The 57,671-nt window shown below is 66.9% G+C and carries 47 protein-coding genes (2 of these 47 only partly in view); 16 read left to right on the top strand and 31 right to left on the bottom strand.

The window, feature by feature from the left end:
• The 4 genes in view from ACFVTM_RS05615 to ACFVTM_RS05600 are tightly spaced (at most 39 nt apart) and all read right to left on the bottom strand, a layout consistent with a single transcriptional unit that may run on beyond the window.
• On the bottom strand, positions 1-106 hold the beginning of the coding sequence (locus tag ACFVTM_RS05615) for a non-heme iron oxygenase ferredoxin subunit (protein WP_390202395.1). It extends 254 nt beyond the left edge of the window; only the first 106 of its 360 coding nucleotides appear in the window; it begins with the start codon at positions 104-106; its stop codon lies off the left edge, out of view.
• A 39-nt stretch (positions 107-145) separates the two neighbouring features.
• Complete coding sequence (gene sufD / locus ACFVTM_RS05610) at positions 146-1,432, bottom strand: Fe-S cluster assembly protein SufD (RefSeq protein ID WP_390202394.1); 1,287 nt, start codon at positions 1,430-1,432, stop codon at positions 146-148.
• Positions 1,432-2,895: a Fe-S cluster assembly protein SufB gene (sufB, locus tag ACFVTM_RS05605; protein ID WP_390202393.1), complete on the bottom strand. Its 1,464-nt coding sequence runs from the start codon at positions 2,893-2,895 to the stop codon at positions 1,432-1,434. Before sufB ends, sufD begins: the two co-directional genes overlap by 1 nt.
• Positions 2,895-3,764 (bottom strand): helix-turn-helix transcriptional regulator, encoded by an 870-nt coding sequence (locus tag ACFVTM_RS05600; protein WP_390202392.1) that lies wholly within the window; start codon positions 3,762-3,764, stop codon positions 2,895-2,897. The genes sufB and ACFVTM_RS05600 overlap by 1 nt, the downstream gene beginning before the upstream one ends.
• A 106-nt stretch (positions 3,765-3,870) precedes the next feature.
• Between ACFVTM_RS05600 and ACFVTM_RS05595 the strand changes: the two genes are divergently transcribed.
• The 5 genes from ACFVTM_RS05595 (at position 3,871) to ACFVTM_RS05575 (ending at position 8,893) form a co-directional block, all read left to right on the top strand.
• Entirely contained in the window at positions 3,871-4,839 is a 969-nt protein-coding gene (locus ACFVTM_RS05595; RefSeq protein WP_390202391.1) for an ABC transporter ATP-binding protein, read from the top strand.
• On the top strand, positions 4,836-5,648 hold the full coding sequence (locus ACFVTM_RS05590) for an ABC transporter permease (protein ID WP_390202390.1): 813 nt from the start codon (positions 4,836-4,838) through the stop codon (positions 5,646-5,648). The genes ACFVTM_RS05595 and ACFVTM_RS05590 overlap by 4 nt, the downstream gene beginning before the upstream one ends.
• Before the next feature lie 7 nt (positions 5,649-5,655).
• The gene (locus tag ACFVTM_RS05585) at positions 5,656-6,600 is read left to right on the top strand and encodes a heme A synthase (RefSeq protein ID WP_390202389.1); all 945 of its coding nucleotides are present in this window, start codon (positions 5,656-5,658) and stop codon (positions 6,598-6,600) included.
• A 191-nt stretch (positions 6,601-6,791) separates the two neighbouring features.
• Positions 6,792-7,295, top strand: coding sequence for a hypothetical protein (locus tag ACFVTM_RS05580; RefSeq protein ID WP_390202388.1), 504 nt, complete (start codon positions 6,792-6,794; stop codon positions 7,293-7,295).
• A gap of 452 nt (positions 7,296-7,747) precedes the next feature.
• A complete protein-coding gene (locus ACFVTM_RS05575) occupies positions 7,748-8,893 on the top strand; it encodes an acyltransferase family protein (RefSeq protein WP_390202387.1) in 1,146 nt (381 codons plus the stop codon).
• On the opposite strand, the gene ACFVTM_RS05570 is transcribed toward ACFVTM_RS05575, so the two are convergent.
• Together ACFVTM_RS05570 and ACFVTM_RS05565 are read right to left on the bottom strand one after the other, a co-directional pair.
• On the bottom strand, positions 8,890-9,852 hold the full coding sequence (locus tag ACFVTM_RS05570) for a threonine/serine dehydratase (RefSeq protein ID WP_390202386.1): 963 nt from the start codon (positions 9,850-9,852) through the stop codon (positions 8,890-8,892). The two genes, ACFVTM_RS05575 and ACFVTM_RS05570, sit on opposite strands and share 4 nt — an antisense overlap.
• A gap of 112 nt (positions 9,853-9,964) precedes the next feature.
• Entirely contained in the window at positions 9,965-10,927 is a 963-nt protein-coding gene (locus ACFVTM_RS05565; RefSeq protein ID WP_390202385.1) for a heme o synthase, read from the bottom strand.
• A gap of 512 nt (positions 10,928-11,439) precedes the next feature.
• Here ACFVTM_RS05565 and tkt point away from each other — a divergent pair.
• The 6 genes from tkt to pgl all read left to right on the top strand — a co-directional run bounded on the left by tkt (position 11,440) and on the right by pgl (position 19,700).
• Positions 11,440-13,557 (top strand): transketolase, encoded by a 2,118-nt coding sequence (gene tkt / locus ACFVTM_RS05560; RefSeq protein ID WP_390202809.1) that lies wholly within the window; start codon positions 11,440-11,442, stop codon positions 13,555-13,557.
• A gap of 62 nt (positions 13,558-13,619) precedes the next feature.
• Positions 13,620-14,735: a transaldolase gene (gene tal / locus ACFVTM_RS05555; RefSeq protein ID WP_390202384.1), complete on the top strand. Its 1,116-nt coding sequence runs from the start codon at positions 13,620-13,622 to the stop codon at positions 14,733-14,735.
• 6 nt (positions 14,736-14,741) lie between these two features.
• Positions 14,742-16,376, top strand: a complete 1,635-nt coding sequence (locus ACFVTM_RS05550; RefSeq protein WP_390202383.1) for a glucose-6-phosphate isomerase — start codon at positions 14,742-14,744, stop codon at positions 16,374-16,376.
• A 15-nt stretch (positions 16,377-16,391) separates the two neighbouring features.
• Positions 16,392-17,954: a glucose-6-phosphate dehydrogenase gene (zwf, locus tag ACFVTM_RS05545; protein WP_390202382.1), complete on the top strand. Its 1,563-nt coding sequence runs from the start codon at positions 16,392-16,394 to the stop codon at positions 17,952-17,954.
• A complete protein-coding gene (locus ACFVTM_RS05540; RefSeq protein WP_277523710.1) occupies positions 17,951-18,892 on the top strand; it encodes a glucose-6-phosphate dehydrogenase assembly protein OpcA in 942 nt (313 codons plus the stop codon). Before zwf ends, ACFVTM_RS05540 begins: the two co-directional genes overlap by 4 nt.
• Positions 18,882-19,700 carry a 6-phosphogluconolactonase gene (gene pgl / locus ACFVTM_RS05535; protein WP_390202381.1) on the top strand — a complete coding sequence of 273 codons (819 nt, stop codon included), beginning with the start codon at positions 18,882-18,884 and terminating at the stop codon, positions 19,698-19,700. The genes ACFVTM_RS05540 and pgl overlap by 11 nt, the downstream gene beginning before the upstream one ends.
• Here pgl and ACFVTM_RS05530 read toward each other — a convergent pair.
• From ACFVTM_RS05530 to ACFVTM_RS05450, 17 genes are all read right to left on the bottom strand, one after another.
• Entirely contained in the window at positions 19,653-20,048 is a 396-nt protein-coding gene (locus tag ACFVTM_RS05530) for an RNA polymerase-binding protein RbpA (protein WP_390202380.1), read from the bottom strand. The two genes, pgl and ACFVTM_RS05530, sit on opposite strands and share 48 nt — an antisense overlap.
• Positions 20,049-20,162: 114 nt before the next feature.
• Entirely contained in the window at positions 20,163-20,420 is a 258-nt protein-coding gene (gene secG / locus ACFVTM_RS05525; RefSeq protein WP_090956085.1) for a preprotein translocase subunit SecG, read from the bottom strand.
• 48 nt (positions 20,421-20,468) lie between these two features.
• A complete protein-coding gene (tpiA, locus tag ACFVTM_RS05520; protein WP_390202379.1) occupies positions 20,469-21,284 on the bottom strand; it encodes a triose-phosphate isomerase in 816 nt (271 codons plus the stop codon).
• Positions 21,285-21,364: 80 nt separating this feature from the next.
• On the bottom strand, positions 21,365-22,591 hold the full coding sequence (locus tag ACFVTM_RS05515) for a phosphoglycerate kinase (protein WP_390202378.1): 1,227 nt from the start codon (positions 22,589-22,591) through the stop codon (positions 21,365-21,367).
• A gap of 10 nt (positions 22,592-22,601) precedes the next feature.
• Complete coding sequence (gene gap, locus ACFVTM_RS05510) at positions 22,602-23,612, bottom strand: type I glyceraldehyde-3-phosphate dehydrogenase (protein ID WP_390202377.1); 1,011 nt, start codon at positions 23,610-23,612, stop codon at positions 22,602-22,604.
• A 271-nt stretch (positions 23,613-23,883) separates the two neighbouring features.
• A complete protein-coding gene (locus tag ACFVTM_RS05505) occupies positions 23,884-24,507 on the bottom strand; it encodes a superoxide dismutase (RefSeq protein ID WP_028276840.1) in 624 nt (207 codons plus the stop codon).
• 127 nt (positions 24,508-24,634) lie between these two features.
• Positions 24,635-25,615 carry a DNA-binding protein WhiA gene (gene whiA, locus ACFVTM_RS05500; RefSeq protein WP_390202376.1) on the bottom strand — a complete coding sequence of 327 codons (981 nt, stop codon included), beginning with the start codon at positions 25,613-25,615 and terminating at the stop codon, positions 24,635-24,637.
• A gap of 10 nt (positions 25,616-25,625) precedes the next feature.
• Positions 25,626-26,645, bottom strand: a complete 1,020-nt coding sequence (gene yvcK, locus ACFVTM_RS05495) for a uridine diphosphate-N-acetylglucosamine-binding protein YvcK (RefSeq protein WP_390202375.1) — start codon at positions 26,643-26,645, stop codon at positions 25,626-25,628.
• Positions 26,645-27,568: an RNase adapter RapZ gene (gene rapZ / locus ACFVTM_RS05490; protein ID WP_390202374.1), complete on the bottom strand. Its 924-nt coding sequence runs from the start codon at positions 27,566-27,568 to the stop codon at positions 26,645-26,647. Before rapZ ends, yvcK begins: the two co-directional genes overlap by 1 nt.
• Before the next feature lie 142 nt (positions 27,569-27,710).
• Entirely contained in the window at positions 27,711-29,726 is a 2,016-nt protein-coding gene (gene uvrC, locus ACFVTM_RS05485; protein ID WP_390202373.1) for an excinuclease ABC subunit UvrC, read from the bottom strand.
• Between the two features lie 77 nt (positions 29,727-29,803).
• Complete coding sequence (locus ACFVTM_RS05480; protein ID WP_390202372.1) at positions 29,804-30,472, bottom strand: lysophospholipid acyltransferase family protein; 669 nt, start codon at positions 30,470-30,472, stop codon at positions 29,804-29,806.
• The gene (locus tag ACFVTM_RS05475) at positions 30,459-31,199 is read right to left on the bottom strand and encodes an HAD hydrolase-like protein (protein ID WP_390202371.1); all 741 of its coding nucleotides are present in this window, start codon (positions 31,197-31,199) and stop codon (positions 30,459-30,461) included. The genes ACFVTM_RS05480 and ACFVTM_RS05475 overlap by 14 nt, the downstream gene beginning before the upstream one ends.
• Positions 31,200-31,368: 169 nt before the next feature.
• Positions 31,369-34,317, bottom strand: a complete 2,949-nt coding sequence (gene uvrA / locus ACFVTM_RS05470) for an excinuclease ABC subunit UvrA (RefSeq protein WP_390202370.1) — start codon at positions 34,315-34,317, stop codon at positions 31,369-31,371.
• 67 nt (positions 34,318-34,384) lie between these two features.
• The gene (locus ACFVTM_RS05465) at positions 34,385-34,777 is read right to left on the bottom strand and encodes a GntR family transcriptional regulator (RefSeq protein ID WP_390202369.1); all 393 of its coding nucleotides are present in this window, start codon (positions 34,775-34,777) and stop codon (positions 34,385-34,387) included.
• A complete protein-coding gene (locus tag ACFVTM_RS05460; protein ID WP_390202808.1) occupies positions 34,774-36,630 on the bottom strand; it encodes an ABC transporter ATP-binding protein in 1,857 nt (618 codons plus the stop codon). Before ACFVTM_RS05460 ends, ACFVTM_RS05465 begins: the two co-directional genes overlap by 4 nt.
• Positions 36,631-36,752: 122 nt before the next feature.
• Positions 36,753-38,567: an ABC transporter ATP-binding protein gene (locus ACFVTM_RS05455; RefSeq protein WP_390202807.1), complete on the bottom strand. Its 1,815-nt coding sequence runs from the start codon at positions 38,565-38,567 to the stop codon at positions 36,753-36,755.
• Positions 38,568-38,702: 135 nt separating this feature from the next.
• Positions 38,703-39,482, bottom strand: a complete 780-nt coding sequence (locus ACFVTM_RS05450) for a trans-aconitate 2-methyltransferase (protein WP_390202368.1) — start codon at positions 39,480-39,482, stop codon at positions 38,703-38,705.
• Positions 39,483-39,626: 144 nt separating this feature from the next.
• Here ACFVTM_RS05450 and ACFVTM_RS05445 point away from each other — a divergent pair, with 144 nt between their 5' ends.
• The 3 genes from ACFVTM_RS05445 (at position 39,627) to ACFVTM_RS05435 (ending at position 44,180) form a co-directional block, all read left to right on the top strand.
• A complete protein-coding gene (locus ACFVTM_RS05445) occupies positions 39,627-42,173 on the top strand; it encodes a DEAD/DEAH box helicase (protein WP_390202367.1) in 2,547 nt (848 codons plus the stop codon).
• Between the two features lie 116 nt (positions 42,174-42,289).
• On the top strand, positions 42,290-42,802 hold the full coding sequence (locus ACFVTM_RS05440) for a GNAT family N-acetyltransferase (RefSeq protein ID WP_390202806.1): 513 nt from the start codon (positions 42,290-42,292) through the stop codon (positions 42,800-42,802).
• A 19-nt stretch (positions 42,803-42,821) separates the two neighbouring features.
• Positions 42,822-44,180, top strand: a complete 1,359-nt coding sequence (locus ACFVTM_RS05435; protein ID WP_390202805.1) for an alpha/beta fold hydrolase — start codon at positions 42,822-42,824, stop codon at positions 44,178-44,180.
• A gap of 127 nt (positions 44,181-44,307) precedes the next feature.
• Here the strand turns inward: ACFVTM_RS05435 and ACFVTM_RS05430 are convergent, their stop codons facing one another.
• The 3 genes from ACFVTM_RS05430 to coaE form a co-directional block, all read right to left on the bottom strand.
• Positions 44,308-45,336 (bottom strand): TerC family protein, encoded by a 1,029-nt coding sequence (locus ACFVTM_RS05430; protein ID WP_390202366.1) that lies wholly within the window; start codon positions 45,334-45,336, stop codon positions 44,308-44,310.
• A 162-nt stretch (positions 45,337-45,498) separates the two neighbouring features.
• Positions 45,499-47,580, bottom strand: a complete 2,082-nt coding sequence (gene uvrB / locus ACFVTM_RS05425) for an excinuclease ABC subunit UvrB (RefSeq protein ID WP_390202365.1) — start codon at positions 47,578-47,580, stop codon at positions 45,499-45,501.
• Between the two features lie 40 nt (positions 47,581-47,620).
• Positions 47,621-48,922, bottom strand: a complete 1,302-nt coding sequence (gene coaE / locus ACFVTM_RS05420) for a dephospho-CoA kinase (protein ID WP_390202364.1) — start codon at positions 48,920-48,922, stop codon at positions 47,621-47,623.
• 22 nt (positions 48,923-48,944) lie between these two features.
• Between coaE and ACFVTM_RS05415 the strand changes: the two genes are divergently transcribed.
• Positions 48,945-49,646 carry an IMPACT family protein gene (locus ACFVTM_RS05415; RefSeq protein WP_390202363.1) on the top strand — a complete coding sequence of 234 codons (702 nt, stop codon included), beginning with the start codon at positions 48,945-48,947 and terminating at the stop codon, positions 49,644-49,646.
• Positions 49,647-49,812: 166 nt separating this feature from the next.
• On the opposite strand, the gene ACFVTM_RS05410 is transcribed toward ACFVTM_RS05415, so the two are convergent.
• The 4 genes from ACFVTM_RS05410 to polA form a co-directional block, all read right to left on the bottom strand.
• A complete protein-coding gene (locus ACFVTM_RS05410) occupies positions 49,813-50,250 on the bottom strand; it encodes a VOC family protein (RefSeq protein WP_390202362.1) in 438 nt (145 codons plus the stop codon).
• Between the two features lie 552 nt (positions 50,251-50,802).
• A complete protein-coding gene (rpsA, locus tag ACFVTM_RS05405) occupies positions 50,803-52,278 on the bottom strand; it encodes a 30S ribosomal protein S1 (protein ID WP_026537355.1) in 1,476 nt (491 codons plus the stop codon).
• Between the two features lie 228 nt (positions 52,279-52,506).
• Positions 52,507-53,793, bottom strand: coding sequence for a GNAT family N-acetyltransferase (locus tag ACFVTM_RS05400; protein ID WP_390202361.1), 1,287 nt, complete (start codon positions 53,791-53,793; stop codon positions 52,507-52,509).
• A 63-nt stretch (positions 53,794-53,856) separates the two neighbouring features.
• Entirely contained in the window at positions 53,857-56,721 is a 2,865-nt protein-coding gene (gene polA, locus ACFVTM_RS05395) for a DNA polymerase I (RefSeq protein WP_390202360.1), read from the bottom strand.
• On the opposite strand from polA, the gene ACFVTM_RS05390 reads away from it, so the two are divergent.
• Positions 56,720-57,184: a hotdog fold thioesterase gene (locus ACFVTM_RS05390; protein WP_390202359.1), complete on the top strand. Its 465-nt coding sequence runs from the start codon at positions 56,720-56,722 to the stop codon at positions 57,182-57,184. The two genes, polA and ACFVTM_RS05390, sit on opposite strands and share 2 nt — an antisense overlap.
• Before the next feature lie 93 nt (positions 57,185-57,277).
• On the opposite strand, the gene ACFVTM_RS05385 is transcribed toward ACFVTM_RS05390, so the two are convergent.
• Positions 57,278-57,671 carry the 3' portion of a dihydrofolate reductase family protein gene (locus ACFVTM_RS05385; RefSeq protein ID WP_390202358.1) on the bottom strand. The gene runs 155 nt beyond the window's last position, so the window shows 394 of its 549 coding nt (coding positions 156-549); its start codon lies beyond the right edge, outside the window; it ends in the stop codon at positions 57,278-57,280.

Here is a 57,671-nt window from a genome sequence, read left to right as displayed (position 1 = left end):
CCTTCACGATCGCTACGGGGTAGTCGTCGATCAGGATCCGCAGCGCCTGCTTGAGCTGGATCTCGCTGGCGTTGCAGACTAGCTCGCCCTTTGGCTGTTCAGTCATTGATGTGTTCCGTGTTCCTGTGTTCTTTTGTGCTGGGCACTAGTTGTCCGTTGCCGCGAGTTCGCGCTCGACGGCTTCCGTGAGGCGCTCTTCGATGGCGGGGACCTTGATCTTCTGGATGATCTCGTTGAGGAAGCCACGGACCACCAGGCGGCGGGCCACATCTTCCGGGATGCCACGGGCCATCAGGTAGAACAGGTGCTGGTCGTCGAAGCGTCCAGTGGCGCTGGCGTGCCCTGCCCCGGCGATCAGGCCGGTCTCGATTTCGAGGTTCGGCACGGAATCGGCGCGGGCGCCGTCGGTGAGGACCAGGTTGCGGTTGGCCTCGTAGGTGTCGGTGCCTTCTGCCTCCTTGCGGATCAGGACGTCACCCACCCAGACGGTGTGCGCGTTGCGGCCCTGCAGGGCGCCCTTGTACAGGACGTTGGACTTGCAGTTGGCCACGGCGTGGTCCACGAACAGGCGCTGCTCCAGGTGCTGGCCGGCGTCGGCGAAGTACAGGCCGAACAGTTCAACTTCGGCGCCCGGGGCGGTGAAGCGTGCGGACGGGGTGACGCGCACCAGGTCGCCGCCGAGGCTGACGACGATGTGCTTGAACTTCGCGTCGCGGCCGAGCTTGGCCTGCTGGGAGGAGGCGTGCACGGCGTCGTCGTTCCATTCCTGGAGCGAGATGACGGTCAGCTGCGCGCCGTCCTCAACCAGGATTTCGATGTTTTCCGAGACGACGGCGGAGCCCTGGTGGTCCAGGACCACGACGGACTTGGAGAACTTTTCCGCGACAATCACGACGTGCTGCGCGGAGGCCTCGGTGCCCTGGCCGGTGAGCAAGATGCTGACCTCGCCGTCGACCTGGACCTCGGAGGGTACGGTGATGACGGTGGCTTCGGTGAAGTTTTCCCAGGCGTTCGCGGAGACGCGGTCCTCGGGGATGGCGGCGGAGCCGATCCGGCGGTCCTCGCGGCCGACGGTCTCGACCCGGACATTGTCCGGAGCGGTGACGCTCACGGACGGCGCGGCGCCGTTGAGGACCTCGGTGTGCAGGCCGCGGAGGCGCTTGAGCGGGGTGAACCGCCAGTCCTCTTCCAGACCGGTCAGCGGCTTGAAGTCCGCCAGCTTGTAAGAGGTCAGGCGGCCGGCGCGTGAGCTGTCCGGAACGCCGACGCCGCCGCCGTGCGAGTGGCGCTTGACGGCTTCGCCAGCCAGCGGCGACTTGGATTCCGTGGCGTTAAGCGGGGAAAGGCTTTCGCCTTCCTCGGTGAAACCGTTGATGAACGGCTGGGCTGACGGCGCGCCGATGCGGGCCTTTTCAGTAGTGATGTCAGTCATTAACCGACCGATCCTTCCATCTGCAGTTCAATCAGGCGGTTCAGCTCAAGGGCGTATTCCATCGGCAGTTCGCGGGCAATCGGCTCGATGAAGCCGCGGACGATCATCGCCATGGCCTCGTCTTCGCGCATGCCGCGGGACATCAGGTAGAACAGCTGCTCTTCGCTGACCCGCGAGACCGTGGCCTCGTGGCCCATCGTGACGTCGTCCTCGCGGATGTCGATGTACGGGTAGGTGTCCGACCGGCTGATGGTGTCCACCAGGAGGGCGTCGCAGCGGACCGTGTTGGCCGAGTGCTTGGCGCCCTCGCGGACCTGGACCAGGCCGCGGTAGGCGGCGCGGCCGCCGCCGCGGGCCACGGACTTGGAGATGATCGAGCTCTTGGTGTTGGGCGCGATGTGGACCATCTTGGAGCCGGTGTCCTGGTGCTGGCCTTCGCCGGCGAATGCGATGGACAGGGTCTCGCCCTTGGCGCCTTCGCCCACGAGGTAGACGGCCGGGTACTTCATGGTGACCTTGGAGCCGATGTTGCCATCGATCCATTCCATGGTGGCGCCCTCTTCGCAGATGGCGCGCTTGGTGACCAGGTTGTACACGTTGGTGGACCAGTTCTGGATGGTCGTGTAGCGGACGCGGGCGCCCTTCTTCACGACGATTTCCACGACGGCCGAGTGCAGCGAGTCCGAGGTGTAGATCGGCGCGGTGCAGCCTTCGATGTAGTGGACGTAGGAGTCCTCGTCGGCGATGATCAGCGTGCGTTCGAACTGGCCCATGTTTTCGGTGTTGATGCGGAAGTAGGCCTGCAGCGGGATGTCCACGTGGACGCCCTTGGGCACGTACACGAAGGATCCGCCGGACCAGACGGCCGTGTTCAGCGACGCGAACTTGTTGTCGCCCACCGGGATGATGGTGCCGAAGTACTCCTGGAAGATCTCCGGGTGTTCGCGCAGCGCCGTGTCGGTGTCCAGGAAGATGACGCCCTGGGCTTCCAGGTCCTCGCGGATCTGGTGGTACACAACCTCAGATTCGTACTGCGCGGCGACGCCGGAGACGAGGCGGCTGCGCTCGGCTTCCGGGATGCCCAGCTTCTCGTAAGTGTTCCGGATGTCCTCGGGAAGGTCTTCCCAGGTTGCGGCCTGCTTCTCGGTGGAGCGCACGAAGTACTTGATGTTGTCGAAGTCGATGCCGGACAGGTCCGCGCCCCAAGTGGGCATGGGCTTGCGGTCGAAGTACTTCAGGCCCTTGAGGCGGAGGTCCCGCATCCATTCCGGCTCGCTCTTCTTGGCCGAGATGTCCCGGACTACGTCCTCATCGATGCCGCGGCGGGCGTTGGCGCCGACGTCGGTCTTGTCGGCCCAGCCGTACTCATAGGTGCCGATTCCGTGCAGTTCGGGATTCTTCTCCAGAATCTCCGAAATCACAGTAGAGTCAGCAACCTTCTTCTCTGATAGTTGGTCCGTCATCACGGCCTTTCTTGCAGATGGTTGGATACTTCGTCCGGGTTGACCGGGGCTGCGGGACCAGAAGTCCCGACGGCGGCCGGACGGCCCGTAGGTATGTGGGTGGTACAAACGTGGCCGCCGCGCGCAAGTGTGGACAGCCGGCGCACATCGACGCCTACCAGCCGGGCGAAAACCTCGGTCTCCACGTCGCAGAACACCGGGAACTGCGCCGCCAGGTGCTGGATGGGGCAATGCCCCTGGCAGAGCTGGACACTGGACAGCGCGGCCGGAAGCGGCGCCTTGGCTTCAATTGACTGCGCCGACGCCACGAAACCGTCGCGGCTCAACGCCTCGGAGAGAGCCTGGGCACGGGCCGTGATGTCCGGTCCGGCCTGCTCGATCTCGGGTGCGTAGCGGCGCTCCATATCGGCGAACCGCTCGACGGCGAACTGCCGCACCGCCTCCGGTCCGGCCGCCTCGCCCAGGCGGCGCAGGGCGACAGTGGCGATGTCGAGGTAGTCGTTGCCGAGGGTCGACTGGCCCTGGGAGCTCAGGACGTAGCGGCGGGCGGGCCGTCCGGCGCCGGCACCGGCGCGGGCAACCCGTTTGACCTCAATCACTCCGCTGCGCGCGAGGTGGTCAAGGTGGCGGCGCACGGCGGCAGGAGTGAAGCCCAGGAGGTCGCCGAGTTCGGCTGCGCTGATGGGTCCGTGCTCCAGCACGGCGTTGAGGACGCGGTCACGCGTGCGCTCCTCAGCATCGTGGGTGTGGCTGCCGCCGGCTGCGGGAACGACGTCCGGCACAGCCGCCATATGCGCCCGGGCGGACCCGGCGCGCGCGGTGCCGCGCCCGGACGGGACTGCGGACGCAGAAGGGCTCATGGAATACACAACACAATCATGTCGTAATTTACTCCCGCGTTCCAGTAAGGCATGGCTTCCCTGCCCGGCACCGCCCCGACGGGAGCGGCCGTACTACATCGCGTAGAATGCTGTGGTGCGATCTCCCGAATCCCCCGTTCTGACCATCAGCGGGCTAGTCAAGGATGTTGGTCCACTGCCCACACTCGACGGCAAGATGCTGCGCGTGGTCAGCGGCCTGTCCCTCATTGCCGAACGCGGGCAGGTCACGGCCCTGCTCGGTGCCAACGGCGCTGGCAAGACCACCACCATTGAATGCGCCCAGGGCCTGCAGAAGCGTACCGCCGGGAGTATCAGCCTACTGGGCCAGGACCCGGATGCGGCAGGGGCCGGGCTCCGTGCGCGCGTGGGGGTCATGCTGCAGGACGGCGGCCTCCCGCCGTCGGCCCGCCCCATCCCCCTGCTGCGGCACATCTCCGGCATGTACCAGGACCCGTGGCCCGTCGATGAGCTCATCGGACGCCTTGGGATCGACACCTTCAGCCGCACCAACGTGCGGCGCCTGTCCGGCGGGCAGAAACAGCGGCTTGCCCTCGCCGCGGCGCTGGTCGGCAACCCGGAGGTCCTCTTCCTCGACGAGCCGAGCGCCGGGCTGGACCCGCAGTCACGGCAAATGGTCTTTGATCTCATCTCCGAGCTGCGCAACAGCGGCATGGGCATCGTCCTGACCACCCACCTCATGGACGACGCCCAACGCCTCGCCGACTACGTCTACATCATCGACGCCGGCCGCAACGTCGCAGAAGGCACGGTCGCCCAGCTCCTCCGGCACCAGCTGCCCGCCGGCGACGCAGGGCAGCACACCCGCACGTTGCTCTTTGAAACCGAACCCGGCCTGGACTTCACCGGGGTGCTGCCCGACGGCGTCGACGTCACCGAGGCGCGGGCCGGCAGTTACGCCGCGACCGGCGCGCTGACCCCGGCCGATCTCGCCGCGATCACCGGGTGGTGGGCCGCGCGCGGGATCATGCCCAGCTCCCTGAGCCTTGAGGCCCGCAGCCTCGAGGACGTCTTCCTGGACATCTCCGGAAGGGAGATCCGATGACCCGCGTTTCAAGCGGCGCCCCGCTGGAGAGCGCACGCCGCGGCAGCACGCCCGGAACCGCACACGGCAGCGCCCCCGCACCGTTGCTGCGCCGCATCGTGCTGCAGGGCCAGTACGAGACCGTCACCATGCTCCGCAACGGCGAGCAGCTGATCCTCGCGATCGTGCTGCCGCTGCTGGCCATGGTCGGCCTGACCGTGACCCCGCTGCTGGACGGACTCGGTTCGAGCCGCATCAACGTCGCCGTTCCCGGCATCCTGGCGCTGTGTGCCATGTCCACCGCCTTCACGGGGCAGGGCATCGCCACCGGCTTTGACCGCCGTTACGGGGTCCTGCGCTTCCTCTCCACCACTCCCCTGGGCCGCACTGGTCTCATTGCGGGGAAGATCCTGGCCGTGTTGGCCGTGCTGTTCCTGCAGGTGCTCGTCGTGGCCGCGATGGCCTTCGTCCTCGGCTGGCAACCTAATCCCGCGGGCTGGCTGCCCGGCCTGGCCATACTGGTCCTCGGGGCCGCATCCTTCACGGCCCTGGGGCTGCTGGTCGCCGGCACGGTCCGGCCAGAGGCGACCCTGGCCATTACCAACCTGCTCTGGATCCTGCTGGGCGCGCTGGGCGGGATCGTCATTCCGACCGAACGGCTTCCGGCGCTGGCGCAGGCTGTGGTGCACTTCCTCCCCTCCGGAGCGCTGGGCCAGGCGCTGCGGGATTCATTCCTGGACGGCAGCGTCAATGTTGGCGCCGTACTTGTCCTTCTGCTCTGGACGGCGATCGCCGGCGGCGCAGCAATCCGTTGGTTCAAGTGGAATTGAGAAATCTGTGAGCACGGCGTCACGCACCCCCCGGATCGTCTCCGGGTTCACCTCCCGGCTTCCCACCAGGGTCGACAACACGATCAGGCGGCTGGCCGTGTTGTCACTCATCGGGCAGATCGTCCTGGTGGTGACCGGCGGCGCCGTCCGGCTGACCGCCTCGGGCCTGGGCTGCCCCACCTGGCCGCGCTGCACCGAGGCGTCCCTCGCGACCACGCCGGAAATGGGGTTCCACGGCATCATCGAATTCGGCAACCGGCTCCTGACATTCGCGCTGGCCGCCATTGCCGTGATGATGCTCGTGTACCTCTGGAACCTCCGCAAGGAACGCCGCGATCTGTTCCTGCTCGCCCTCGGCCTGCTCGCCAGCATCCCGGCGCAGGCCGTGATCGGCGGCATCACCGTACTGACCCAGCTGAACCCGTGGGTTGTGGGCCTGCACTTCCTTGTGTCCATGGCCCTCGTGGTCCTCGCGACCCTCCTGGTGAACCGGGCCTACGGCCGCACCGGCAAGGCCAGGACCGTGCAGCTGCCCGCGCTGCCGGGCGCCGCGCGCCCGGTGATGACCGCCGTCGCGTTCTTCTCTGCCGTGGCGGTCTGCCTCGGCGTGGTGGTGACCGGAGCCGGCCCGCACGCCGGCGACGCCGATGCCCCGCGCAACAATCTCGACTGGGACCTTTTCGCGCACATCCACGCCGTGCCCGCCTACCTGGTGACCGCCGGAGCGCTGTTCGGGCTGTTCCTGGTGGTCCGCGGGCGGATCCCGGGGCCGTTCCGGTCCGCGGTGTTCATGCTGCTGGGCGTCACGGTGCTGCAGGCCGTCATCGGCTTCACCCAGTACTACAACGGCATCCCGGCGCTGCTGGTCGGCGCGCACATGCTGGCGGCGGCCCTGCTGATGAGCGCGGCCACCAACGCCGCGGACCTGGCCCGCTACAGCCCGGTGGAATAAACGCCGCAGCACCTCCCGCCGGGAAGCAACGCGGACCGGTACTTGGTTCACTGCCCGGGGCTGGCCCTGACAGGATTTCCGGGTGGACTATGAGATGGCATGGACATGGACCGTTGCGGCAGTGGGCCTTCCCGTTCGCTCCCGTGATGCTGACCGGAAGGCCTTCTCAGATGCAAGCGACAGAACCGACCGTGCCCCCTTCGCCCTCGGCCCGCCAACGCGCGGCGAGCCTCAAAGAGCGCGTCTACATCATCTTCACGAGCCTGGCTGTGGTGCTGGCACTTCGGAGCCACGCGGACGAGACCACCCCCGCAGCCGCGGCGGCCACCCTCAGCATCGTGGTAATCGGTTCCCTGCTGGGAATTTTCGTCGCCGATCTCCTAAGCCACCTGACCGTCCATTCGAAGCTCCCCACCGGTGAGGAACTGCACCACATGATCGCGGTCAGCGCGGACGGGCTCGGCGTGCTCGTGACTCCGCTGATTCTGCTGGCGGCGGCCGGCCTCGGGGTGTGGTCGACGGCGGTTGCCCTTGGGTGGGCGGTGGTGGTTCTGGTTGTCTCCCTGGCCGTCGTCGGCTTCCTCGCGATCCGGCGCCTGGAGATACCGCTCCATCACAAGGCCGCCATCATGTTCGCCGAAGTTGTCCTGAGCCTGCTGGTGATCGGGCTCGAACTGCTGGCCCACAACCTCTGATCACACGGCTGCCGGCGGGCGAAGGAAAAGGGCTGCGACGCTGAATTCCGTTCAACAATGACGGCCCGGAGGCGAGACTTCGCCCACATTCCGGCGCAGGTTACCCGTCAGTCACTTGTCCAGACAGGAAGGCTTTCGGAATACTGGACCCTGTAACCCGTGGGCGTAACCCGTGGGCCTGCAGGCCTGTGGGCTGAGACCGGCGGCCCTATTCCCGGCCGTCCGGGGCCTCATCGCAGGGCGTGCGCAGAACCGGAGTCAGGTTGCGTCCAGCCAAGTCGGGAATACTGGAACACGGCGCGGGACGGACGCCGCAATCAAATTAAGAGAAAGAGGACGGCTCGGTTTTGCCTTGATTCAGCTGGAATCGGAACCGGCCCCATAAAGGCACCGGAGGATATGTGGCGTTACTAGTCGGCGAAAGGTCCGCCACGGCGGCCCAAAACACTACAGTGCGCCCACGGCTGGACGGCCTGGACGTTCTTCGCGGTGCTGCCGTTGGTGCCGTCCTGCTGGGACATTCCTGGCCCGGGATTTTTCAGGGCGCCGGTATTATTGGCGTCATTGCCTTCTTCGTTTTGAGCGGTTACCTGATCACCAACGTGCTGCTCCGGGACATCGAGCGCCACCGGAAGATCCGTTACGGCCGTTTCTACGCGCACCGGGCGTTCCGGCTGGTGCCGGCCCTGATCTCCCTCCTCGGCGTGTACGCGATTGTGGAACTGGCCACCGACGTCCTCGGCGACAGGTCCAAGGGGATCGTCGGGTATACCGTGCTGGCCGGCCTTGGCTATCTCAAAGACCTGCCGCTGCCGTTCGATGTCAGCATGGCGATCGGGCCGCTCTGGACGCTGGCCGTGGAGGAGCAGTTTTACCTGATCTGGCCTGCGCTGCTCGTGCTCGCCCTGAGGCGCTGCCGCCAGGGCCGGCTGATTGGCGTCTCTGCCGCCGTCGCCCTGTTCCTCATGGCCGCCAGTGTGCTGGCGATGGTGACCCTGGCCCCGCAGCTCCACTCACTGGTTTACGCGCTGCCCACAACGTGGGGCCTGGGGCTGATCGTCGGCTCGGCCCTGCGGCTGTACAGGGTCCACGTGTTCAGCTGGTTCACCGGCCGCCGGCTTCGGCGTGCGGCCCTGCTCGGTTCCGTCGCCGTCCTCACGTCGATGATCTTCTTCCCTAAGGCCAATGAAAGCCCGGTCTTCATCGTCCTTGGCGGCCCGCTCGCCATGGCTGCCGCGGCCGTCATGGTGGCACTGGCGGCCTCCCGCACATCAGCGATGACGAAGTGGACGCGGCCGCTGCAAATGCTGGGAACCATTTCGTACGCCGCGTACCTCTGGAACTACGTCGTCATTCTCTGGCTCAACGGCGGTTCGACGGCGGATCTCCCGCCGCTGATTGCGGTTTCGGCAATCCTGCTGACCCTGCTCATCGCCGTCGTCAGCTGGCACACCGTCGAAAGGCTGGGACGCGTGGCGCGGGCGCGCTTCGACACGCACCACCCGGACACATCCCAGCCGGCCCGTCAGCGGGCCGTGGCGACGGTGCGTTCCCCGGAAGCCCCACCTACCCCTGGCCGGGAATCACCCGCAGCCTAGGCATGCTGACCTGTGGTGTCGTCGGGAGGGCGCTCCAGTGTGCAAACATCGGTATTCCCTCCGCAGACGATCACGGCCACGCGTTCCCCTTCGGCGGGCGTGTACGCCCCCGAGGTGAGGGCAGCGAGTGCCGCCGCCGCGCCGTATTCGGCCGGGATCCGGTAGTCGCTCCACAACTGTGACCGGGCGGCGACGATGGCTGCATCGTCCACCAGCACGGACGTCGGAGGGACACGGGTCGCGATGTCGAAAGCGATCTCGCCCACCCGCCGGGCGCCCAGGGAATCCACGGCGACTCCGGAAACGGCGACATCCACCGGGTGGCCGGCCGCCAGTGCCGCGTGCAGCGTGGGGATGTTGAAGGGTTCAACCGCGACGACGCGTGCCCGGCCCTCTGCCGCCGCAGCAACGCCCGCGTAGAGCCCGCCGCCGCCCACGGCGACAACGATCGTATCGATGCCGGGCTCGTCCTGCAGAATCTCCTCGGCCATGGTGCCCGCGCCGGCTGCGATCTCCAGTTGGTCGTACGCATGGCAGAACAGGGCGCCGCTTTCGGCCACATATTCCATGGCGGCCGCGAAAGCCTCCGCGTACTCCGCGCCGATCTGCCGGACAGTTGCGTTGTACCCGCGCAGGCGCTCAACCTTCACGCGCGGCGCGGTCTCCGGGACGAACACCGTGGCCGGAACGCCGAGTGCCGCGGCGGCATAGGCGTTGGCCAGGCCGGCATTGCCGCCGGAGGCCGCCACCACCCCGACGCCGGGGTCCAGTTCACCGCGCTCCCGGGCGGCTAGTTGGCGGTTGAACGCGCCCCGGGCCTTGAAAACGCCGGTGTGCTGCAGGAACTCGCATTTGAACCACAGAGGAGCCGCAGCGGTCCCCCCGCGGAGCAAAGGCGTGCGGCGCACGTAGCCGCTGATGCGGCTCTCTGCCTGGAGGACATCGCTTCGGTTGATCACTGGCTCTCCTGTGGTCGCCTTGGTTGGTCAATGTGTCAGGATATCCCCCGGCAATACGGCGAACGCTCCCTTACCAGTGGTGAGGGAGCGTCCGTCAAAACGTGGGGAAGCCTCAGCCGCCCATGATGGCGGAGCCGACGAACGGGTCCACCGCAAGGGCAATGAAGAGCAGCGTCAGGTAGCTGATGGAGCCGTGGAAGACCTTCATGGCGCCCTTGTTGGAGAGGTCGCCGGCCTGGGCCCGGTTGTACAGGGCGTGTGACTCGTACAGGAACCAGGCCCCGGCGCCGGCGGCGGTCACCGTGTAGACCCAGCCCGCGCCGCCGGCCGGGATCATCAGCAGCGAACACGCCACCATGGCCCAGGCGTAGAGGACCACCTGCACCGAGACCACCTTTGCCCCGGCGATTGCGCCCAGCATCGGCACGTTGGCTTTGCGGTAGTCCTCGCCGTAGCGCATTGACAGCGGCCAGTAGTGCGGGGGCGTCCAGAGGAATATCACCATGAACAGCACGACGGCGGGCCACTCAACGGTGTCGGTGACAGCGGCCCAGGCGATCAGGACCGGGAAGCATCCGGCGGCACCGCCCCAGACAATGTTCTGGGCTGTGCGCCGCTTGAGGATCATGGTGTAGATGACCACGTAGAAGACGATGGCGCCGAGCCCCAGCCACGCGGCGAGCGGATTGGCCCCGAACCAGAGGATGGCAATCGCCGCCGCGCCCAGCAGCCAAGAGAAGACCAGCGCTTCGCGGGGCGTAACCTCACCGGTGACCAGGGGCCGGTTCTCCGTGCGGTGCATGAGCTTGTCGATGTCTCGGTCGATGTAACAGTTGAACGCGCCCGCGGAGCCTGCCGCGAATGCCCCGCCCACGAGCGTGGCCAGGATCAGGCCGATCGACGGGAACCCGCGTTCGGCGTAGATCATGGTTGGCAGCGTGCTGACGAGCAGGAGCTCAATGACACGGGGTTTCGTGAGCGCCAGGTAGGCCTTGGCTTTGCGGCCGAAGCCCATCCTTCCCGAGGCCGGGGAGGCGTTCAGCGGCGTATTAGTTGTGCTCACGGTGGCAGTCACTCTGTTCTGTCTGGCTGTGCAGTTCTGTCTGGCTGTGCTGTTCTGGCTGGGCAGACCCGGGTGGATTTCGCAACGCGCTTGGCTGCAGATCGGGCCCGGCGTTCAGCGCGCGCCCGTGTCTTTGCCCCAGTCGAAGGCCACCACCCATCATACCGTGGAGCTCCGGGCGCCACGGCCGCCCAAAACACCCGATGATTCCGGCGTGTTAACGCCTGCTCACGGCTGCGGCCGCGGGAGGTGATTCATATAAGCGAAATCAGGTCCAATTGGTGAGATATACGCTGACCACCAAGTGGAATGGGACTAGGCTGTCCTTAGATCAGCGCACACGGGCACGCGTACAGGCAATTGCCGGAACAGGCGGCTCTGCATCTGCGTCTGAATGATAGATCAACGTTTCGATGGTGAACGGCTGGTACGAACCGCAGCGGGCACCGAACTGTGCCCGGGGCGGAAAACAGAGCGTACCGCCGGCCGTCAGCACAGAGAGGGGCCCGGTTTTCGTGCCACATTTGGAAGAGCAAGAACTGTCATGGACTGACTTGGACCAGCGTGCGGTAGACACGGTCCGGGTGCTGGCCGCGGATGCGGTGGAAAAGGTCGGCAACGGCCACCCGGGAACGGCGATGAGCCTGGCTCCGGCCGCGTATTTGCTGTTCCAGAAGCTGATGCGCCATGACCCGGCGAACCCGGACTGGCTGGGCCGGGACCGGTTCATCCTGTCACCGGGACACACGTCCCTGACCCTGTACATCCAGCTGTTCCTGTCCGGTTACGGGCTGGAGCTGAAGGACCTCGAGGCGCTGCGGACCTGGGGCTCGCTGACCCCGGGCCACCCGGAATACAAGCACACCAAGGGTGTGGAAATCACCACCGGCCCGCTGGGCCAGGGCCTGGCTTCCGCCGTCGGCTTCGCGTATTCCCAGCGCCGCCAGCGCGGCCTGTTCGACGCCGACGCCCCCGCCGGCACGAGCCCGTTCGACCACACCATCTGGGTCATCGCCTCCGACGGCGACCTGCAGGAAGGCGTGACTTCCGAGGCGTCCTCGCTTGCCGGGCACCAGGAGCTGGGCAACCTCGTGGTGATCTACGACGAGAACCACATCTCGATCGAGGACGACACCGATGTAGCGTTCACCGAAGACGTCCTGGCCCGCTACGAGGCCTACGGCTGGCACACCCAGCGTGTCGACTGGACCCGGACCGGCGAATACAAGGAAGACGTGCAGGAACTGCACGCCGCGCTGCTCGCCGCGAAGGCCGAAACGGGCAAGCCGTCCATCATTTCGCTGCGGACCATCATCGGCTACCCGGCGCCCAAGAAGCAGAACACCGGCAAGATCCACGGCTCCGCCCTGGGCTCTGAGGAAGTCGCGGCCCTGAAGAAGGTCCTGGGCTTCGATCCGGAACGCGCGTTCCAGGTGGACGAGGACGTCCTGGCCCACGCCCGGGCCGTGCAGGAGCGCGGCGCTGCCGCCCGCACCGAATGGCAGGCCTCGTTCGAGGCATGGCAGGCAGCCAACCCGGAGGCCGCGGCGCTGCTGGAGCGCGTCGAGGCGAAGAAGCTCCCGGGCGAGTTCGAGGACGCCCTCCCGGTCTTCGAGGCCGGCAAGGATGTCTCCACCCGGGCCGCGTCCGGCAAGGTCCTGAACGCGATCGGCCCGGTCATGCCCGAACTCTGGGGCGGCTCCGCGGACCTCGCCGAGTCGAACAACACCACGATCGAGGGTTCGCCGTCGTTCATCCCGGCCTCCCGCTCCACCGGGGCCTGGAAGGGCAACCCCTACGGCCGGGTCCTGCACTTCGGCATCCGTGAGCACGCCGCGGCGTCGATCGTGAACGGCATCTCCCTGCACGGGCGGACCCGGGCGTTCTCCGGCACGTTCCTGATCTTCTCCGACTACCAGCGCCCGGCGATCCGGCTCGGCGCCCTGATGGGCGTGCCCTCCCTGTATGTCTGGACGCACGACTCGATCGGCCTGGGCGAGGACGGCCCCACCCACCAGCCCGTCGAGCAGCTCGCGTCCCTGCGCGCCATCCCGGGCCTGGACGTTGTCCGCCCCGGCGACGCGAACGAGGTCGCCGCAGCCTGGAAGGCCATGCTGGAAAACCACGAAAACCCCGCCGGGATTGTCCTGACCCGTCAGAACATCCCCACCTGGGACCGCGGCACGTCCGAGGCCACCGGTGACACGTTCGGCTCCACCGCCGGCGTCGCAAAGGGCGGCTACGTCCTCGCCGAAGCTTCGAAGGACGGAAAAACCGTCGAGGCGCAGGTCATCCTGATCGGCACCGGCTCCGAGGTCCAGCTCGCCGTCAGCGCCCGCGAGGCCCTGCAGGCAGAGGGCATCCCCACCCGGGTCGTCTCCATGCCCTGCGTGGAGTGGTTCAACAAGCAGGACGCCGCCTACCGCGAGGCCGTGCTCCCCGCAGCCGTGAAGGCCCGCGTCTCGGTCGAAGCCGGTCTGGCCCTGGGCTGGAAGGAATTCGTCGGCGACGCCGGCCGTTCCATCTCCCTCGAGCACTTCGGCGCGTCCGCCGACTACAAGCGACTCTTCAAGGAGTTCGGCATCACGGCAGAAGCAGTCGCCGCCGCGGCGAAGGATTCCCTCGCCGGTCTCACCAACTGATCCACCACCACGGTTCCGGGGGACCCTGTCCCCCGGAACCCATGATTTCCAGGAGTTATGACATGACTACCCCCACCCAGCAGCTCTCTGACGCCGGCGTCTCGATCTGGCTTGATGACCTCTCCCGGGGCCGCCTGCAGACCGGCACCCTGCGCAAGCTCATCGAAGAGAAGAACGTGGTTGGCGTAACCACCAACCCGTCCATCTTCCACGCCGCGATCACCACCGGCCACGACTACGATGCCATCATCGCAGCCCAGGCCGCTGCCGGCGCCACCGTCGAAGAGACCGTCTTCGAAATCACCACCACCGACGTCGCCGACGCCTGCGACCTGTTCGCCCCCGTCGCCGCAGCAACCAAGGGTGTTGACGGCCGCGTCTCCATCGAGGTGGACCCCCGTCTGGCCTGGGACACCGCCGGCACCATCGCCGAGGCGAAGCACCTGTACAAGAAGGTCAACAAGGACAACGTCCTGATCAAGATCCCGGCAACCCTAGAAGGCCTCGAGGCCATCACGGCCACCCTGGCCGAGGGCATCAGCGTCAACGTGACCCTGATCTTCTCACTGGAACGCTACCGGGCCGTCATCAACGCCTTCCAGTCCGGTCTCGAGCAGGCCAAGGACAACGGCCACGACCTCTCTAAGATCCACTCGGTCGCGTCCTTCTTCGTCTCCCGAGTCGACGCCGAAATCGACAAGCGCCTCAACGCCATCGGCACCGAGGAAGCCAATGCGCTCAAGGGCAAGGCCGGCCTGGCCAACGCCCGCCTGGCCTACCAGGTCTACGAAGAGCTCTTCTCCACCGAGCGCTGGGCCCTCCTGGCCGAGGCCGGCGCCCTGCCGCAGCGCCCGCTGTGGGCCTCCACCGGCGTGAAGGACCCGGCCTACCCGGACACCCTCTACGTCACCGAGCTCGTCGCCCCCGGCGTGGTCAACACCATGCCGGAGAAGACCCTCGACGCCACGTTCGACCACGGCACCGTCACGGGCGACACCGTCACCCGCGGCTACGACGACGCCAACGCGACGCTGAACTCCCTCGACGCTCTCGGGATTTCCTACAACGATGTCGTGGCACTGCTCGAATCCGAAGGCCTGGACAAGTTCGTGGCCAGCTGGAAGGAACTGCTGGGTGACGTCGAAGGCGCCCTGGCCTCTGCACGGAAGGCTTCCTAACCCACCATGAGCACACTCAGCTACGACGCCACCGGCGCAGCCCGCCAGGCACACGAGCAGCACCTCCCGGCACTGTTGGAAGACCGCATTGCCACCCGGATCTTCGCGAAGGACCACACCCTGTGGGGTCCGGACGCAGAGCAGGAATCCGCTGTCCGGCTGGGCTGGGTCGAGGCGGCCACCGTCTCCCAGCCGCTGGTCGGGGACATCCTGGAACTCCGCGACTCGCTGAAGGCCGACGGCGTGACGCGCATCGTCCTCTGCGGCATGGGCGGGTCCTCGCTGGCGCCTGAAGTCATTGCGGGCACCGCTGGCGTCGAGCTGACTGTGCTGGACAGCACCGACCCCGAACAGGTCAGTGCCGCCTTGGCGGACCGGCTTGCCGAAACGGCCATTGTCGTTTCGTCGAAGTCCGGCTCCACCGTGGAGACCGACTCCCAGCGCCGGATCTTCGAGCAGGCATTCACGGATGCCGGCATCGACGCGAAGAGCCGCATCATCATCGTCACCGACCCGGGCTCGCCGCTGGACAAGGCCTCCAGGGAGGCCGGCTACCGTGCGGTCTTCAACGCCGATCCCAACGTCGGCGGCCGCTTTTCGGCCCTGACCGCCTTCGGACTGGTCCCCTGCGGCCTGGCCGGAGTGGACATCCAGGGTTTCCTCGATGAAGCGGAAGAGGCAGCCGAGATCCTGAATGAGGACTCGGAAGACAACATCGGGCTCGCCCTCGGCACGGCCCTGGGCGGCACCAACCCGCTGCGCAACAAGATCGTCATCGCCGAGGACGGATCCGGGATCGTGGGCTTCGCCGACTGGGCCGAGCAGCTCATCGCGGAATCCACCGGCAAGCTGGGCACCGGCGTGCTGCCCGTCGTCGCCGGCCCGGCCTCCCCGGAGGCGACACTTGGCGCTCCCGACGTCCTCGTCGTCCGGCTCGTCGCGGCTGACGCCGACGTGCAGCTCGGCGAGAACGAGGTCGCCATTGCCGGCGGCCTCGCCACCCAGATGATGGTGTGGGAGTTCGCCACCGCCGTCGCCGGCCGCCTGCTGGGCATCAACCCGTACGACCAGCCCGACGTCGAGGCAGCCAAAATTGCCGCACGCGGCCTGCTGGACGCACAGCCCGAGCCTACCCCGGCGAACTTCACCGACGGCGCGATCGAGGTCCGTGGCGGTGAGTGGCTCGGAGACGCGGCCACCGCGGCAGAAGCCGTCAACGCCCTGCTCGCCGAACTCGGCCCGGAGGGCTACCTCAGCGTCCAGGCTTATTTCGACCGGCTCGCCTACGCCAGCCTCGAAGGTGTCCGTGACGAACTGGCTGCTGTCACCGGACGCCCGGTCACGTTCGGCTGGGGTCCCCGGTTCCTGCACTCCACCGGCCAGTTCCACAAGGGCGGCCCCGCAATCGGCGTCTTCCTGCAGGTCACGGCCGCCTCCGCGACGGACCTCGCCATCCCGGACCGGCCCTTTACGTTCGGCAAGCTGATCTCGGCGCAGGCTGCAGGCGACGCCCAGGTCCTGTCCGAACACGGCCGCCCGGTCCTCCGGCTGCACCTGACCGACCGCCCTGCGGGTGTGAAGCAGCTCCAGGAGCTCGTCACGTCCCTTGCCGGCCAGGCAGCATCCACCACTGAAAGCTAAGGCACCTACGCAACCATGCCAGAAACCAACAACGGCGGCAGGAACACGGCCGGCCGGAGGCGCAATCCGCTCCGGGATCCCCGTGACCGCCGTCTAAACCGTATTGCCGGGCCGTCGTCGCTGGTCCTGTTTGGGGTAACCGGTGACCTCGCCCGCAAGAAGCTCATGCCGGCCGTGTACGACCTCGCCAACCGCGGGCTGTTGCCGCCGAGCTTTGCCTTGGTTGGCTTTGCCCGCCGGCAGTGGGAGAACGAGGACTTCGCCGCGGAGGTCCTGAAATCGGTCAAGGCCTACGCGCGCACGCCGTTCGATGAGACGGTCTGGAAGCAGCTCTCCGAGGGCATCCGCTTCGTGCAGGGCGAGTTCGACGACGACGACGCGTTCAAGCGGCTCGGCGAGACGATCGATGAGCTCGACGAGCACCGCGGGACGCGGGGCAACCACGCGTTCTACCTCTCGATTCCGCCGAAGGCGTTCGAGCAGGTCTGCCGCCAGCTCTCCAAGCACGGCCTGGCCCAGGCATCGGGCGACAACTGGCGCCGCGTCGTTATTGAAAAGCCGTTCGGGCACGACCTCGAATCGGCCCGGCAGCTGAACGACATCGTCGAGTCGGTGTTCCCGCCGGACGCGGTCTTCCGGATCGACCACTATCTGGGCAAGGAGACGGTGCAGAACATCCTGGCGCTTCGCTTCGCGAACCAGCTCTTCGAGCCGCTCTGGAACGCCAACTATGTGGACCACGTCCAGATCACCATGGCCGAGGACATCGGCACCGGCGGCCGGGCAGGCTACTACGACGGCGTGGGCGCGGCCCGCGACGTCATCCAGAACCACCTGCTCCAGCTCCTGGCGCTGACGGCCATGGAGGAGCCGATCTCCTTCAACGCCGACGACCTGCGGGCCGAGAAGGAAAAGGTCCTCGCCGCCGTCCGGCTCCCCGATGACCTCTCCACCCACTCCGCCCGCGGGCAGTTCACCGGCGGCTGGCAGGGCGGCGAGAAAGTCCTCGGGTACCTGGAGGAAGAAGGCATCCCGGCCAATTCCAAGACCGAGACGTTCGCCGCGATCCGGGTGGACATCAACACCCGGCGCTGGTCGGGAGCGCCGTTCTACCTGCGCGCGGGAAAGCGGCTCGGCCGCCGGGTGACGGAGATCGCCGTCGTGTTCAAGCGCGCGCCGAACCTGCTCTTCCGCGACCACAGCGAGGACGACTTCGGCCAGAACGCCGTGGTGATCCGGGTCCAGCCCGATGAAGGCGCCACGATCCGGTTCGGGTCCAAGGTCCCGGGCACCCAGATGGAGGTCCGCGACGTCACCATGGACTTCGGCTACGGCCACTCCTTCACAGAGTCCAGCCCCGAAGCCTACGAACGCCTGATCCTGGACGTGCTCCTGGGAGAGCCGCCGTTGTTCCCCCGGCACCAGGAAGTCGAGCTGTCCTGGAAGATCCTGGATCCCTTCGAGGACTACTGGGCATCCCTGGACGAACAGCCGGAGCCTTACCGGCCCGGCAGCTGGGGTCCCGCCTCAGCCCACGAGCTCCTTGCCCGCGACGGACGAACCTGGAGAAGGCCATGATCGTAGATCTTCCCGACACCACCACCTCCAAGATTTCCAAGAAGATCATGGCCCTGCGCGAGCAGGGCGGCGTGATCGCCCTGGGCCGGGTGCTGACCCTTGTGGTGGTCACCCGCTCCGGGCTCGAGGAGGAGGCCATCGAGGCCGCCAACGAGGCCAGCCGGGAACACCCGTGCCGGATCATCGTCCTCGCCGACGCCGGGGCCTCGGCTCCGACCCGGCTGGACGCCCAGATCCGGGTCGGCGGCGACGCCGGGGCCTCCGAGGTCATCCTGCTGCGCGGCTACGGCGAACTCGCCGAGGAAAGCGAGTCCCTCGTAGCTGCGCTGCTGCTCCCGGACGCGCCCATCGTGGCGTGGTGGCCGCACGGCGCCCCCCGGAACGCATGCCAGACCTCGATCGGCGGCATCGCGCACCGCCGGATCACCGACTCGGCCAACGAAACGGACCCGGTCGCGGCGCTGGAGAACATCCGCCGCACGTACAAGGCCGGCGACACCGACCTCGCCTGGACCCGGCTGACCAACTGGCGCATCCAGCTGGCCGCGGTACTGGACCAGGTGGACGACTCGCCGGTGACGGCCGTCGCCGTCGAGGGCGCCTCGGACTCCCCCAGCACCGTGCTGCTCGCGGCCTGGCTGACCCTGGCACTGGACGTCCCCGTCACGATCGTGGCGGACCCGGCCGGCACCGGGATCCGGCGTGTCCGGCTGACCCGGCCCGGTGGCGACATCCAGCTCTTCCGGCCGGGACTGACCATCGCGGAGCTGACCCAGCCCGGCCAGCCCGCGCAGCGGATCTCCCTGCCCCGTCGCAGCCTCAAAGACTGCCTGGCAGAAGAGCTCCGCCGCCTGGATCCGGACGAAGTCTTCGGCGAAGTGATTACTATGGGACTGCCACGTACCAATCTAAGGAGTGTCCGTCCCAGTGAGCGCTGATCCGAGAGTAAGCATCCATCCTGACTCGACCGTCCTGATGGCTGCGATCGCAGCCCGCCTGATCACCAAGCTCGTGGATATCCAGGACCGGCACGGCGAGGCCACGGTGGTGCTTACCGGAGGCACCATGGGCATCGGTTCGCTCAAGGCCGTGGCCGAATCACCGGCCGCGCGGGCTGTCGATTGGTCCAAGGTGAACTTCTGGTGGGGTGACGAGCGCTTTGTGGCGGCGGACGACGCCGAGCGCAACGCCCGCCAGGCGCATGAGGCTCTCCTCTCCCACATCAGTGTTGATCCGGCGCGCGTGCACGTGCCCGGTTCCACGGATGACTTCGAGGGCCCGGATGAGGCTGCTGCGGACTATGCGCGCCGCCTCGCCGAGGCTGCTGCCGCCGAGCACGCCGCGGACATGTCCGACGACAGGCCGGAACACCCGGCGCAGCTCCCGCGCCTGGACATCGTGCTCCTCGGCGTCGGGCCGGACGCGCATGTGGCGTCGCTCTTCCCGGAGCAGGCCGGTATCCGAGAGAAGGAACTGACTGTCGTGGGGGTGCAGAACTCCCCCAAGCCGCCGCCGGCCCGGGTCTCGCTGACGTTGCCTGCGATCAACACCGCATCCGAGGTGTGGATGGTGGTGGCCGGTGACGACAAAGCCGGGGCCGTGGGATTGGCCCTGGCCGGCGCCAATCCCGTGCAGGTTCCCGCGGCAGGGCCCCGCGGCCGCCGGGAAACCCTGTGGCTGATTGACGAGAACGCGGCCTCACGGGTCCCGGAACAGCTCGTCCGGAAGGGACCGTCGGGAGCGTAACCGTTCCAGCGCTCCAGCCAGCACGTCTTCGGCGTCCTGGCTGGAGCGCCGTTCTTTAACGTATTCCAGGTGCGTCTTGAAGCCCTCCATCGGCGCTTCCTCGAGGCCAAACTTTGCTTCGTCGCGGGTTGCGGTCCCGCCGCACCGCCGGCAGTCCCAGACTCCCGGGATCTGTTCCTCCGGCAGTTGCGCGAACACGAGCGTGGTTTCATGGCCCTTGGCGCACCGGAACGAGACACGAATACGGGGCTGGCGTGCGCCAGCCCCGTTCAGTGGCTCATGGCGGGGAGTTGCCCCTTCGGTGGCGCCCACACGGATTCCCTTGAATCCGGAAGCAGAATGCAGCATCGGGAACTCCTGGCTACTTGGCTGGCGGACGTATGCAAGACGCCAGTCTAGGTTGGGAGTTCCCGATGCCGGGAGGGCCTTAAGGACCCTTTATGAAGTTTTCGGGTGCGCGCACTAGGAGTCGGCGCCCGTGCTGAACCGCATGAGCAGGCCTAGGGCGATGATCACGACACCCCAGGTGATCCCCAGGATGATCGTGAACCGGTTGAGGTTCCGCTCGGCCACGCCGGAGGAGCTCAGGCCCGAGCTCATGCCGCCGCCGAACATGTCGGACAGGCCGCCTCCGCGTCCCTTATGGAGCAGGATGAGCAACGTCAGCAGGAGGCTGGTGATGCCCAGGAGGACCTGCAGAATGACATGAAGAACGTCCACGACGGCCTTTCAGAAGAATTGGATTACGGGGGCCAGGCTGTGTCCGGACTAATCCGTCAACAGGTGACTCTCGAACCTGACAATATTAGCAAACTCGGCAGCGTCCAGGCTGGCACCGCCGACCAGCAATCCGTCCACGTCGCGCTCCTTCAGGATCGAGGCCGCGTTGTTCGCCTTGACCGAGCCGCCGTAAAGGAGGCGGGTCTTGGCAGCGACGTCGGCTCCGAAGAGGGTGGACAGTTCGGCGCGGATGGCTGCGCACATTTCCTGTGCGTCGTCCGGACCTGCCACCTCGCCGGTGCCGATGGCCCAGACGGGCTCGTAGGCCACGACGAGCTCGGCAGCCTGCTCCGGGGTGAGGCCTTCGACGCCGGCGCGCAGCTGCACGAGCGTGTGGGCCACGTGGGTGCCGGCCTGTCGGATCTCGAGGCCTTCGCCGACGCAGAGGACGGGGGTGATGCCATGCCGGAAGGCGGCCTTGGTCTTGGCGTTCACCAACTCATCGGACTCGTTGTGGATGGTGCGGCGTTCGCTGTGGCCCACCAGCACGTACGTGCAGCCGAGCTTGGCGAGGAACTGCCCGGAGATGTCGCCCGTGTAGGCGCCCGAGTCGGCCGGGGAGAGATCCTGGCCACCGTAGACAATCTTGAGTTCATCGCCCTGGACTAAGGTCTGAACGCCGCGGAGATCGGTGAACGGCGGGAAAACAGCAACCTCCACCCGGCTGTAGTCGTGCTTGGCGTCGGACAGGGTCCACGCCAGCTTCTGCAGGAGGGTGATGGCCTGGACGTGGTCCATGTTCATCTTCCAGTTGCCGGCGATGAAGGGCCTGCGGTCGAATTTGCCGTTGGTTGACGTAGTCACGTGGTCTCCAAAAAAGGTCTTAGCAGTGGAACAGCCGGCAGGGCCCCGTCCGGGAACAGGGGCCCTGCCGGCTGGAGGGTTTAGCGGTCGAGGACGCTCAGGCCGGGGAGTTCCTTGCCTTCAAGGTACTCCAGGCTGGCGCCGCCGCCGGTGGAAATGTGGCCGAACTGGTCATCGGCGAAGCCGAGTGTCCGGACCGCCGCAGCGGAGTCGCCGCCGCCCACCACCGTGAACGCGTCAGTCTCGGTCAGCGCCTGGGCGATGGCCCGGGTACCGCCGGCGAAGGCCGCGAATTCGAACACGCCCATGGGCCCGTTCCAGAACACCGTCTTGGCGCCCTTGATGTGTTCCGCGAAGGCCGCGGCCGAATCCGGACCGATGTCCAGTCCGATGCCCTTGGCCCCGAAGCTGCTGGATTCGATGGCGTCGGCAGCGACGGTCTCGTGCTCGGCGTCGGCGGCGAACTTGCTGGCCACCACAACATCGGTGGGCACCACGAACGCGGTCCCGGCGTCCGCCGCCCGCTTCAGGTAGTCCTGGACAACCGGGATCTGGTCCTCTTCGAGCAGGCTGCCCGCGACCTTGTGGCCCGCGGCGGCGAGGAAGGTGAACAGCATGCCGCCGCCCACCAGGATCGTGTCCGCCTTGCCGATGAGGTTGTCGATGACGGCGAGCTTGTCGGAGACCTTGGAGCCGCCGAGGACCACGACGTAGGGCCGCTGGGTATCGGTGGTGAGCTTACGCAGCACCTCGACCTCCGTGCGGACGAGGTCGCCCTGGTAGGACGGCAGCCGGGTGGCGACGTCGTACACGCTGGCGTGCTTGCGGTGCACGGCACCGAAGGCATCATCGACGAACGCGCCGTTGCCGCCGGTGAGGGCGACGAGCTCGTCCGCGAAGGCGCCGCGTTCGGCGTCGTCCTTGGAGGTCTCCCGCGCGTCGAAGCGGACGTTCTCCAGGATCAGCGCTTCGCCGTCCTGAAGCGCGGAGGCCAGCTCCCTGGCCGATTCGCCGACAATGTCGCCGGCAAGGGAGACCTTGAACCCGGCAAGCTCGGCCAGCCGCGAGGCTGCGGGCTTGAGCGAGTACTTCTCCTCCGGGGCGCCCTTGGGGCGGCCCAGGTGTGCTGCGACCAGCACGCGGGCACCGGCGTCCGTGAGCTTCGCCAGCACTGGAAGGGAGGCCTTGATGCGGCCATCGTCAGTCACTGTAGAGCCGTCGAGCGGCACGTTCAGGTCACTTCTGACCAGAACGTACCGCCCGCGGACACCATCAGCGATCAGTTCGTTGAGGGTGTGGAATGTCATGAGTCTTACCCTAACCCAGCTTGGACGCGACAAGCTCCGTGAGGTCCACGAGGCGGTTCGAGTAGCCCCATTCGTTGTCATACCAGGACACGACCTTGACCTGGTCGCCGATCACCTTGGTGAGGCCGGAGTCGAAGATGGACGACGCCGGGTCGCCAACGATGTCCGAGGAGACGATCGGCTCGTCGGTGTAGGTCAGCAGGCCCTTGAGTTCCTCGGTCTCGGATGCTGCCTTGAGGGCGGCATTGACTTCGGCCACCGTGGTCTCGCGGGAGACCGTGACCGTCAGGTCCGTGGCGGAGCCGGTGGGGACGGGCACGCGGATGGCGTAGCCGTCGAGCTTACCCTTGAGCTCCGGCAGGACCAGGCCGATTGCCTTGGCGGCACCGGTGGAGGTGGGCACCATGTTGATGGCGGCGGCGCGAGCGCGGCGGAGGTCCTTGTGCGGGCCGTCCTGCAGGTTCTGGTCGGCCGTGTAGGCGTGGATCGTGGTCATCAGGCCACGCTCGATGCCGAAGGCGTCGTTGATGACCTTGGCCAGCGGGCCGAGGCAGTTGGTGGTGCAGGAGGCGTTGGAGATGATGTGGTGCGTGGCGCTGTCATACAGGCCGTCGTTTACGCCCATCACGATCGTGATGTCCTCATCGGACGCGGGCGCGGAGATCAGGACCTTCTTGGCACCGGCCTCGATGTGCTTCTGCGCGTCGGCGGCCTTCGTGAAGAAGCCGGTGGACTCAATGACGATGTCGACGCCGAGCTCGCCCCAGGGCAGCTTCGCGGGGTCGCGCTCGGCGAGAACCTTGATGATGTTGCCGTCGACGACGATGTTGCCGTCCTTGACCTCGATGGTTTCGGCCAGGCGGCCGCCCACGGAGTCGTACTTGAAGAGGTGAGCGAGGGCTTCCGGGCTGGTGAGGTCGTTGACCGCAACGATCTCAAGGTCTGCGCCCTGTGCGAGGGCTGCGCGGAAGTAGTTGCGGCCGATACGGCCAAAGCCGTTGATGCCAATACGGGTCGTCACGTTTTCAGTCTCCTTGGTGCTCTTGCGAGCACGACTAGTTGAGAAGGCGTTCAAGCCAACTAACAGATCCCGCACGCCATTGGGCAGAGATAATTACCGGAGGACGACCAGCCACATTGCTGAAGGCTAACCGCCTTCCGTGATCCATCTTACGTTTAACCGGGACTGCCCCCGCAAGTGCGGGGGCAGTCCGTCCACAATTCGGGCCGGACGGCCCGTAATGTGAGGTTTGTTACAAACGGAAGTCGTTCCCGTCATGTCCAGCTGTTGACTACAGAGTGATCAGGCCCGTCGCGTTCTTGCGGGCGGCGTCGAAGCGCTTGGCGACGTCGGCCCAGTTCACGATGTTCCAGAAGGCTTTGACGTAGTCGGCCTTGACGTTGACGTAGTCCAGGTAGAAGGCGTGCTCCCACATGTCCAGCATCAGCAGCGGGGTGGTGCCGAGTGCGACGTTGCCCTGCTGATCGTAGAGCTGCTCGATGACCAGGTTGCCGCCGATCGGCTCGTAGGCCAGGAAGCCCCAGCCGGACCCCTGCAGGCCCAGCGCCGCGGCGCTGAACTGGGCACGGAACGCGTCGAACGAGCCGAAGGCGTCGTCGATGGCCGCGGCGAGCTCGCCCTCGGGCTTGTCGCCACCGTCCGGGGAAAGGTTCTTCCAGAAGACGGAGTGGTTGATGTGGCCGCCGGTGTGGAACGCGAGGTCCTTGGAGAGGCGGTTGATGTTGGCGAAGTCGCCCTTCTCGCGCGCCTCGGCCAGCTGGGCGAGGGCGTTGTTGGCGCCGGCCACATAGGCTGCGTGGTGCTTGCTGTGGTGCAGCTCCATGATCTTCGCAGAGATGTGCGGTTCCAGCGCTGCGTAGTCATAGTCGAGCTCGGGCAGTACGTACTCGGTCACAAAATCCTCCAATGTCGTGGACGGGATGTCCGGTTTGGTAAATCTCGGATTGTGCATCCGGATGCGGGGCATCCGGAAGATTGCGGGGGACCTGACGGCGGGTCCTGCTGTTGATTCTAGGGGCGGCCTAGTCGTCGAGCATTTCCGGCGTCACATTGGCCTCCGTGCCCGGGATGCCCAGGTCCTGGGCCCGCTTGTCCGCCATGGCCAGGAGGCGGCGGATCCGGCCGGCGATCGCGTCTTTGGTCATGATGGGGTCGGCGAGGCGGCCCAGCTCGTCCAGGCTGGCCTGCTTGTGCGCGACCCGCAGCTCGCCGGCGTACTTCAGGTGGTCCGGGACGTCGTCGCCCAGGATTTCCAGGGCGCGGTCCACCCGGGCGCCGGCAGCGACTGCGGCCTGGGCGGAGCGGCGCAGGTTGGCGTCGTCGAAGTTCGCGAGCCGGTTGGCCGTGGCACGGACTTCCTTGCGCATGCGGCGTTCCTCCCAGACCATGAGCGCGTCGTGGGCGCCCATCCGGGTCAGCAGCGCGGCGATGGTGTCGCCGTCGCGGATCACCACGCGGTCCACTCCCCTGACCTCGCGGGCCTTGGCCTGGATGCCGAGGCGGCGGGCGGCGCCGACGAGGGCCAGGGCCGACTCGGGGCCGGGGCAGGTGACTTCCATGGCCGAGGAGCGGCCGGGCTCGGTGAGCGAGCCGTGCACCAGGAAGGCGCCGCGCCAGACGGCCTCGGCATCGGCGGCGGAGCCGTTCACCACGACTGACGGGAGGCCGCGCACGGGGCGGCCGCGGGCGTCCAGTAGTCCGGTCTGGCGGGCAAGGGCCTCACCGTCGCGCACCACGCGGACCACATAGCGGCTGCCGCGACGCAGGCCACCGCCGGAGACGACGATGATCTCGCTCTGGTGGCCGTAGACCTCGGCGATTGCGGCACGCAGCCGGCGGGCGGTCGAGGCGAGGTCGACTTCGGCCTCGATCACAATCCGGCCGGAGATGATGTGCAGCCCCCCGGCGAAGCGCAGCATGGCCGATACCTCGGCCTTGCGGACTGATGACTTCTTGATATCCAGACGGGAAAGTTCTTCCTTGACTGATGCTGTCAGTGCCATGGCACCTTTCCTAACTGTTCCCGAAAATATCGTGGTACGCCGTCGCCAGCCGCAACGGATCATGGACCGGACGGCGACCAGACGCCCCCACTTTACCCAAGACCACCTCGGCTCCGAGCATTCCAGCCGCCTGCTCGAAGTCGGGCAGGTCCTGGACCGAAGCCGGATCGGCCAGGATGACGTCGATGGTGAACTCCGGCGCGTATTCGCGCAGGACCCGGAGGTGGTCGGCGGCGCTCATGCCGGCGGTCTCCTTGGTGTCTGTCGCGAGGTTCATCGTCAGGCAGCGGCGCGCGGCCGTGTTGCAGAGGGCCTCGCGCATTTCGGGCAGCAGCAGGTGCGGCAGCACGGAGGTGTACCAGGAGCCCGGCCCGAGGATCACCCAGTCGGCCAGTTCGATCGCGGTCAGCGCCTCCAGGCACGCGGGGGCGTTTTCGGGCAGGAGCCGGACGTGCTCCAGGGACCCTGCCACGGCGCATTTGGCCTGGCCCGTGAGGGTCTGCAGCGCCGTGGTGCCGTCGGGGGCTGTGACCCGGATCTGGCCTTCGATGGTCAGCGGGATGCTGGACATCGGCAGGACTTCGCCGCGCGCGCCGAGCAGGGCGCCGGCCCACTTCAGGCCGGCAACAGTGTCGCCCAGGAGTTCCCAGAGGGTGACGATCAGGAGGTTGCCCATGGCGTGCTCATCGAGGGACCCGCCGCGGCCCTTGCCGGGGGCGAAGCGGTGCTGCATGACGTCGCGCCACGTCCGTCCCCAGTCGGTGTCGTCGCACAGCGCGGACAGCGCCATGCGGAGGTCGCCGGGCGGGAGGACGCCGTACTCTTCACGGAGCCGGCCGGAGGATCCGCCGTCGTCCGCGACCGTGACGATCGCGGTGAGCTCGGAGGTCAGCAGGCGCAGGGCGGACAGCGAGGCGGAGAGGCCGTGGCCGCCGCCGAGCGTGACGACGGAAGGTCCCTTGTCCTGCTGGCTGGCGAATGCCGCGCTGGCGGGCGGGACAAGGGGCAGCGGTCCGGTCAGCAGTGCCATTACTCGCGGCCCAGATCCCGGTGCGTCGTAGTCACGGTGACACGCGGGTATTGCGCCAGCCTCCGTGACAGCTCGACGGCGACGGCCACGGAGCGGTGCTTGCCGCCGGTGCAGCCCACGGCGATCGTGGCGTAGTGCTTGTTCTCGCGCCGGTACCCGTCCAGGACAGGTTCGAGGGCCAGGACGTAGCGTTCCACGAAGTCGCTGACGCCCTGCGCCTCCAGCACGTAGTCGCTGACATCCTGGTCCAGCCCGGTGTGCGGGCGCAGCGCCGGGACCCAGTGCGGGTTGGGGATGAAGCGGGCATCGGCCACGAAGTTCGCGTCCACCGGCAGCCCGTACTTGAAGCCGAAGCTCATGACGTTCAGCCGCAGCGCCACCGGTCCGGTTTCGCTGAAAAGTTCCGTGATGGCGGTGGCGAGGCCGTGGACGTTCAGGGAGGACGTGTCCAGAACGATGTCGGCGGTGTCCCTCAAGTCACGGACCAGTTCGCGTTCCGCGGCGATGCCGTCGAGGATCCGGCCGCCGCCCTGGAGCGGGTGGGGCCGGCGGCCCTGCTCGAAGCGGCGCACCAGCACGCCGTCGTTGGCATCGAGGAACAGCACGCGGAAGGTCACACCGGTGGCTTCCAGGGCGCGGAGGGCCGCGCGCATGTCGGCAAAGAGTTCCTTGCTCCGGACGTCCATCACGACAGCAAGCTTGGACATCGAGTGCGGTGTCCGCGACACCAGTTCGGCGAGCGTGCCGAGCATCTGCGGCGGGAGGTTTTCCACGACGTACCAGCCATGGTCCTCCAGGGCGTCCGAGGCGGTGCTCCGGCCGGCTCCGGACATTCCGGTCACTACGAGCAGTTCCGCCTCGACGGGTTTGACCGGTGTCATGCCGTCCGCATCCGTTTCGGATCCTGCCGTCGACTCTGCCATCAGTGAAGCCCCATCTCTGCCTGTGCGTTCTGCTCTTGCGGTCGGGATTGGGCGCGGGCCGCGGTGATGCCGCGGCCGTGCCGTTTCCCAAGTCCTTACCCTAGCTAAGTTTGGCGGCGCTAGCTAAGTCTGGCGGCACTGGCTAGGCGTCGAGGATTTCACCGGTCGTCATATTGATCGCCGGAACCGTGGCGGCTCCCTCACCGTCGTCGGTGAAGTGCCGGACGATTGCGGCGGCCAGTGACGGACCGATCCCCTTGGCGCCGGTGAGCTCCTCCTGCGTCGCGGCCTTGATGCCTTTGAGGGACCCGAACTCGGCCAGGAGTGCCTTGCGTTTGGACTCCCCCAGCCCGGGCACGCCGTCCAGCGCGGAGACCGTCATGGCCTTTCCGCGCTTTTGCCGGTGGAAGGTGATGGCGAAGCGGTGGGCCTCGTCGCGGATCCGCTGCAGCAGGTACAGGCCGGCGGAGGCGCGGGGCAGGATCACCGGGAAGTCGCTGTCCGGCAGCCAGACTTCCTCGAGCCGTTTGGCGAGGCCGACCACGTACACGTCCTGGATGCCCAGTTCTGCCAGTGCCCGTGCGGCGGCGTTGACCTGCGGCTTGCCGCCGTCGACGACGACGAGGTTGGGCGGGTAGGCGAATTTGCTCCGCGGCGCGGGCGTCGTGGAGTCCGCGACTGCCGCGGCAGTTGCCGCTTCCAGCGCGGCCTGGTGTGCCGGTTTGGCCGCGGCTTCCGCCAGTTCGCTCTGCCCGGATTTCTCTAAGAGGTAGTGCCGGAACCGGCGGGTCAGGACGTCGTGCATGGCCGCGGTGTCGTCGTTCGCGGCGGCGCCGGTCACGGAGAACTTCCGGTAGTCGGACTTTTTCGGCAGCCCGTCCTCGACCACAACCATGGAACCGACCACGTTGGTGCCCTGGACGTGCGAGATGTCGAAACATTCGATCCGGAGCAGCGCCACCGGGAGTTCGAGGGCTTCCTGGAGTTCCTGGAGGGCCTGGGAGCGCATGGTGAGGTCGCCGGCGCGGCGGGACTTGTGGAGCTTGAGGGCGTGCTCGGCGTTTTCGCGCACCGTGGACATCAGGGCGGCCTTGTCTCCGCGCTGGGGCACCCGGACGTCCACCCGGGCCCCGCGCAGGCCGCTGAGCCACTGCGCGAGCTCTGGGGCGTTGGACGGTTCGGCGGGCACCAGGACCTCACGGGGCAGCCTGCCCTGCAGCCCGGCTTCCTCGCCGTAGACCTGCTGGAGCAGGTGTTCGACAAGCTCGGGAGTGGTGGAGTCCTCGACTTTTTCGACCACCCAGCCGCGCTGGCCGCGGATCCGGCCGCCGCGGACGTGGAAGACCTGGACGGCGGCCTCGAGCTCGTCTTCGTGGAGGGCGAAGACGTCGGCGTCCGTGCCCTCGGCCAGGACCACGGCGTTGCGTTCGAAGACCTTCTTCAGCGCCGCGATGTCGTCCCGGAGGCGGGCCGCGCGTTCGTAGTCGAGTTCGGCAACGGCCGCGGCCATCTCCCGTTCCAGCCGGTTGACGAACGGTTTGGCTTCGCCGCCCATGAAGGTGCAGAAGTCCTCGGCGAGGGCGCGGTGGTCCTCGGCGGAGATCCGCCCGACGCAGGGCGCCGCACATTTGTCGATGTAGCCGAGCAGGCACGGCCGGCCGCTGGCCTCGGCACGCTTCAGCACCCCGGCGCTGCAGCTGCGCACCGGGAACACGCGCAGCAGGGTGTCCATGGTGTCCCGGATCGCGCCGGCTGTGTAGGGGCCGAAATACCGGGTTCCCTTGCGCCGGTCGCCGCGCATCACCTGGACCCGTGGGTACTTCTCCCCCATCGTGACGGCCAGGTAGGGGTAGGTTTTGTCGTCCCGGAACATCACGTTAAAGCGGGGCGTGAATTCCTTGATCCAGGTGTATTCCAGCTGCAGCGACTCGAGTTCGCTGCCCACCACAGTCCACTCGACGCTGCTGGCCGTGTGCACCATCGCGTAGGTTTTGGGCAGGAGCCCGGCAGGGTTGGCGAAGTAGGAATTCAGCCGGGACCGAAGGTTCTTGGCCTTGCCGACGTAGATGACCCGGCCGTGCGGATCGCGGAAGCGGTACACGCCCGGATTGGTCGGAATTTCACCCGTCTGGGGTCGGTAACTCGCTGGATCTGCCACACTCCAAGTCTACTGAGCCGCCGGGGGTGCCGCGGCACCGGCCCGTCCGCGGGCCGGTCGCGTGCCGCCGTCGGGGGCTATTCGACCGTCTTGCTCTGGTTGTAGCTCGTGGAGCGTTCCTGGCCGCTCAGCTCCGCGATGGCGTCCATGATGCGGTCAGTGACCTGGCGGCGGGCCGGCAGGGAGTGGTCCGGTCCGGTCTTGTCGAAGTACAGCGGCTCGCCCACCTTCATGGTGAAGTGCTGCGGCTTGACCGACTTGCTGTCGGCGGGCTGCAGGTGCTCCGTGCCGATCAGGCCCACCGGAACCACGGGTGCTCCGGTGGTGAGGGCCAGCCAGCCGACGCCGGTGCGGCCGCGGTACAGGATGCCGTCGCGGGAGCGCGTGCCTTCGGGGTAGATGCCCACGCCCTTGCCGGAGTCGAGGATGTCCAGGAGGGTCTTGAGTGCCTGGACACTCGCCGCCTGCTCGCCGCGCTCCACGGGGATGGACCCCACGGCCTCGAAGAAGGACTTCATGACTTTGCCCTTGACGCCGCCGGTGGTGAAGTATTCGGCTTTCGCGAAGAACGCGACGGGCCGAGGCATGAGGGCCTGGACGATCACGCTGTCCAGGAAAGAGAGGTGGTTCGGCGCGACGATGAACGGTCCGTCCGTGGGCACGTTTTCCAGGCCAATGACCGTGGGACGGCACGTGGAGGATATGAGCCCTCGCGTGGTCCAGCGGATTGCGTCAAACATTGCCATCGGTGTGCACCTCGTTCAGGGCTGTGGTCCCCGGGCGTTCGGAGAGTCTGGTGATCGTCGCGTGGAGCGCCGTGGTGTTGTGCACGATCTCGACGGCCCCGGCCTCGTGCAGTTCGCCGTCGGGCGCAAACCCCCAGCCTACGCCGATGCAGTCCAGTCCGTTCGCAGCCGCTCCGGCCACGTCCTGTGCCCGGTCCCCCACCATCACGGCCATGCGTGCCGCTGCGGGGTCCGCCGCGGCCAGGTCCGAGAGCGCGGCTGCTACGATTCCGGCCTTTCCTTCGGGAACTGCGCCTGCGGCGGCGGCCTCGTCGGCCGCGGAGCCGCGGATGCTGTCGAAGAGTCCGGCGATGCCGTGGTGGGCCAGCACCGTGTGGGCAAGCCCTTCCGGCTTCTGCGTGGCGACGGCGATGGGCCGGCCAGCGGCCACGAAGTCCTCGAGGAGGCTGCGGATCCCGGGGTAGAGCCGGCTCTGCGCGATGCCGGTGGACTTGTAGTGAGCGCGGTAGATGCGGATGGCGTTCTCCAGCTGGTCCGCCGGAACCCCGGCGACTTCCGTGAGGGAGAAGCTCAGCTTGGGACCGATCATGGCCTCCAGCACGGATTCCGCCGGAACGGGAAGACCCAGCTCGATGAGGGCCGCGGCGATTCCGTCGGTAATCCCGCCGGCGGGATCGACAAGAGTGCCGTCAAGGTCGAAGATTACGGGCACTGTTGTATGCGTCACCGGCTTAGTTTCTCACGAGTGTGCGGCAGCCAGAAATTCGCATACCCCTATGGGAATACATCAGCCGCATACAGCAGGCGACGCCATCGGGCGAACACGGCGCCGCAAGCCCTGCCCTCCCCGCCGCCCCCGGGCGGCCGGGGTCAGGCGGGGAGGTAATACGAGCAGCTCAGGCGAGGAGCTCGGTGAGGAACGCGGCGGTGTGGCTTTCGCTGGACTTGGCCACCTGTTCCGGGGTGCCGGAGGCGACAACCCGGCCGCCACCCGAACCGCCGTCGGGGCCCAGGTCCACGATCCAGTCCGCGCTCTTGATGACGTCGAGGTTGTGCTCGATCGTGATCACCGTGTTGCCCTTCTCCACGAGGCCCTGCAGCACCATGAGGAGCTTGCGGATGTCCTCGAAGTGCAGGCCCGTGGTGGGTTCGTCCAGAACGTAGACGCTGCGGCCGTTGGAGCGCTTCTGGAGTTCGGCCGCGAGCTTCACGCGCTGGGCCTCGCCGCCGGAGAGCGTGGTGGCGGGCTGGCCGAGCCGGACGTAGCCAAGGCCGACGTCGACGAGTGTGTTGAGGTGCCGGGCGATCGGGGAGAACGCCGCGAAGAACTCGGCGCCTTCCTCGATGGGCATGTTCAGCACATCGGCGATGGTCTTGCCCTTGTAGTGGACCTCCAGGGTCTCCCGGTTGTACCGGGCGCCGTGGCAGACCTCGCAGGGGACGTAGACGTCCGGCAGGAAGTTCATCTCGATCTTCAGGGTGCCGTCGCCGGAGCAGGCCTCGCAGCGGCCGCCCTTGACGTTGAAGGAGAACCGGCCCGGCAGGTAGCCGCGGACCTTGGCCTCGGTGGTCTCGGCAAAGAGCTTCCGGATGTGGTCGAACACGCCGGTGTACGTGGCCGGGTTGGAGCGCGGGGTGCGTCCGATGGGGCTCTGGTCGACGTGGACCACCTTGTCCAGGTGCTCGAGGCCCTGGACGGACTTGTGCCGGCCGGCCACCTGCTTGGCGCCGTTAAGCTTGTTGGCGAGGACCTTGTAGAGGATCTCGTTGACCAGGGTGGATTTGCCGGAGCCGCTGACGCCGGTTACGGCGGTGAAGAGGCCCAGCGGGAAGCTGGCATCGATGTTCAGGAGGTTGTTCTCCTTGGCCCCGACCACCTTGAGCTCGCGCTTCTTGTCGTACTTGCGCCGCTTCTTGGGGATCTCGATTTTCTTCCGGCCCGCGAGGTAGTCGCCGGTGAGCGAATCGGTGTTTTCCAGCAGCGCCTGGTAGGAACCGGAGTGGACCACCATGCCGCCGTGCTCGCCGGCGCCGGGTCCGATGTCGACCACCCAGTCGGCCTCGTGGATGGTGTCCTCGTCATGCTCCACCACGATCAGGGTATTGCCGAGGTCCCGCAGCCGGGTGAGGGTTTCGATCAGCCGGCGGTTGTCCCGCTGGTGCAGGCCGATGGAGGGCTCGTCCAGGACGTAGAGCACGCCCACCAGGCCGGAGCCGATCTGGGTGGCGAGCCGGATGCGCTGCGCCTCGCCGCCGGACAGCGTCCCGGAGGGCCGTTCGAGGTTCAGGTACTCGAGACCGACGTCGAGCAGGAAGGTCAGGCGGGCCTGGATTTCCTTGAGCACCTGGTGGGCGATCTGGGCTTCGCGGCCGGTGAGGACGAGGTTGTCGAGGAAGTGCGCGCATTCGCGCATGGGCAGCGCGGCGACTTCGGCGATCGACTTGCCGTTGATCAGGACCGAGAGGGAGGCGGGGTTCAACCGGGCGCCGTTGCAGGCCGGGCACGGGACCTGCCGCATGTATTCCTCGTACCGGTCGCGTGCCGAGTCCGAATCGGTCTCGCCGTGCTTGCGGTGGACGTACTGCATCACGCCCTCGAAGCCGGTGCTGTATTTGCGTTCCCGGCCGAAGCGGTTGCGGTACTGCACAACAACCTTGTGGTCCTTGCCTTGCAGCACGGTCTGCCGGACGTCGGCGTCGAGCTTTTCCCACGGCGTCGTCATGGAGAAGCCGAGTTCCTCGGCGAGTCCGCTGAGCAGCCGGCCCCAGTATTCTGAGGTCGCCGTTCCGAGGGACCACGGCGCGATGGCTCCCTCCGCGAGGGAGAGCTCCGGGTTCGGGATGATGAGTTCCTCATCGACTTCGAGCCTGGTGCCGATGCCGCTGCACGCGCTGCAGGCGCCGAAGGGGTTGTTGAAGGAGAAGGAGCGCGGCTCGATCTCGTCGATGGCCAGGGGGTGCTCGTTGGGGCAGGCGAGGTGTTCGGAAAACGCCCTGATCCGACCGGGGTCCTCCGCCTCGAGGTCGACGAACTCGGCCAGGACGCGGCCTTCGGCCAGGCCGAGGGCGGTTTCAACGGAGTCCGTCAGGCGCTGGCTGATGCCCTCCTTGACCACCAGGCGGTCCACCACCACCTCGATGGTGTGCTTGAACTGCTTGCCCAGCTTCGGCGGATCGCTCAGCTGGACGAGTTCGCCGTCCACCCGCGCCCGGGAGTAGCCCTTGGCGGTCAGTTCCTTGAAGAGGTCCACGAATTCGCCCTTGCGCCCGCGGACCACGGGCGCCAGGATCTGGAAGCGCGTGCCGTCCGCGAGCTCGAGCAGTTGGTCCACGATCTGCTGTGGGGTCTGCTTGGTCACGGGCTCACCACAGATGGGGCAGTACGGCCGCCCGACGCGGGCCCAGAGCAGGCGCATGTAGTCGTAGATCTCGGTGATGGTGCCCACGGTGGAGCGCGGGTTCTTGCTGGTGGATTTCTGGTCGATGGACACGGCGGGCGAGAGGCCCTCGATGAAGTCGACGTCGGGCTTGTCCACCTGGCCCAGGAACTGCCGGGCGTAGGCGGAGAGGGATTCGACGTAGCGGCGCTGGCCCTCGGCAAAGATGGTGTCGAAGGCGAGCGAGGACTTTCCGGAGCCGGACAGGCCGGTGAACACGATCATGGCATCGCGCGGAAGGTCCAGGTCCACGTTGCGCAGGTTGTGCTCGCGCGCACCCTTGACCACAAGGCGGGTCATGTCCGGGCGCTTCAGCGCAGGACGGGGCAGGGCGGCTTCCCGGACTGCCAGCGGTTCGACGGCGGACGGGATTTCAACGGCTGGATCTTCAGCTACAGCTTTAGGCACGAATCTAATGCTAATCGAAAACTTCTTCGAAAAACTATTCTGCGCGCCGCCGGCACCTCCGGATGTGTTAGTGGCGGTCGTAGGCGGCGGCCAGCAGCTGCACGGCCTCCGCGAAACTCGCGCCCTGGGCCTTGGCGGCCGCGGCGAACTCGGCGGCCGCGGCGGACAGCGAGCTCCAGGCGGCATCGCGGGCACAGACCACCGTGCCGTTTCGGCCCCGCGTCACCACCACGCCGGCGGCCTCGAGTTCCTTGTACGCCCGCGCCACGGTGTGCGGTGCCACGCCCAGCTCGCCGGCGAGGCTCCGCACGGCTGGAAGCCGGGTTCCCGGTGCGAGCGTACCGTTGTCGGCCCGTTCAATGACGTAGAGCCGGAGCTGTTCGAAGAGCGGGACGGAGCTGGCCGGGTTGGTCCGCCAGGAACCGGGGAAACGCTCCCCCGCCGTGTCCACGGGGCTCACTGTTCCGCCTCGCGGACGGTGCGCACCTGTTCGCGACCGGCGAACTGCACCTCGTACAAATCCTTGTAGAGCCCGCGCCTGGCCATCAGCTGCTGATGGCTCCCGTGTTCAACGATTCGTCCGTGGTCCATGACGAGAATTAGATCAGCGTCACGGACCGTGGACAAACGGTGCGCGATCACGAAGCTGGTGTGACCTTGCCGCAGCTGTTCCATGGCATGTCGGATCTGAACCTCGGTGCGGCTGTCCACGGAACTCGTGGCCTCGTCCAGGACCAGGATGCTGCGTCCCGCGATCTGCGCCCGGGCGATCGAGATGAGCTGGCGCTGCCCCCGGCTCAGGGAATCGCCGTCGTTGCCGAGCATCGTGGCGTAGCCGGCCGGAAGGGACCTGACAAACTGGTCCACGTGGCTGGCGTGGGCCGCCTGCACTATGTCGGCGTCGGTGGCGCCGGGACGGCCGTACTCGATGTTTTCCCGGATGCTGCCGGTGAACAGCCAGGAATCCTGCAGGACGGTACCGAAGGCGCTGCGCAGATCATCGCGGGGGATGGTGGCGATGTCCGTCGAGTCCACCAGGATCCGTCCGGAGTCGAGCTCGTAGAAGCGCATCAGGAGGTTGACCACGGTGGTCTTGCCGGCCCCGGTGTGTCCCACGATTGCCACGGTCTGTCCAGGTTCCACCGTGAAGGAGAGGTCCTTCACCACGGGAGTGCCGGGGCTGTAACTGAACGTGACGTGCTCGAACGTGACCCGGCCCGCCACCCCGTCGGGAATCAGCGTGCCGGGAACCGGCGCGGCATGGGACCCGACTTTGGCATGGGCTTTGCGTCCGTTGCGGGATTTGCGCGGGACATGGATCTTACGCACGGCGGTGGCGCCGCGAAGCTTGCCAGCGCCGTTGGCCGAAACGGCGGGCACGGCGGCGTCCGCCGGAATCTCCGGAGCGTCCAACAGCTCAAAAACACGTTCCGCCGAGGCGAGGCAGGATTGGAGGAGGGTCAGCATTCCGCCGATCTGGCCCACCGGCTGGCTGAAGAGGCGGGAAAACTGGAAGAAGGCCTGGATGCCGCCGATGGTCATGGCCCCGGCGGTAACCTGCAGGGCCCCCACCACAGCCACGGCGATGTAGTTGAGGTTGGCGACAAACACCAGAAGCGGCTGCACGATGCCGGACAAGTACTGGGCGCGGGTGCTCGACCGCGTGAGCTTTTCGTTGTACCCCCGGAAGATCTCTGCCGACGCCTCCTGCCGGCCGAAGGCCTTGACCACTTCATGCCCGGTGAAGGTTTCTTCGAGTTGGGCGAGCAGTTCGCCAGTGCTGCTCCACTGCTCCTTGAAATGCGCCTGCGAATGCCGGGCCACGAGCACCGTGATGACGGTGGACACCGGCACCGAGAGGACGGCGATCAGTGCCAGCAGCGGGGAAAGCCACAGCATCATGGCGAGTGCGGCGGAGAGCATCAGGAGGGACAGGATCAACTGGTTGAGGAGTTGGTTGAGGCCCTGCGAGACGTTGTCGACGTCGTTGGTGGCGCGGCTGAGCACGTCGCCGCGGCGCTGCTCCTCGAAGTGGCTGGACGGCAGCACGTGGAGTTTTTGTTCCACGGAACCGCGGAGCCCGTAACTGAGGCGCTGCACGGCTGTGGCGGTCAGGGAGCCCTGGATCCAGCTGAAGAGCGACGCCCCGGCGTACATGGCGGAGACCGCCAGCAGCCGCGCGGCCAGCTCCTGTTCGTCGAGGGAGCCGCCCAGGAAGCCCCCTACGACGACGTCGGTGGCGTCACCGAGGACCTTGGGGGCCGCGACGTTGAGTGTCACGAACGCACAGGTGGCGGCGATGGCGCCGGCCATCCGCCATTTCAGCGGCAGCAGCAGTCGAAGCAGCCGCGCGGCGGACTGCCACTTGATGCGTTCCGCGGGAGCGACCGCAGCGGCCCCCGCTGCGGTCCCGGCGCGGGACGCCCGCCTGCGCCTCACGGGGCTTCCTCCAGCACCAGCTGGGACGCGGCAATTTCCTGGTAGCTGGGCGAGGTGTCCATGAGTTCGCTGTGCGTGCCTTGCGCGACCAGGCGGCCGTCCTCCAGCACGAGGATCAGCCCGGCGTCCACGATTGTTGACACGCGTTCGGCCACGATCAGCACAGTCGCCGAGCGCAGCAGCGGCTCGATCGCCGCGCGGAGCCTGACATCGGTTCCGTAGTCCAGGGCCGAGAAACTGTCGTCGAACAGGTACGCGGGGGCATTCTTGAGCAGCGCCCGCGCGATGCACAGGCGCTGCCGTTCACCGCCGGAGAAGTTGGTGCCGCCCTGGCTCACCGGCGCTTCGAGCCCCAGCGGCAGGTCGCCGACAAAGTCGGCGGCCTGGGCGGTTTCGAGCGCCTGCCACAATTCCGGATCGTCCGCGGCGGGCGAGCCCAGCCGGAGATTTTCCGCGACCGTACCTGCGAAGAGATAGGACTGCTGCGGGACGACGGCGATCAGGCTCCGCAGGTCGTCCAGCGGCATGGCCCGCACGTTGTGTCCGCCGATGCTGATCTCGCCGGAAGTCGCGTCGATGAACCGGGGAAGCAGGTTCAGGAGCGTCGTCTTGCCGCTGCCGGTTGCGCCGATTATCGCCGTCGTGGTCCCGGGCCTTGCGGTGAACGAGACGCCGTCCAGCACCGGCGCCTCGGCGCCGGGATAGGCGAAGGACACGTTCCGGAACTCGACGGTCCGGCCCGTGGGGGCAGCATGGCGGGGATGCGCCGCGTGGCCGGGATGCGCTGTGCTGATGGGATGCGCAGTGCTGATGGGATGCGCAGTGCTGCCGCGGCGGCCCGCCCGGGCGCCGGCGGGCGTGGCCGGATCGGCGATGGCCGGTTCCGTGTCCAGCACCTCGCGGATCCGTTCGGCGCAAGCCGCCGCCCGCGGGGCCGTCATGAAGACGTACATCGCCATCATGATGGCAATCAGGATCTGCAGGATGTAGGCGATGAACGCGGTGAGCGCCCCCAGCCGCATTTCGCCGGCGTCGATCCGATGGCCGCCGAACCACACCACGAACACGGAAGACAGATTGACCACGAACATGATCATCGGCATCATTCCGGCGACCAGGAGGGCGGATTTGAGGTTGTTGCGGGTGAGGTCCTTGTTGGCTTCGTCGAAGCGACGGATTTCAAGGTCCTGCCGGACAAAACTGCGGATGACATTGGCGCCGATGATCTGCTCACGCATCACCCGGCCGATCCGGTCGAGGAGCCCCTGGCCCTGGCGGTACAGCGGAATCAGCTGGCGTACGATCACAGTCATGATCACCGTAAGGACCGGGATCACCACCACAACGATCCAGGACAGCACCACGTCCTGGTGCACGGCCAGCACAATTCCGCCTATGAAGATCGCTGGCGCGGCGATGAGCATGATGAAAACCAGGACGGCGAGGTTTTGGATCTGGGCGACGTCGTTGGTGGCACGGGTGACGAGGCTGGGTGCCCCGAAAACACTGACTTCCTGGGAGGAGAAGGACTGCACTTTCGTGAAAAGCTCCCCGCGAAGCTGGCCGCCAATGGCCATGGCGACGACGGCGCCCAGGTATCCGGCCGCGATGGCCGCGATCACCTGGACGGCGGCGATGCCGGCCATCCAGCCCCCGAGGTGGATGATTTCCCCTTTGTCCCCGCCGATGATGCCGTCGTCGATGATCGCGGCATTCAGGGTGGGCAGGAGCAAGTTGGCGGTGGCTTGCACGAGCTGCAGCACAACAATGGCCAGCACGCGCCCCTTATGCGCGGACAGCAGCCGCGCCATCAGGCCTATTAGCACCGAACCTCCATTACTAGCCCAGGGCCCGGAATGGGAATCAGCCTAACGGCTGCCCCCATACCGCCACGTCATTGTAAGCCCCATTCCGGAGTGCTTCGTGTCAACCGGCAGACACGCCGCTCACCCGGTTTTTTGCGCCACCGCGAAAGTGCGCCGGAACGGGAATACAGTCCCGTGCCGGCCCGCGGGATACGCGTTGTCCAGCCTTGCCGAATATTCGTCCTCGAACTCCCGGGCCTCGTCCCCCGGAAGCGCCGCGAGGACCGGCCTGAGTCCTGTGCCGCGGACCCACTCCAATACCGGGTGGGCACCCGGGAGCACCTGCATGTAGGTGGTCTCCCAGGCGTCGGCAACGCACCCGGCGTCGAGCATGATCTCAAGGTACTCCGCCGCCTCCCCCACCACGTCGTCGTGGCGCAGGACCCCGGCGAGCCGCCCGGCCCAGGCCGGCGAGTCGGCCAGCTCCCGCATCAGGGCGTGGGACGGGGCGTTGAAGTTCCCCGGCACTTGGAGCGCGAACCAGGCGCCGGGCTTGAGGGCATCGAGCCACTCCGGCAACAGCTTCCGGTGCTCGGGCACCCACTGCAGGGCGGCGTTCGTGACCACCACGTCCGTGTCGCCGGGGGGCATCCAGTGCGCGATGTCGGCGAGGTCGTAGGAGAGATTGGCGGCCGCGGCCGCATAGTTCTTTGATGTCGCCAGCATTTCGGCCGAGGAATCCAGGCCCACCACCTGAGCGCCAGGCCACCGGTCCGCGAGCGTCGCGGTCAGGTTGCCGGGACCGCAGCCGAGGTCCACGACGTGCCTTGGCGCTTCGGCACGAATCCGTCCCGTTAGATCAAAAAAGGGTCTGTCCCGGTAATCCCCGAACTGCACATATTTCCCAGGATCCCACTTCATGGTGCCTCCAAGTTTCCGGCAATGTTGTCCTAACCGAAGCGTAGTCCCGGCCCGTAGGCCAGCCAAGGATGCACGCAATCGCTGCCTGCGGCCCAAGGGTCCACCGGTGCCGCGGCCACGGCGCGGGCACTAAGCTGGACAGCAATGAAACTCGTAGATCAGCTCCCCGCCCCGGCCGCCCGAATCCCCGGCAGGACGGCCCTGGACCCGGACGAGCTCTACACCCGGTTTGTCGAGTGGACCGAGACCCGCGGCCTTGCCCTCTACACCGCCCAGGACGAGGCCATCATGGAGTTGGCGGCCGGTTCCAACGTCATCCTGGCCACGCCCACCGGGTCCGGGAAATCCCTCGTGGCCATCGCGGCGCACTTCCAGGCCATGGCCCGCGGGCAGCGCAGCTACTACACGGCCCCGATCAAGGCCCTCGTCTCGGAAAAGTTTTTCGCCCTCTGCGAGATCTTCGGAGCCGACAACGTTGGCATGATCACCGGCGACTCCGGCGTCAACCAGGATGCACCGATCATCTGCTGCACTGCCGAAATCCTGGCCAACACCGCCCTGCGCGAAGGCGCTGCCGCGGAGCTGGGCGCCGTCATCATGGACGAGTTCCACTTCTACTCCGACCCGCAGCGCGGCTGGGCGTGGCAGGTGCCGCTGCTCGAACTGCCCCAGGCCCAGTTCCTGCTGATGTCCGCGACGCTTGGCGACGTGAGCCGCTTTGAGGAGGGCATCAGCGAGCTGACCGGCCGCCCGACGACGACCGTCAGCTCGGTGGAACGTCCCATTCCGCTGCACTACTACTACGAGCAGACCCCGGTCCACGAGACCCTCGAAGAGCTGCTCGCCACGAAGCAGGTCCCGGTCTACGTGGTGCACTTCAGCCAGGTGGAGGCGATCGACCGGGCGCAGAACCTGATGAGCATCAACGTCTGCACCCGCGAGGAAAAGGACAAGATTGCCGAGCTCATCGCCGGATTCCGTTTCGCCGCGGGCTTCGGCAAGACCCTCAACCGGCTGGTCCGGCACGGCATCGGCGTGCACCACGCCGGCATGCTGCCCAAATACCGCCGGCTGGTCGAACAGCTCGCCCAGGCCGGCCTGCTCAAGGTCATCTGCGGCACGGATACGCTCGGCGTGGGCATCAACGTGCCCATCCGCACGGTGCTGCTCACGGCCCTGAGCAAGTACGACGGCGTCCGCACCCGGTTGCTGAACTCCCGCGAGTTCCACCAGATCGCCGGACGCGCCGGACGCGCCGGCTATGACACCGCCGGAACCGTGGTGGTCCAGGCCCCGGAGCACGTCACCGAGAACGTGAAGGCGATGGCCAAGGCCACGGCCAAGTTCGGCGACGACCAGAAGAAGCTGCGCCAGGTGGTCAAGAAGAAGCCGCCGGAAGGCTTCGTGTCCTGGGGCGAGCCCACCTACAAGCGGCTGGTCGATTCCGTGCCGGATCCGCTGACCTCGAGTTTCACCGTGACGCACGCGATGCTGATGAACCTCATGGAACGCCCCGGCGACCCGTTCCAGGCCGCCCGCCGGCTGCTCACCGAAAACCACGAGACCCGTCCCGCCCAGCTCAAGCTCATGAAGAAGGCCCTGGGCATCTACCGCGAGCTCCTCGCGGCCGGCGTCGTGGAGCGGATCCCGCCGGAAGAGCAGGGCGCCGACGGCCGCACGGTCCGGCTCACGGTCCACCTGCAGCCAAACTTTGCCCTCAACCAGCCCCTGTCCCCGTTCGCCCTCGCCGCGCTGGAGCTGCTGGACCCGGAGTCGCCGTCATACGCCCTGGACGTCGTGTCCGTGATCGAGGCGACCCTGGAGAAACCGCGCCAGATCCTGTCGGCACAGCAGAAGAAGGCGCGCGGCGAAGCCATCGCGGCCATGAAGGCCGACGGCATCGAGTATGACCAGAGGATGGCGATGCTGGAGGAGGTCACCTACCCGCAGCCGCTAGCGGAAATCCTCGGCGAGGCCTTCGACGTCTACCGCAAGGCCGCACCGTGGATCGGCGACTTCGAGCTCGCGCCCAAATCCGTGGTCCGGGACATGTACGAGCGTGCCATGAACTTCGGCGAATTCGTCCAGTTCTACGGCCTGGCCCGCTCCGAAGGGATCGTGCTGCGCTACCTCGCCGACGGTTTCAAGGCGCTCCGCCAGACCGTCCCGCAGGATGCCCTCCGGGAGGACCTTGAGGATCTGATCGCCTGGCTCGGCGAGCTGGTCCGCCAGGTGGACTCCAGCCTCCTCGACGAATGGGAGGAGCTGACGTCCGGCGCGGCGCCCACCCCGCACGACGCGCCCCCGCCCCCGCCGCCGTCGCTGACCTCCAACGTCCGGGCCTTCCGGGTGATGGTGCGCAACGAGATGTTCCGCCGCGTGGAGCTGTTCGCCGATGAAGCCGCCACCACGCTGGGCGAGCTCGACGCCGGTTCCGGCTGGGATGCGGAGCGCTGGGAAGATGTCCTGGACGACTACTTCGACGAACACAACGACATCGGCACCGGCCCCGACGCCCGCGGACCCGGGCTGCTGATCATCACCGAGGAGCCCGGCGTGTGGAAGGTCCGACAGATCTTCGACGACCCGGCCCGCAACCACGACTGGGGCATCTCCGCCGAGGTGGATCTGGCGGCCTCCGATGAATCCGGGACCGCCGTCGTCCGCGTCACCGACGTCAACCGGCTCTAAGCGGCCGCCTGCCGCCCGGGCGGCGACCTGCCGCGCCGGTGACCTGCGCTGTCGGAGGCCCGCCGCTGCCCCGATCGCGGCCCCGTGACGGTACCCGCCGCGGGTAAACTCGGATGATGAGTGTAATCCGGCCTGCCACGCCTCTTGACGTCCCTGCCATCCTGCAGATGATCCACGACCTCGCCCTCTATGAGAAGGAACCGGACGCCGTCCGGAACACCCCCGAGATGCTCACCGAGGCGCTCTTCGGCGAGAACCCGAGGGTCTTCGCCACGATGGCGGAGAACGCCGCCGGGGACGTGCGGGGCTTTGCGCTCTGGTTCCTGAACTACTCCACGTGGGAGGGCGTCCACGGGATCTACCTCGAAGACCTCTACGTCAGACCGGAGGCGCGCGGCGAAGGCCACGGGAAGGCACTCCTGCAGCATCTGGCCGCGACCGCCGTCGACCGCGGCTACGCCCGCGTTGAGTGGAGCGTCCTGGACTGGAACGAGCCCTCCATCAACTTCTATAAGAAGCTGGGCGCCGCGCCGATGGAGGAATGGTCCACCTTCCGCCTGACCGGGGCGGCACTGGAGGCATTCGGCGGGTCCTTGGCCGGCTCCCGCGAGGAGGCGGCCCGTGGTTGATCTTCCGGTGACGGGGCTCATGGGAGCCTCCCTCCTGGAAGCCGGGTCCAGCGCGCGGCGCAACGTCCGGCACAGCGTCCGGGCACGCCACACCTACCGTGGAATGCGGACCGCGGAACACTACTTCCAGGTCCCCCTGGACCACTTCAGCGAGGCGGGACGGGGCGGCGAGACCATCACCGTGTTCGCCCGCGAGTACGTGTCTACGGACCACAGTGAGGAAGCGGCCGCCGAGCTCCCCTGGCTGCTTTACCTTCAGGGCGGCCCCGGCGGGCGCGGTAACCGGTTCCCGTCCCTGGGCGGCTGGAGCAAAGCCGCCGCCAGGGACTTCCGGATCCTCATGCTGGACCAGCGCGGCACCGGCCTGTCCGCGGCGGTGGACCGCAACACGTTGCCCCTGCGCGGCAGCGACGCGGAGCAGGCCCAGTACCTGACGCACTTCCGCGCCGACTCGATCGTCGCCGATGCCGAGGCCATTCGGACCGCCCTGGGCTCCGCCCCGTGGACCATCTACGGCCAGAGCTACGGCGGTTTCTGCGCACTCAGCTACCTCTCCTTCGCCCCGGAGGGGCTGCGGGAGGTGCTCGTGACAGGCGGCCTCGCCCCGCTCGGCGGCTCCGCGGACCGCGTGTACCGCGCGACGTTCCAGCGGGTCGCGGCCCGGAACGCCGAATATTTTGGCTGGTACCCGGAGGACCGTGCCGCGGTCACCCGGATCGCCAGGCATCTGCGGGACACGGAAGAGTTCCTGCCCGACGGCGGCCGGCTCACCGTGGAACGGTTCCAGATGGTGGGTTCGTTCCTGGGCGGCAATACCCGGGTGGATGCCCTGCACCACCTGCTCGAGGACGCCTTCGTGGCCACACCCGACGGCGACCGGCTCTCGGACGCCTTCCTGGACCAGGTCCGCGGCCTCGTTTCCCGCGCCGCGAACCCCCTGTACGCCCTGATGCACGAGTCCATCTACGGCCAGGCCGGGGCCACCAACTGGGCTGCCTGGCGCATGCTGGCGGAATTCCCCGAGTTCTCCCCCGACGCAGACGAACCGCTGCTGACCGGGGAAATGGTGTACCCCTGGTACTTCGAGCAGGACCCGGCCCTGCGCCCGCTGCGGGACGTGGCCCGGCTCCTCGCCGAAAAGGAGGACTGGGCGCCGCTCTACGATCCGGAGCGGCTGGCTCTGAACAGCGTGCCCGTCGCCGCGGCCGTCTACACCGACGATATCTACGTGGACCGTGAGCTCTCCCTGGAAACAGCGGCCGCCGTGCGGGGCTTGCACGTGTGGGAGACGGACGAGTTCCACCACGACGGCATCTCGGACGACGGCGAGGCAATCTTCGCCCGCCTGCTGGGAATGGCGCGGTCCGCCGGCCGCTGACCGGGCATTGGCCCGGCTGACAGCGGCCGGCACAAAGGAACGGCGCTGAACCTGTGGAGGTTCAGCGCCGTTCTGTTATGTGCGGCACATGCGTCACATGCGGTGCCGGTTACCCGGCGGGCCGGATCTAGTCGACGTCGCTCAGGCTCTTCTGGGCGTCTTCTTCCAGCCGGGCGTCCAGCTTGGATTTGGACGCCTTGGAGCTGACCAGGCTGGCGATCACGGCGATGATGATGGTGCCGATGATCACCGCCAGCGAGACGTAGGTCGGGATCTCCGGCGCCCACTCGATGTGCTGGCCGCCGTTGATGAAGGGCAGCTCGTTGACGTGCATGGCGTGCAGAACCAGCTTCACGCCGATGAACGCCAGGATGACGGACAGGGCGTGCTTGAGGTAGATGAGCCGGTTCATGAGGCCGCCGAGCAGGAAGTACAGCTGGCGCAGCCCCATCAGGGCGAAGATGTTCGCCGTGAAGACGATGAAGGCGCTCTGGGTGAGGCCGAAGATGGCCGGAATCGAGTCGACGGCGAACAGCAGGTCCGTCATGCCGATGGTCACGAAGACGATCAGCATGGGGGTGAACACCTTTTTGCCGTCGACCACGGTGCGGAGCTTGCCGCCGTCGAACTTCTCGGACATCGGCAGGATCCTGCGGATCCGGGCGATCAAAGGGTTTTCCTTGTCTTCCTCGTCCTCGCCCTCGTCCTGGGCCTGCTTCCAGGCGGTCCAGAGCAGGAAGGCGCCGAAGATGTAGAAGACCCAGCTGAACTGCTCGATCACGATCGCGCCGAGCATGATGAAGATGCCGCGCAGGACCAGGGCGATGATGATGCCCACCATCAGCACTTCCTGCTGGTACTTACGTGGCACCGAAAAGCGCGCCATGATGATGATGAAGACGAACAGGTTGTCGATGCTCAAGCTGTATTCAGTCACCCAGCCGGCGATGAACTGGCCGCCGAATTCCGGGCCCGTGAAGGCGAACATGGCACCGGCGAACACCAAGGCCAAGGCCACGTAGAACGCAACCCACAACCCGGCTTCTTTCATCGAGGGCTCGTGTGGTCGTTTGAGGACCATCAGCAGGTCGATGGCCAGAATGACGCCCAAGACGACAAACGAGCCGATCTCGAACCACAGGGGAAGGTCGGGCACGGGGAAATACCTTTCGTAGGGTACAGCTCAGCGGTGTAAGTCTCTCCGACCTCCAGCGCATGACGCTGCCTGGCTGCCCGCTACGCCCGGCACGGCATCTATGCCGTGCGTGTTGACGATCGTAGCGCTTGGGATACTCCCCTACGTCCGTCCGAGTTTACCCTAGGCGTGCCCCGCAGACTGCATTTGCCTCAGTTCCTTCTTCAGTTCGCCCACCTCGTCGCGGAGCCGGGCGGCGAGCTCGAACTGCAGCTCACCGGCCGCGGCGTGCATCTGTTCGGTCAGCTGTTCGATAAGGCCCACAAGGTCCTCCGCCGGCGCGGCCGCGAGTCCGTCCGCACGGATGGCCGAGGCGCCCCTGCCCTTGCCGCGGTTCTTGCCGGCGGCGGCCAGCAGCTCGCGGGTGTCCGCGTCTTCCTTGGCCAGCTGATCGGTGATGTCCGCGATCTTTTTCCGCAGCGGCTGCGGGTCGATCCCGTTCTCCGTGTTGTAGGCAACCTGGATGGCGCGGCGCCGGTTCGTCTCGTCGATGGCGTGGGCCATCGAGTCGGTGATCCGGTCCGCGTACATGTGCACCTGGCCGGACACATTTCGGGCGGCACGCCCGATGGTCTGGATCAGGGAGGTCGAAGAGCGCAGGAAGCCTTCCTTGTCCGCGTCCAGGATGCTGACCAGGGACACTTCCGGGAGGTCGAGGCCTTCACGGAGGAGGTTGATGCCGACGAGGACGTCGAAGACGCCCATCCGTAGTTCGCGCAGGAGTTCCACGCGGCGCAGCGTGTCGACGTCGGAGTGCAGGTATTCCACTTTCACGCCGTGGCCCAGCAGGTAGTCGGTGAGGTCCTCGGCCATCCGCTTGGTCAGGGTGGTGACCAGGACCCGCTCGTTCTTGGCGGTGCGGATCCGGATTTCGCCCAACAGGTCATCGATCTGGCCCTTCGTGGGCTTGACGACCACCTCGGGGTCGATCAGGCCGGTGGGGCGGATGATCTGCTGGACGAAGCCGTCGGACTTGCCGAGTTCGTACTTGCCCGGGGTCGCGGACAGGTAGACCGTCTGGCCCACGCGCTCGAGGAACTCATCCCATTTCAGCGGGCGGTTGTCCATCGCGGAAGGCAGCCGGAAGCCGTGGTCCACAAGCGACCGCTTGCGGGACATGTCGCCCTCATACATGGCGCCGATCTGCGGGACGGTGACGTGCGATTCGTCGATCACCAGGAGGAAGTCGTCCGGGAAATAATCGATGAGGCAGTGCGGCGCGGTCCCGCGGTCGCGCCCGTCGATGTGCAATGAATAGTTCTCGATGCCGTTGCAGAAGCCCATCTGCTGCATCATTTCAAGGTCGTAGGTGGTGCGCATCCGCAGCCGCTGCGCCTCGACCAGCTTGTTTTGGCTTTCCAGGAGCTGGAGCCGCTCGGCGAGTTCGTCCTCGATCCTCTTGATGGCCCGGCTCATACGCTCGGGCCCGGCCACGTAGTGCGAGGCCGGGAAGACGTACATCTCGGTCTCATCCCGGATGACTTCGCCGGTCAGGGGGTGGAGGGTGTGGATGTTCTCAATCTCATCCCCGAAGAACTCGATCCGGATCGCCAGTTCCTCGTACATCGGGATGATTTCGACGGTGTCGCCGCGGACCCGGAACGTGCCGCGGTGGAAGTCCATGTCGTTGCGGGTGTACTGCATGGCGACGAACTTCCGGAGCAGGTCGTCGCGGTTCATCTCCGCCCCCTTGCGGAGGGTTACCATGCCGGCGATGTATTCTTCCGGCGTGCCGAGGCCGTAGATGCAGGACACCGTGGCGACCACGATGACGTCGCGGCGGGTCAGGAGCGCGTTGGTGGCGGAGTGCCGGAGCCGTTCCACTTCCTCGTTGACGGAGGAGTCCTTCTCGATGAAGGTGTCCGTCTGGGCGACGTAGGCCTCGGGCTGGTAGTAGTCGTAATAGGAGACAAAGTATTCCACCGCGTTGTTGGGCAGCAACTCGCGGAATTCGTTCGCGAGCTGCGCTGCGAGGGTCTTGTTCTGCACCAGCACCAGGGTGGGGCGCTGGATCTGCTCGATCAGCCACGCCGTGGTGGCGCTTTTGCCGGTACCGGTGGCGCCCAGCAGCACCACGTCCTTCTCGCCGTTTTTGATGCGCTCCGTCAGTTCGGCGATGGCGGCCGGCTGGTCGCCTGCGGGCTGGAACTCGCTGATGACCTCGAAGGGTGCCACGATACGGTTGATTTCCTGGGCAAGGCTCATGTAACTAATCTACCGCCGGGCCCCGACAGGAAATCCTGATTCAGCTTTGGGCGGCACCAGGACCGACCGCGGTGGCGCCGCTGACGGTGCCGTTGCCGCCGTCGACCGTTCCGCGGTCGTTCGCTCCTTGGTCACCGTACGACGGCGGCTGCCAGCCCGTGCGCTGGACCCACGCTTCCATCCGCGGTGCGGCGTAGTCGGTGAACCAGCCCTCCTTGTCCGCCGCGTAGGCGGCAGTGGACTTGTCCGTCTCGTGCAGCCCGGCGACCCGCGTCTTCTCGGCGACATAGTCCGCCCGGGCATCGGCATCAGCGCGGAGCCAGTCCCGGAAGCACAGGGCGTACCGCCAGCCGGGCGAGCCGGCGGCGCGGACATGAAGATTCGCCGCCCGGCCGGGATCGGCGTTGCCGTGCAGCCGTTTGCCCCAGGCGGCGGGGTCCGGTTGCGAGGGCTTGGGGTTATCGGAAATGATGCCGGGCCAGCGCGGGAATCCCGCCTCGGCCAGCAGCGGCGCGATCCGGTCCGCGTCGTCGAGATTCCGGACACTCAGCTGGAGGTCGATCACATCTTTGGCATCGAGCCCCGGGACCGCGGTGGACCCGATGTGGTCCACGGCCAGGACGTCCTGCGGAATGGCGCTCTGCAGCCGGGCAATCAGCCGGCCGGCCTGGGCCGCCCAGGCCGGATCGGCGCGGGCAAGGACCGGTCCGCCCGTCCGCGGCGGGATCTTTTGTTCCTTGAGGTTCAGCGCGAAAGGCGCCAGCCGTTCCTCCCACAGCGCGTCGACCGCCCGCCCGAGTTCTTCCGGGGTGCCCGAATTGTCCAGCACGACGTCCGCCGCCGCCAGCCGGTCCTCCCGGCTCGCCTGGGAGGCCATCCGGGCATGCGCCTCCCCGACGGTCATGTTGCGGTGTTCGGCCATGCGCTGGACCCGGATCTCCTCCGGGGCATCCACCACGAGCACCAGGTGGAAGTTCTTCCCCTGCCCCGTTTCGACCAGCAGCGGGATGTCCTGGACCACGACGCCGCCGGCCGGGGCGGTGGCGACAATTGCCGCGGCGCGCTCCCGCACGAGGGGATGGATGATCCCGTTGAGCACGGCCAGGCGTTCGGGATCGCCGAAGACCAGGGCACCGAGCCGGGGCCGGTCCAGGCGGCCGTCCGGCGCCAGGATCGAGGCACCAAAGGCCTCGACCACGCTTGCCAGCCCGGGCGTGCCGGGCTCCACGACCTCCCGGGCCAGGGCGTCGGCGTCGACTAGCACTGCGCCGAGCTCGCGGAGGCGCGCGGCAACCATGGACTTCCCCGAGGCGATCCCGCCGGTCAACCCGATCTTCAACACCTCACCAGACTAAACTGAACCGGTGGCTGATGCGTCGGATTACCCTGAGAGCAGGACGGCCGTCTATGCCACCCTTGCCGCGGGGTCCGAGTTCCGCCACGAAATCGAGGTCAAGCGGTCCCGGTTCATTACCGTCCTGGCCAGAACGGCCGACGAGGACGCCGCCCGGGCCGTCCTGGGCCGTCTGCGCCGGGAATTCCATGACGCACGGCACCATTGCTCCGCCTTCGTCCTCGGCCCGGACCGGGACGTGCAGCGGTCCAACGATGACGGCGAACCCTCCGGCACCGCGGGCCTCCCCATGCTTGAGGCGCTGCTGAAACGGGAGACCATGCCCGGCGTCGCCGACCTCAGCGACGTCACCGCGGTGGTGGTGCGCTATTTCGGCGGCATTCTCCTCGGCGCCGGCGGCCTGGTGCGAGCCTATTCCGAATCGGTGTCCGGCACGCTGGCGCTCGCGCCTCTGGTGCGGCGGCGCCGTTTGCGAATCTGTTCGGTGCGGGTACAGCACGCCGTGGCCGGGCGGCTCGAGAACGATCTGCGCGCAGCGGGGTATGTCCTGGCCGAAACCCGTTACGAGGCGCGGGCGACTGTCCTGAGGCTTGCGTTGCCGGATGATCCGGAAGAGCTGGCCCGGGCTGCGGACCGCGTGGCCGCCATGTCAGCCGGCAGCGCCTCGCTGGTGCCCGGAGAATCGGAGTGGATCGATGTCCTGTTCAGCTGAGCCCGTGCCCGCGGTCGCGCTGCTTGAGGTCAGCGGGGCCGTTCTCCCCACCAGTGGACATGCCCTCCCGCGGCCGCGACAAATGGGCCCAGGCACCCTGTGCCCGTCCTGCGAACCCACCAGTGGACATGCCCTCCCTTGGGCGGACCCAAAGTTCCGCCTGGGGCTATTGGGACTGGGCTATTTCCCAGATGTGTCCTGCCGGGTCGCGGAAGCAGGCGGTGCGGATCCCCCACGGCCGGTCCATTGGGCCGTTGAGCAGCTCTACTCCGCGGCGGGACAACTCGGCGCACATGGCATCGACGTCGTCCACCTCGATGGTGAACTGCATTCGGGCACCGGAATCCGCGCCGCCCACCGCGGCAGGCTGGATGAGTTCGGGAGCTTCGGTGACGTTGAGCAGGTTGATCAAGGTGTTCTCGAACTTGAAGACTGCGGAGACTTCGTCCTCGAAAATGAGCGGCAAGCCGAAGACTGCCGCATAGAAGTCCTTGGTCGGGGCCAGATTCTCGACAAATAGGGTGATCGCCCCAATGCCACGCGGCCATGGACCCTCGGGCTTCAGTGTGTCCTGCGAGTCAACAGCCCCCGAAGTGTCAGCCATGAAAGTCCCCTCATCGTCGGCGGCGAATATCTCAACCTGCCGAGTCTGCACTCAGCGGCGGGCAGTCGTCAAGGAATCCACACCGCGACGTGCCGCGAACCAATGGCGGTACCTGGTGGCAACACTGGACATGTCCCGCGCCCATGGCCAGGACCGGGCACAACACCCATAGGCCCACGGGCAAGCTCCAAGAATGGGCATGTCCCCCGGGAGAGCGCCCGAAGAACAGGCCTGTCCGGGTATAAGGGCACGTCGCGGCCTCCCGAACACTGGACATGTGCCGCGCCCGTGGCCAGGACCGGGCACAATAGCCATATGCCCACGGGCATGCTCCAAGAATGGGCATGTCCCCCGGGGAGGATTGGAAAAATGGGCATGTCCCGTGGGGCGGGCAACCGTGGGGCATGTCCGCACCAAGAGCTGGGCAAAGCAAAGGTGGCCGCCCCCGAGGGGACGGCCACCTTTACTGAACTGCTGTGCACCGGGACGGTGCGGCTTCAAGCTACAAACTGCCTGGTCTCAGGGAAAAGACTCCCCAAGGCACAAGGGCAATTAGTTGCCGGTCAGCTTCTCGCGCAGAGCGGCAAGAGCCTCGTCCGAAGCAAGCGTGCCTGCACCGGTCTCGGTTGCAGCCGGCTCGGAGGAGTAGCTGGTGGTGCCGGAGTCGCTCTCGCCGGACGTTGCAGCTGCAGCGTCGTCGGCAGCGTGCTGGGCAACCTGCTTCTTGTGTGCTTCCCAGCGGGTCTGGGCGTCAGCGTACTGCTGCTCCCAGGCGGCGCGCTGGTTCTCGTAGCCTTCAAGCCACTCGTTGGACTCCGGGTCGAAGCCCTCCGGGTACTTGTAGTTGCCCTCTTCGTCGTACTCGGCGGCCATGCCGTAGAGTGCCGGGTCGAATTCGGTGCTGTCGGCGTCGACGCCCTCGTTGGCCTGCTTGAGGGAGAGCGAGATGCGGCGGCGCTCGAGGTCGATGTCGATGACCTTGACGAACAGCTCGTCACCAACGGAGACAACCTGCTCGGCCAGCTCCACGTGGCGCACGGCGAGCTCGGAGATGTGGACCAGGCCTTCGATGCCGTCTTCAACGCGAACGAACGCGCCGAACGGAACGAGCTTGGTGACCTTACCCGGAACAACCTGGCCGAGGGCGTGGGTGCGGGCGAAGGTCTGCCACGGATCTTCCTGCGTAGCCTTGAGCGACAGGGAGACGCGCTCGCGGTCCAGGTCAACCTCGAGAACCTCGACGGTGACTTCCTGGCCAACTTCGACAACCTCGGACGGGTGGTCGATGTGCTTCCAGGACAGCTCGGAAACGTGAACCAGGCCGTCTACGCCGCCCAGGTCCACGAAGGCACCGAAGTTGACGATGGAGGAAACGACGCCGGGACGGACCTGGCCCTTTTCCAGCTTGTTGAGGAACGTGGAGCGGACCTCGGACTGGGTCTGCTCGAGCCATGCACGGCGGGACAGCACAACGTTGTTGCGGTTCTTGTCCAGCTCGATGATCTTGGCTTCGATCTGCTGACCGATGTACGGAGCGAGGTCGCGCACACGGCGCATCTCGACGAGGGATGCGGGCAGGAAGCCGCGCAGACCGATGTCGAGGATAAGACCACCCTTGACAACCTCGATGACGGTACCGGTGACAACACCGTCTTCTTCCTTGACCTTCTCGATGTCGCCCCAGGCACGCTCGTACTGAGCACGCTTCTTGGAGAGGATCAGGCGGCCTTCTTTGTCTTCCTTGGTGAGCACCAGGGCTTCGACCTGATCGCCAACGGAGACGACGTCTCCGGGGTCAACGTCGTGCTTGATGGAAAGCTCGCGGGAGGGGATGACACCTTCGGTCTTGTAACCGATGTCGAGCAGAACTTCGTCGCGGTCGACCTTGACGACGGTACCTTCGACGAGGTCTCCGTCGTTGAAGTACTTGATGGTGGCGTCGACAGCTGCGAGGAAGTCCTCAGCGGTACCGATGTCGTTAATGGCGACTACGGGGGTACCGGGCTTCTCGGTGGAGGTGATGGTCATGTAGTAGGGGCTCCGTTGTGGATAGTTAGTCGGTCAGGCAAACCGCTTGGCCGGCATTATGGAATGCAGGCCAAGAACACGGCGATTCTGCAAGGGATCCGCCGGGTCATCCTGATTTTGTGGATTGTAGATGCGCGCACGTAGTACGCGCCCGTTTAGTCTAGTCGTTTCCGTGAACGCGGGTCAAAGCGCCTGGGGGCCGTGCGCGCCGCGACCGGCGCCGGACGCCTAGAAGTGCGTAAGGCAGTGCGGTGAACGTTCGACGGCGAACATGAGCCGCGCTGTGAGCGCCGCACCGGCGGGGTGCTCGGTGATCCGGCCGGCGGTTTTCAGGGTCACGGGACAGACTGCGCCCAGATAGATGGAGCCGAGGTCCGCGACATCCAGCGACAGGTCCGGCTCTGCGTCCGGAACCGACGTCACCGTGGCCTCTCCCCCGCTGACCGTCAGGGCGAAAGTGCCGGCAGCGAAGCCGAGGCTGTCCCGCACGGCGAGAACGAGGGCGCCGTCGGCCGAGTAATGCCGGGCCGCCAGAACCCGGGCGGGCTCCAGGATGCGCAGCCACAGCATGTCCCGGTGGTCCGAGGCCTCGACGCAGCGGGGATCCTCCAGCGCCCAGGCCAGGGGGTCGTCCACCGGTGCATCCTGCCAGCTGATCCGGTCCACGAGGTCGATGCTGCCGAGGAACTGCCACAGCTCCAGGTACGCGGCGTCAGTGGCCGCCACGAGGTCCACGATCTCCATGGTGTACGGCTTGGCGTCCCACCCGGCGAACTTGTAAGAGACGTACCCGTCCACCGTGCCGGCCGCGTCGTAGTGCAGGGCGCAGCGGATGGCCTCGTCTTCGCTGCCGTCGCTGCCCAGCGTGCCCGAGGACCGCAGCCGGTACGCCTCCTGCCGCGAAATCGATCCGGGCAGGGAACCGTGGACCCGCGCGAAGACCTCGGGAGCCAGGTCCAGCAGGACCTTCCGGTCGGCGATCTCCACCGAACCGACCGGTGTATGGCGCAGACGGAACCGCGGCCCGGTGTCGACCTTGACGCTGCGCTCGAAGGTGGCCACGCCATAGCCGAACCGGCCGTAGATCGACGCCTCTGAGGCGGTCAGCGCTGCTATGGCGACGCCGTCGGCCTTGGCCGCCGCGAGGTCCTCGGTCATCATCCGCCGCAGCAGTCCCTGCCGGCGGTGGGTGCCGCGCACGGTGACGGCCGTGACGAGCTGGGCTTCCAGCTGCCGCCCGTAGCCGATGTTCAGGTCCTTGCGCAGCGTGGCGAACGTAGCCACCGGGACGTCGGCCGCCAGCGAGTGCGCGGCGACGCCGTCGGCCTGGTAGACCCCGGTCATCTCCCGGTTGTCCACGAGGTACATGGCCATGATCTTGTCCACGAATTCGTCTTTGCGCGGCTCGTCATAGAAGCCGATCCCGACTCCCCGCAGCCAGGCGGTGCCCTGCGCGTAGTCCGCCGAGTCCTTTTCGACCGCGCGGAACCGCCTGAGTTCGTACTTTTCTGCCACGTGCTTCTCCCCCTGAGAATCCTGAAAATCCTGACGGTCCGGCGGCGCCGGACCCGGTAGAAATTAGTGCCCCGCCTCGTACCAGCTGGTGCCGACGCCGATCTGCACGTCCAGCGGCACGCTGAGGTCCGCGGCCGAGCCCATTTGCTCGGTGACGAGCTTCTCCACGGCCTCACGCTCGCCGTTGGCGACCTCGAGGACCAGTTCGTCATGGACCTGCAGGAGCATGCGCGATTTGAGGCCCTGGGCTGCCAGTTCGGCATGCACGCCGAGCATGGCGCGCTTGATGATGTCTGCCGCCGATCCCTGGATCGGGGAGTTCAGCGCGATGCGCTCCGCGTTCTCGCGCAGCTGGCGGTCGGTGCTGGTGAGGTCCGGGAGGTAACGACGGCGGCCCTCGATGGTGGCGGTGTAGCCGTCGACCCGGGCCTGGTCCACCACGCCGCGCAGGTAGTCGCGGACGGCGCCGAACCGGTCGAAGTAGTCCTTCATGAGCGTCCGGGCCTCGTCAACGGAGATCTCCAGCTGTTTGGACAGGCCGAACGAGGTGAGGCCGTACGCCAGGCCATAGGACATCGCCTTGACCTTGGAACGCATGGCACTGGTCACCTGGTCGGTGGGCACATGGAAGATGTTCGAGCCCACGAACCGGTGCAGGTCTTCGCCGTCCCTGTAGGCCTGGATCAGGCCGGCGTCCCCCGAGAGGTGGGCCATGATGCGCATTTCGATCTGCGAGTAGTCCGCGGACAACAGGCACTCGTAACCCTCGCTGACCACAAAAATGCCGCGGACGCGCCGGCCTTCCTCGCTGCGGATGGGGATGTTCTGCAGGTTGGGATTGTTCGAGGAGATCCGGCCCGTGGCTGCGACGTTCTGCGCGTAGGTGGTGTGGATCCGCCCGTCGTCCGTAACGGACTTCTTGAGCGAGTCGAGCATCTGGCGCAGTTTCGAGGACTCGCGGTGCGCCATCAGCTGGACCAGGAATTCGTGCCCGGTCTTTTCCAGCAGGTTCTTGAGCGACGCGGCGTCGGTGGTGTAGCCGGACTTGATCTTCTTGGTCTTCGGCAGTTCCAGTTCCTCGAACAGGACGGTCTGGAGCTGTTTCGGCGAGCCGAGGTTGACCTCATGGCCGATCGCGGCGAAGGCGAGCTCCTGGGCGTTGTCGATCACCTTGGCGAGGTCGGACAGCTGCTCGTCCATGCGGGCCATGTCGATCGCGATGCCGGCGAGTTCCATGTCAGCGAGGACACGGCTGACCGGCAGCTCAAGGGTGGTCAGCAGGTCCTCTGCCTTGCGCTCCTTCAGTTCCGATTCGAAGAAAAGGCTCAGGGCGCGGACTACGGCTGCCACGTGGACCAGCGCGCCGGCAGCTTCGGCGTCGTCGCCGTCGAACGCCAGCTCAAGCTGGCCTGCCTTGGCGGCCTCGGTGGAAACGGAGATGTTGAGGTGATGCTGCGCCAGCTCGGCGAGCTCGTAGCTGCGGCGGTCGGGCTGGATGAGGTAGCCGGAGATGGAGGTGTCATCCACCACGCCCTCCAGTTCCAAACCTCGGGCGGTGAGCGCCTTCAGCGCAGCCTTGAACCCGTGCACCACCTTGGGTGCCTGGGCGTCACGGAGCCAGGCTGCCAGGACGTTTTCGGCGGCGGCGTCCTGGCTGGCCAGGTCGAGGTAGACGGCGGCGTCGCCGCGGACGATCGCCACGGCGGCGGCGTCCTCGCCGATCCGGCCGGGCACAAGATCGACCGCCACGGCCGAGCGCTTCCCGGCGCCGGCCGCGAAGAACGCCGTCAGCTCGGCGGCGTCCGCAGGAATGACGAAGTCCGGGGTATCGAGGCTTTCCCGCTCGGCTTCGGTGACTTCGCTGCCGTAGAGGGCAAAGAGCCGGGTGCGGATGGTCTTGAACTCGAGGGCGTCGAACAGCTCCTCGAGGGCGGCCTGGTCCGGCCGCGGGTCCGCGAGCTCGTCCAGCGTGACCGGTAGGTCCAGGTCGGTGTGCAGCCTGTTGAGCCGGCGGTTGCGCTTGACGTCCTCAACATATTCGCGGAGGGCGTCACCAACTTTCCCGCCGATGGCGTCGAGGTTCTCCAGGACCCCCTCAAGCCCGCCGTAGAGGTTGATCCACTTGGCTGCCGTTTTGGGGCCGACGCCGGGAACACCCGGGAGGTTGTCCGCGCTCTCCCCCACCAGCGCGGCCAGGTCCGAGTACTGGGCGGGGCTGACGAAGTACTTCTCCTGGATGGCGTCCGCGTCCATCCGGGGAATGTCGCTGACGCCCTTTCTGGGATAGAGGACAAACACGTTGTCCGTGATGAGCTGGAAAGCGTCGCGGTCACCAGATACCAGCAGCACCTCGTAACCGGCCTTTTCGCCCATGGCGGCGAGCGTGGCCAGGATGTCGTCCGCTTCCCAGCCGGGCATTTTGATGGTCTTGATGCCCCACGCGCCCATGACCTTGTCGATGAGGTCGATCTGGCCGCTCATTTCGCGGGGGGTCTCGTTGCGTCCGCCCTTGTACTCGCTGTACTCGGCTTTGCGGTGGGTTGTGTCGTCAGAGACGTCGAATGCCACGGCCACGTGGGTTGGCTTTTGCTCTTTGATCAGGTTGATCAGCATGGACGTGAAGCCGTGGACGGCGTTGGTGTGCTGCCCCGTGGCGGTGGAGAACTTGTCCGCCGGCAGGGCGAAGAACGCCCGGAACGCCATGGAGTGTCCGTCCAGCACGAGAAGTCGCGGCTGGTCCGTGATGGGAATCACGGCAGCCTCGGTGGCGGAAACCGACGCCGCGGCCCGGGTGGAGGTACGGGCGGGCTTGGCCGCAAGCACTGAGTCCGGTTCAGTTGCCGGGAGGATGTCTGCTGCAGTGTCTGCAGAAATGGGGGCAAGGGCCGGTTTGGTAGTTTCGCTCACAGGTGCCAGCCTAGTTGCCATGATGGACAATTTCACGCCCGGCCCTTACGCGGCCGAGCTCGCGGCGGCCGGGGTTCCCGAGGAAATGCACGATTGGCTGGGCCAGTACGGCGTTGGCGCCCTGGTGGTAAAGATGGGGATCCGCTTCCTTGAGATGAGTCCGGAGCGCACCGTGGCCACCATGCCGGTGGAGGGCAACACCCAGGTGGCCGGCATCCTGCATGGCGGGGCCCACGTGGTCCTGGCCGAGACGCTGGGTTCCTTCGCGGCTGGCATGCATGCCGGCCCGAACCGGCAGGCACTGGGAATCGAGGTCGGGGCGACGCACCACCGCGCGATCTCCGAGGGCACCGTCACAGGCACCTGCACGGCGATCCACCTGGGCCGGACCCTCACCACGCACGAGATCGTCATGACCGACGAGAGCGGCCGCCGGCTCTCCACCGCCCGGATCACGAACCTGATCCGGGATATCGAGCGCTAAGAGACCGCCCGGGCGGTCAGCGACGACGAATCCGGTTCGCGCCACGGCACGTCCGGTTGGCGGCGCAGATCCCGCTAGAGACGCCGGGTCCGGCTACGTGCGGTCCGGGAAGCGGTAGCGCAACTCCACGATCCCCCGCCCGAGGGTGCGGGAAGAGGTCAACTCCAGTGGCGGCGTCGGGCCTGTCATGGGCAGCAACGGCTTGCCGCTGCCCAGCACAACGGGTATGACCGAGACAATGAGCTCATCCAGCAGCCCGGCGTCGGCGAATTGCGCTGCGAGGTTGCCCCCACCGACAACCCAGACGTTTCGGCCGCCAGCCTCGTCCTTGAGGTCGTCCGCGAACTCGCGGACGTCCCCGCGGACGAACGTTACATTGGCGCCTTTCGGGGCGGTGTGTTCGTGGTGCGTGAAGACCCAGCAGGGCGTATCCGGGTAGGGCCACGTGGTTGGTTCGTGTTCCCGCAGCCAGGCATAGGTCTCGCCG

Origin of the sequence: Arthrobacter sp. NPDC058130, assembly GCF_042884475.1 — a bacterium.
Classification (GTDB): Bacteria; Actinomycetota; Actinomycetes; order Actinomycetales; family Micrococcaceae; genus Arthrobacter.
The sequence above is the reverse complement of the archived record's forward strand: the minus strand, read 5'-3'. Positions and strand labels throughout refer to the sequence as shown.

Excerpts from the sequence above, each read along its gene's own strand:
- ACFVTM_RS05440 (WP_390202806.1), top strand. The coding sequence starts at position 42,290 with ATGAGTGTAATCCGGCCTGCCACGCCTCTTGACGTCCCTGCCATCCTG.
- ACFVTM_RS05530 (WP_390202380.1), bottom strand. The coding sequence starts at position 20,048 with ATGCTGCATTCTGCTTCCGGATTCAAGGGAATCCGTGTGGGCGCCACC.
- ACFVTM_RS05455 (WP_390202807.1), bottom strand. The coding sequence starts at position 38,567 with ATGGCGCGGCTGCTGTCCGCGCATAAGGGGCGCGTGCTGGCCATTGTT.
- tal (WP_390202384.1), top strand. The coding sequence starts at position 13,620 with ATGACTACCCCCACCCAGCAGCTCTCTGACGCCGGCGTCTCGATCTGG.
- zwf (WP_390202382.1), top strand. The coding sequence starts at position 16,392 with ATGCCAGAAACCAACAACGGCGGCAGGAACACGGCCGGCCGGAGGCGC.
- ACFVTM_RS05590 (WP_390202390.1), top strand. The coding sequence starts at position 4,836 with ATGACCCGCGTTTCAAGCGGCGCCCCGCTGGAGAGCGCACGCCGCGGC.
- sufB (WP_390202393.1), bottom strand. The coding sequence starts at position 2,895 with ATGACGGACCAACTATCAGAGAAGAAGGTTGCTGACTCTACTGTGATT.
- sufD (WP_390202394.1), bottom strand. The coding sequence starts at position 1,432 with ATGACTGACATCACTACTGAAAAGGCCCGCATCGGCGCGCCGTCAGCC.
- ACFVTM_RS05410 (WP_390202362.1), bottom strand. The coding sequence starts at position 50,250 with ATGGCTGACACTTCGGGGGCTGTTGACTCGCAGGACACACTGAAGCCC.
- ACFVTM_RS05460 (WP_390202808.1), bottom strand. The coding sequence starts at position 36,630 with ATGGCCGGCGCCATCGCCGCCACCTGTGCGTTCGTGACACTCAACGTC.
- uvrB (WP_390202365.1), bottom strand. The coding sequence starts at position 47,580 with ATGAGCCTTGCCCAGGAAATCAACCGTATCGTGGCACCCTTCGAGGTC.
- ACFVTM_RS05540 (WP_277523710.1), top strand. The coding sequence starts at position 17,951 with ATGATCGTAGATCTTCCCGACACCACCACCTCCAAGATTTCCAAGAAG.
- ACFVTM_RS05390 (WP_390202359.1), top strand. The coding sequence starts at position 56,720 with ATGATGGACAATTTCACGCCCGGCCCTTACGCGGCCGAGCTCGCGGCG.
- ACFVTM_RS05550 (WP_390202383.1), top strand. The coding sequence starts at position 14,742 with ATGAGCACACTCAGCTACGACGCCACCGGCGCAGCCCGCCAGGCACAC.
- rpsA (WP_026537355.1), bottom strand. The coding sequence starts at position 52,278 with ATGACCATCACCTCCACCGAGAAGCCCGGTACCCCCGTAGTCGCCATT.
- polA (WP_390202360.1), bottom strand. The coding sequence starts at position 56,721 with ATGGCAACTAGGCTGGCACCTGTGAGCGAAACTACCAAACCGGCCCTT.
- ACFVTM_RS05450 (WP_390202368.1), bottom strand. The coding sequence starts at position 39,482 with ATGAAGTGGGATCCTGGGAAATATGTGCAGTTCGGGGATTACCGGGAC.
- whiA (WP_390202376.1), bottom strand. The coding sequence starts at position 25,615 with ATGGCACTGACAGCATCAGTCAAGGAAGAACTTTCCCGTCTGGATATC.
- ACFVTM_RS05515 (WP_390202378.1), bottom strand. The coding sequence starts at position 22,591 with ATGACATTCCACACCCTCAACGAACTGATCGCTGATGGTGTCCGCGGG.
- ACFVTM_RS05435 (WP_390202805.1), top strand. The coding sequence starts at position 42,822 with ATGGGAGCCTCCCTCCTGGAAGCCGGGTCCAGCGCGCGGCGCAACGTC.
- ACFVTM_RS05445 (WP_390202367.1), top strand. The coding sequence starts at position 39,627 with ATGAAACTCGTAGATCAGCTCCCCGCCCCGGCCGCCCGAATCCCCGGC.
- yvcK (WP_390202375.1), bottom strand. The coding sequence starts at position 26,645 with ATGGCACTGCTGACCGGACCGCTGCCCCTTGTCCCGCCCGCCAGCGCG.
- rapZ (WP_390202374.1), bottom strand. The coding sequence starts at position 27,568 with ATGGCAGAGTCGACGGCAGGATCCGAAACGGATGCGGACGGCATGACA.
- ACFVTM_RS05480 (WP_390202372.1), bottom strand. The coding sequence starts at position 30,472 with ATGGCAATGTTTGACGCAATCCGCTGGACCACGCGAGGGCTCATATCC.